49 protein-coding genes (2 of these 49 only partly in view) are annotated in these 56,586 nt (G+C 67.3%); 31 read left to right on the plus strand and 18 right to left on the minus strand.

The features are described 5' to 3' along the window. Positions 1-1,043, minus strand: partial view of an aconitate hydratase AcnA gene (acnA, locus tag LWW89_RS05440; RefSeq protein WP_293262349.1) — the start only. Its footprint begins 1,660 nt before the window's first position; the window shows 1,043 of its 2,703 coding nt (coding positions 1-1,043); it begins with the start codon at positions 1,041-1,043; the stop codon falls past the left edge of the window. A 264-nt stretch (positions 1,044-1,307) separates the two neighbouring features. Here acnA and LWW89_RS05445 point away from each other — a divergent pair, with 264 nt between their 5' ends. After that, positions 1,308-3,905 carry a bifunctional aconitate hydratase 2/2-methylisocitrate dehydratase gene (locus LWW89_RS05445; RefSeq protein WP_293262352.1) on the plus strand — a complete coding sequence of 866 codons (2,598 nt, stop codon included), beginning with the start codon at positions 1,308-1,310 and terminating at the stop codon, positions 3,903-3,905. A 123-nt stretch (positions 3,906-4,028) separates the two neighbouring features. Here LWW89_RS05445 and LWW89_RS05450 read toward each other — a convergent pair whose 3' ends face one another. The 4 genes from LWW89_RS05450 to LWW89_RS05465 form a co-directional block, all read right to left on the minus strand. Beyond that, positions 4,029-4,553 carry a DUF2867 domain-containing protein gene (locus tag LWW89_RS05450; protein ID WP_293262355.1) on the minus strand — a complete coding sequence of 175 codons (525 nt, stop codon included), beginning with the start codon at positions 4,551-4,553 and terminating at the stop codon, positions 4,029-4,031. 138 nt (positions 4,554-4,691) lie between these two features. After that, entirely contained in the window at positions 4,692-5,546 is an 855-nt protein-coding gene (locus tag LWW89_RS05455; RefSeq protein ID WP_293262358.1) for a helix-turn-helix domain-containing protein, read from the minus strand. A 36-nt stretch (positions 5,547-5,582) separates the two neighbouring features. After that, complete coding sequence (locus tag LWW89_RS05460; RefSeq protein WP_293262361.1) at positions 5,583-8,201, minus strand: PEP/pyruvate-binding domain-containing protein; 2,619 nt, start codon at positions 8,199-8,201, stop codon at positions 5,583-5,585. Then, entirely contained in the window at positions 8,198-8,848 is a 651-nt protein-coding gene (locus LWW89_RS05465) for a TetR/AcrR family transcriptional regulator (protein WP_293262364.1), read from the minus strand. The genes LWW89_RS05460 and LWW89_RS05465 overlap by 4 nt, the downstream gene beginning before the upstream one ends. Before the next feature lie 197 nt (positions 8,849-9,045). Here LWW89_RS05465 and LWW89_RS05470 point away from each other — a divergent pair, with 197 nt between their 5' ends. Then, entirely contained in the window at positions 9,046-9,732 is a 687-nt protein-coding gene (locus LWW89_RS05470) for a DUF5610 domain-containing protein (protein WP_293262367.1), read from the plus strand. 79 nt (positions 9,733-9,811) lie between these two features. Here the strand turns inward: LWW89_RS05470 and LWW89_RS05475 are convergent, their stop codons facing one another. The 4 genes from LWW89_RS05475 to LWW89_RS05490 all read right to left on the minus strand — a co-directional run bounded on the left by LWW89_RS05475 (position 9,812) and on the right by LWW89_RS05490 (position 13,492). After that, entirely contained in the window at positions 9,812-11,008 is a 1,197-nt protein-coding gene (locus tag LWW89_RS05475) for a cyclopropane-fatty-acyl-phospholipid synthase family protein (RefSeq protein WP_293262370.1), read from the minus strand. Between the two features lie 100 nt (positions 11,009-11,108). Next, positions 11,109-11,891 (minus strand): pseudouridine synthase, encoded by a 783-nt coding sequence (locus LWW89_RS05480; protein ID WP_293262373.1) that lies wholly within the window; start codon positions 11,889-11,891, stop codon positions 11,109-11,111. Between the two features lie 16 nt (positions 11,892-11,907). Continuing rightward, on the minus strand, positions 11,908-12,354 hold the full coding sequence (locus LWW89_RS05485; protein ID WP_293262376.1) for a DUF3617 family protein: 447 nt from the start codon (positions 12,352-12,354) through the stop codon (positions 11,908-11,910). Positions 12,355-12,496: 142 nt separating this feature from the next. Further along, positions 12,497-13,492, minus strand: coding sequence for a malate dehydrogenase (locus LWW89_RS05490; RefSeq protein WP_293262379.1), 996 nt, complete (start codon positions 13,490-13,492; stop codon positions 12,497-12,499). Positions 13,493-13,775: 283 nt separating this feature from the next. Here LWW89_RS05490 and LWW89_RS05495 point away from each other — a divergent pair, with 283 nt between their 5' ends. From LWW89_RS05495 to lpdA, 10 genes are all read left to right on the plus strand, one after another. Continuing rightward, entirely contained in the window at positions 13,776-14,513 is a 738-nt protein-coding gene (locus LWW89_RS05495; protein WP_293262382.1) for a GntR family transcriptional regulator, read from the plus strand. Positions 14,514-14,735: 222 nt separating this feature from the next. Beyond that, positions 14,736-15,128, plus strand: coding sequence for a succinate dehydrogenase, cytochrome b556 subunit (sdhC, locus tag LWW89_RS05500; protein WP_293262385.1), 393 nt, complete (start codon positions 14,736-14,738; stop codon positions 15,126-15,128). Continuing rightward, complete coding sequence (gene sdhD, locus LWW89_RS05505) at positions 15,122-15,469, plus strand: succinate dehydrogenase, hydrophobic membrane anchor protein (protein ID WP_293262388.1); 348 nt, start codon at positions 15,122-15,124, stop codon at positions 15,467-15,469. Before sdhC ends, sdhD begins: the two co-directional genes overlap by 7 nt. Continuing rightward, positions 15,470-17,257, plus strand: coding sequence for a succinate dehydrogenase flavoprotein subunit (gene sdhA, locus LWW89_RS05510; protein ID WP_293262391.1), 1,788 nt, complete (start codon positions 15,470-15,472; stop codon positions 17,255-17,257). It abuts the gene before it with no gap. Positions 17,258-17,271: 14 nt separating this feature from the next. Beyond that, the gene (locus LWW89_RS05515; protein WP_293262394.1) at positions 17,272-17,976 is read left to right on the plus strand and encodes a succinate dehydrogenase iron-sulfur subunit; all 705 of its coding nucleotides are present in this window, start codon (positions 17,272-17,274) and stop codon (positions 17,974-17,976) included. A gap of 13 nt (positions 17,977-17,989) precedes the next feature. Further along, a complete protein-coding gene (locus tag LWW89_RS05520) occupies positions 17,990-18,235 on the plus strand; it encodes a succinate dehydrogenase assembly factor 2 (protein ID WP_293262397.1) in 246 nt (81 codons plus the stop codon). Positions 18,236-18,325: 90 nt separating this feature from the next. Continuing rightward, positions 18,326-19,621 (plus strand): citrate synthase, encoded by a 1,296-nt coding sequence (gene gltA / locus LWW89_RS05525; protein ID WP_293262400.1) that lies wholly within the window; start codon positions 18,326-18,328, stop codon positions 19,619-19,621. A gap of 139 nt (positions 19,622-19,760) precedes the next feature. Then, positions 19,761-22,580: a 2-oxoglutarate dehydrogenase E1 component gene (locus LWW89_RS05530; RefSeq protein WP_293262403.1), complete on the plus strand. Its 2,820-nt coding sequence runs from the start codon at positions 19,761-19,763 to the stop codon at positions 22,578-22,580. A 39-nt stretch (positions 22,581-22,619) separates the two neighbouring features. Next, entirely contained in the window at positions 22,620-23,855 is a 1,236-nt protein-coding gene (gene odhB / locus LWW89_RS05535) for a 2-oxoglutarate dehydrogenase complex dihydrolipoyllysine-residue succinyltransferase (RefSeq protein WP_293262406.1), read from the plus strand. A 108-nt stretch (positions 23,856-23,963) separates the two neighbouring features. Next, positions 23,964-25,388, plus strand: coding sequence for a dihydrolipoyl dehydrogenase (gene lpdA, locus LWW89_RS05540; protein WP_293262409.1), 1,425 nt, complete (start codon positions 23,964-23,966; stop codon positions 25,386-25,388). Positions 25,389-25,520: 132 nt separating this feature from the next. Here the strand turns inward: lpdA and LWW89_RS05545 are convergent, their stop codons facing one another. Further along, entirely contained in the window at positions 25,521-27,968 is a 2,448-nt protein-coding gene (locus tag LWW89_RS05545; protein ID WP_293262412.1) for a DUF3141 domain-containing protein, read from the minus strand. A 221-nt stretch (positions 27,969-28,189) separates the two neighbouring features. Here LWW89_RS05545 and zapE point away from each other — a divergent pair, with 221 nt between their 5' ends. The 5 genes from zapE to LWW89_RS05570 all read left to right on the plus strand — a co-directional run bounded on the left by zapE (position 28,190) and on the right by LWW89_RS05570 (position 32,931). After that, positions 28,190-29,311: a cell division protein ZapE gene (zapE, locus tag LWW89_RS05550; protein WP_293262415.1), complete on the plus strand. Its 1,122-nt coding sequence runs from the start codon at positions 28,190-28,192 to the stop codon at positions 29,309-29,311. Positions 29,312-29,413: 102 nt separating this feature from the next. After that, positions 29,414-29,953, plus strand: coding sequence for a Spy/CpxP family protein refolding chaperone (locus LWW89_RS05555; protein WP_293262418.1), 540 nt, complete (start codon positions 29,414-29,416; stop codon positions 29,951-29,953). Positions 29,954-29,961: 8 nt separating this feature from the next. Beyond that, complete coding sequence (locus LWW89_RS05560) at positions 29,962-30,714, plus strand: response regulator (protein ID WP_293262421.1); 753 nt, start codon at positions 29,962-29,964, stop codon at positions 30,712-30,714. Next, a complete protein-coding gene (locus tag LWW89_RS05565) occupies positions 30,711-31,910 on the plus strand; it encodes an ATP-binding protein (RefSeq protein WP_293262424.1) in 1,200 nt (399 codons plus the stop codon). The genes LWW89_RS05560 and LWW89_RS05565 overlap by 4 nt, the downstream gene beginning before the upstream one ends. Before the next feature lie 148 nt (positions 31,911-32,058). Then, a complete protein-coding gene (locus LWW89_RS05570; protein ID WP_293262427.1) occupies positions 32,059-32,931 on the plus strand; it encodes a secretin N-terminal domain-containing protein in 873 nt (290 codons plus the stop codon). Between the two features lie 40 nt (positions 32,932-32,971). Here LWW89_RS05570 and LWW89_RS05575 read toward each other — a convergent pair whose 3' ends face one another. After that, on the minus strand, positions 32,972-33,823 hold the full coding sequence (locus LWW89_RS05575; RefSeq protein ID WP_293262430.1) for a diguanylate cyclase: 852 nt from the start codon (positions 33,821-33,823) through the stop codon (positions 32,972-32,974). A gap of 131 nt (positions 33,824-33,954) precedes the next feature. Here LWW89_RS05575 and thrC point away from each other — a divergent pair, with 131 nt between their 5' ends. The 6 genes from thrC to dnaB all read left to right on the plus strand — a co-directional run bounded on the left by thrC (position 33,955) and on the right by dnaB (position 38,632). Further along, a complete protein-coding gene (gene thrC, locus LWW89_RS05580; protein WP_293262433.1) occupies positions 33,955-35,385 on the plus strand; it encodes a threonine synthase in 1,431 nt (476 codons plus the stop codon). Between the two features lie 155 nt (positions 35,386-35,540). Then, positions 35,541-35,933, plus strand: coding sequence for a 30S ribosomal protein S6 (gene rpsF / locus LWW89_RS05585; protein WP_293262436.1), 393 nt, complete (start codon positions 35,541-35,543; stop codon positions 35,931-35,933). A 66-nt stretch (positions 35,934-35,999) separates the two neighbouring features. Beyond that, the gene (priB, locus tag LWW89_RS05590; RefSeq protein ID WP_293262439.1) at positions 36,000-36,314 is read left to right on the plus strand and encodes a primosomal replication protein N; all 315 of its coding nucleotides are present in this window, start codon (positions 36,000-36,002) and stop codon (positions 36,312-36,314) included. Continuing rightward, on the plus strand, positions 36,289-36,570 hold the full coding sequence (gene rpsR / locus LWW89_RS05595; protein ID WP_293262441.1) for a 30S ribosomal protein S18: 282 nt from the start codon (positions 36,289-36,291) through the stop codon (positions 36,568-36,570). The genes priB and rpsR overlap by 26 nt, the downstream gene beginning before the upstream one ends. 15 nt (positions 36,571-36,585) lie before the next feature. Then, positions 36,586-37,035 (plus strand): 50S ribosomal protein L9, encoded by a 450-nt coding sequence (gene rplI / locus LWW89_RS05600; protein WP_293262444.1) that lies wholly within the window; start codon positions 36,586-36,588, stop codon positions 37,033-37,035. 172 nt (positions 37,036-37,207) lie between these two features. Then, on the plus strand, positions 37,208-38,632 hold the full coding sequence (gene dnaB / locus LWW89_RS05605; protein ID WP_293262447.1) for a replicative DNA helicase: 1,425 nt from the start codon (positions 37,208-37,210) through the stop codon (positions 38,630-38,632). A gap of 198 nt (positions 38,633-38,830) precedes the next feature. Here the strand turns inward: dnaB and egtD are convergent, their stop codons facing one another. Both egtD and egtB read right to left on the minus strand, forming a co-directional pair. Next, the gene (gene egtD / locus LWW89_RS05610; protein ID WP_293262450.1) at positions 38,831-39,829 is read right to left on the minus strand and encodes an L-histidine N(alpha)-methyltransferase; all 999 of its coding nucleotides are present in this window, start codon (positions 39,827-39,829) and stop codon (positions 38,831-38,833) included. Beyond that, positions 39,829-41,121: an ergothioneine biosynthesis protein EgtB gene (gene egtB, locus LWW89_RS05615; protein ID WP_293262453.1), complete on the minus strand. Its 1,293-nt coding sequence runs from the start codon at positions 41,119-41,121 to the stop codon at positions 39,829-39,831. Before egtB ends, egtD begins: the two co-directional genes overlap by 1 nt. Before the next feature lie 166 nt (positions 41,122-41,287). On the opposite strand from egtB, the gene LWW89_RS05620 reads away from it, so the two are divergent. After that, complete coding sequence (locus LWW89_RS05620) at positions 41,288-41,524, plus strand: hypothetical protein (RefSeq protein WP_293262456.1); 237 nt, start codon at positions 41,288-41,290, stop codon at positions 41,522-41,524. A gap of 288 nt (positions 41,525-41,812) precedes the next feature. Here LWW89_RS05620 and LWW89_RS05625 read toward each other — a convergent pair whose 3' ends face one another. Beyond that, entirely contained in the window at positions 41,813-42,295 is a 483-nt protein-coding gene (locus LWW89_RS05625; protein ID WP_293262459.1) for a hypothetical protein, read from the minus strand. Between the two features lie 325 nt (positions 42,296-42,620). On the opposite strand from LWW89_RS05625, the gene LWW89_RS05630 reads away from it, so the two are divergent. The 3 genes from LWW89_RS05630 to LWW89_RS05640 all read left to right on the plus strand — a co-directional run bounded on the left by LWW89_RS05630 (position 42,621) and on the right by LWW89_RS05640 (position 45,411). Continuing rightward, entirely contained in the window at positions 42,621-43,382 is a 762-nt protein-coding gene (locus LWW89_RS05630) for an SDR family oxidoreductase (protein WP_293262462.1), read from the plus strand. Between the two features lie 27 nt (positions 43,383-43,409). After that, entirely contained in the window at positions 43,410-44,708 is a 1,299-nt protein-coding gene (locus tag LWW89_RS05635; RefSeq protein WP_293262465.1) for a M20 family metallopeptidase, read from the plus strand. 64 nt (positions 44,709-44,772) lie between these two features. Further along, positions 44,773-45,411 carry a trimeric intracellular cation channel family protein gene (locus LWW89_RS05640; protein ID WP_293262468.1) on the plus strand — a complete coding sequence of 213 codons (639 nt, stop codon included), beginning with the start codon at positions 44,773-44,775 and terminating at the stop codon, positions 45,409-45,411. 169 nt (positions 45,412-45,580) lie between these two features. On the opposite strand, the gene recJ is transcribed toward LWW89_RS05640, so the two are convergent. Both recJ and LWW89_RS05650 read right to left on the minus strand, forming a co-directional pair. After that, positions 45,581-47,296, minus strand: a complete 1,716-nt coding sequence (gene recJ / locus LWW89_RS05645; RefSeq protein ID WP_293262471.1) for a single-stranded-DNA-specific exonuclease RecJ — start codon at positions 47,294-47,296, stop codon at positions 45,581-45,583. Positions 47,297-47,370: 74 nt separating this feature from the next. Next, the gene (locus tag LWW89_RS05650; protein ID WP_293262474.1) at positions 47,371-48,537 is read right to left on the minus strand and encodes a hypothetical protein; all 1,167 of its coding nucleotides are present in this window, start codon (positions 48,535-48,537) and stop codon (positions 47,371-47,373) included. A 319-nt stretch (positions 48,538-48,856) separates the two neighbouring features. Between LWW89_RS05650 and LWW89_RS05655 the strand changes: the two genes are divergently transcribed. The 4 genes from LWW89_RS05655 to LWW89_RS05670 all read left to right on the plus strand — a co-directional run bounded on the left by LWW89_RS05655 (position 48,857) and on the right by LWW89_RS05670 (position 55,604). Next, positions 48,857-50,119: a lipoprotein-releasing ABC transporter permease subunit gene (locus LWW89_RS05655; RefSeq protein WP_334158820.1), complete on the plus strand. Its 1,263-nt coding sequence runs from the start codon at positions 48,857-48,859 to the stop codon at positions 50,117-50,119. Then, entirely contained in the window at positions 50,112-50,831 is a 720-nt protein-coding gene (gene lolD / locus LWW89_RS05660) for a lipoprotein-releasing ABC transporter ATP-binding protein LolD (RefSeq protein ID WP_293262477.1), read from the plus strand. Before LWW89_RS05655 ends, lolD begins: the two co-directional genes overlap by 8 nt. 387 nt (positions 50,832-51,218) lie before the next feature. Beyond that, positions 51,219-53,234, plus strand: coding sequence for a methyl-accepting chemotaxis protein (locus LWW89_RS05665; protein ID WP_293262480.1), 2,016 nt, complete (start codon positions 51,219-51,221; stop codon positions 53,232-53,234). 354 nt (positions 53,235-53,588) lie between these two features. Then, the gene (locus tag LWW89_RS05670) at positions 53,589-55,604 is read left to right on the plus strand and encodes a methyl-accepting chemotaxis protein (RefSeq protein WP_293262483.1); all 2,016 of its coding nucleotides are present in this window, start codon (positions 53,589-53,591) and stop codon (positions 55,602-55,604) included. 65 nt (positions 55,605-55,669) lie between these two features. Here the strand turns inward: LWW89_RS05670 and LWW89_RS05675 are convergent, their stop codons facing one another. Beyond that, positions 55,670-56,011, minus strand: a complete 342-nt coding sequence (locus LWW89_RS05675; protein ID WP_293262486.1) for a GlpM family protein — start codon at positions 56,009-56,011, stop codon at positions 55,670-55,672. A gap of 25 nt (positions 56,012-56,036) precedes the next feature. Next, positions 56,037-56,586 carry the 3' portion of a potassium channel protein gene (locus LWW89_RS05680; protein WP_293262489.1) on the minus strand. It continues 482 nt past the right edge of the window, so only the last 550 of its 1,032 coding nucleotides appear in the window; the start codon falls outside the window, past its right edge — the gene reads right to left on this strand; its stop codon occupies positions 56,037-56,039.

The following is a 56,586-nucleotide window of genomic DNA, read 5'->3' on the forward strand; positions in this document are numbered from 1 at the left end:
AATTCCTGGGCGCGGAAGTAGCCCTCGAACAGGTCGGCTTCCTCGTCGCTGCGGCCGGTGTTGCGCAGGAAGGCCACGGTCTTCTCGTCCGGGGGGAAGAAACCCATGGTGGCGCCGTATTCCGGGGCCATGTTGGCGATGGTGGCCCGGTCGGTGACCGACAGGCTGGCGGTGCCCTCGCCGAAGAATTCGACGAACTTGCCCACCACCTTGGCCCGGCGCAGCAGCTCGGTAAGGGTCAGCACCAGGTCGGTGGCGGTGACGCCCTCGTTGAGCTTGCCTTGCAGTTCCACGCCGACCACGTCCGGGGTGAGGAAATACACCGGCTGGCCGAGCATGGCGGCCTCGGCCTCGATGCCGCCGACGCCCCAGCCGACCACGCCGACGCCGTTGATCATGGTGGTGTGGGAGTCGGTGCCCACCAGGGTGTCGGGGAAATAAACGCCGTCCTTGCCGCGCACGCCGCGGAACAGGTATTCCAGGTTCACCTGGTGCACGATGCCGATGCCCGGGGGCACCACCTTGAAGGTGTCGAAGGCCTGCATGCCCCACTTCATGAACTGATAGCGCTCGCCGTTGCGCTGGAATTCGTACTGCATGTTGCGCACCAGGGCGTCCGGGGTGCCGTACACATCCACCTGCACCGAGTGGTCCACCACCAGGTCCACCGGCACCAGGGGCTCGATGCGCTTGGGATCGCGGCCCAGGTCGGCGGCCACGTTGCGCATGGCGGCCAGGTCGCAGAGCAGGGGCACGCCGGTGAAGTCCTGCAGCACCACCCGGGCGACGACGAAGGGAATCTCGTCGCTGCGGGGTGCGTTGGCGCCCCAGTTGGCCAGTTGGTCCACGTGCTCCTTGGTCACCTTGTCGCCGTCGCAGTGACGCAGCACCGATTCCAGGACGATGCGGATCGACACCGGCAGCCGCGCGATTGCGGCAAATCCGGAGGCGGCGAGGGCGGGGAGGGAGTAAAATTGCCCGCTTCGGCCCGCCGGGGTCGAAAAGCGTTGCCGGGTGGCGGCGTAGGGGTTCGGCTGGGTCATGGCGTCTCCTTGTGGGATGTCGCGGAAAGGTTCCCGATCGGGAATCTTCGATCATAGTCCGACCCGGCGCGGTCTGCCGGGTTCCTCCGGACACGGCCTTCGGTCCTGCGGCCGGTGTCTAATCCCGAACATGCCAGTGTTTTTTTGCGCTTTTTTGGCGCCCGACGTTCACACCCCAACGCTAAAAAGCTATCATATATAAGACTTGGGTCCGCCACTCGCGGATGCCAGGGAGTTTGGACCTTCTCGTGTGAGGATTGAGCCGTGCTGGAAACCTATCGTGCCCACGTGGCCGAGCGCGCTGCGCTTGGCATTCCGCCCCTGCCGCTGACGGCGAAGCAGACCGAAGAGCTGATCGCGCTGCTGAAGAATCCGCCCAAGGGCGAAGAGCAGGCGCTGGTCGATCTGATCACCCACCGCGTGCCGGCCGGCGTGGACGACGCCGCCAAGGTCAAGGCCGCCTTCCTCTCCAAGGTCGCCAAAGGTGAAGAGTCCTGTGGCCTGATCCCCCGCGCCAAAGCTACCGAACTGCTGGGCACCATGCTCGGCGGCTTCAACATCAAGCCCCTGATCGACCTGCTCGGCGATGCCGAAGTGGGCGGCGTGGCGGCCGAGGGCCTGAAGAAGACCCTGCTGGTGTTCGACTACTTCCACGATGTGGCCGAGCTGGCCAAGGGCGGCAACGCCAACGCCAAGGCCGTGCTGCAATCCTGGGCCGACGGCGAATGGTTCACCTCCCGTCCCGAAGTCCCCGCTTCCCAGAAGCTCACCGTTTTCAAGGTCACCGGCGAAACCAACACCGACGACCTGTCCCCGGCACCTGACGCCTGGTCCCGTCCCGACATCCCGCTGCACGCCCTGGCCATGCTGAAGAACCCGCGCCCGGGCATCACCCCGGAAGAAGCCGGCGTGCGCGGCCCGGTCAAGTTCCTCGAAGAACTGCGCGCCAAGGGCAATCTGGTCGCCTACGTGGGCGACGTGGTCGGTACCGGCTCCTCCCGCAAGTCCGCCACCAACTCGGTGCTGTGGTTCACCGGCGAAGACATCCCCTTCGTGCCGAACAAGCGCTTCGGCGGCGTGTGCCTGGGTTCCAAGATCGCCCCGATCTTCTTCAACACCATGGAAGACGCCGGCGCCCTGCCGATCGAAATCGACGCCGGCCAGATGGACATGGGCGACGAGATCGAACTGAAGGTCGACCACGCCAACGGCAAGGTCACCGCCCTCAAGAACGGTGCCGTGATCGCCGAATCCCAGCTCAAGACTCTGGTGATTCTGGACGAAGTGCGCGCCGGCGGCCGCATCCCCCTGATCATCGGTCGCGGCCTCACCGCCAAGGCCCGTGAGGCCCTGGGCCTGGCCCCCTCCACCCTGTTCCGCCTGCCTCAGAACCCGGCCGATTCCGGCAAGGGCTTCTCCCTGGCGCAGAAAATGGTCGGCCGTGCCTGCGGCCTGCCGGAAGGCCAGGGCATCCGCCCGGGCACCTACTGCGAACCGAAGATGACCACCGTCGGTTCCCAGGACACCACCGGCCCCATGACCCGCGACGAGCTGAAGGACCTGGCTTGCCTGGGCTTCTCCGCCGACATGGTGATGCAGTCCTTCTGCCACACCGCCGCCTACCCCAAGCTGGTGGACGTGCGCATGCACCGTGAGCTGCCGTCCTTCATCAGCACCCGCGGCGGCGTCGCCCTGCGTCCCGGCGACGGCGTGATCCACTCCTGGCTGAACCGCCTGCTGCTGCCCGACACCGTCGGCACCGGCGGCGACTCCCACACCCGCTTCCCGATCGGCATCTCCTTCCCGGCCGGCTCCGGTCTGGTGGCCTTCGCCGCCGCCACCGGCGTGATGCCCCTGGACATGCCCGAATCCGTGCTGGTGCGCTTCAAGGGCAAGATGCAGCCCGGCGTCACCCTGCGCGACCTGGTCAACGCCATCCCCCTGTACGCCATCCGCCAGGGCCTGCTGACCGTCGAGAAGAAAGGCAAGAAGAACATCTTCTCCGGTCGCATCCTGGAAATCGAAGGTCTGCCCGACCTGAAGGTGGAACAGGCTTTCGAACTGACCGACGCCTCCGCCGAGCGCTCCGCTGCCGGCTGCACGGTGCACCTCAACAAGGAACCGATCGTCGAGTACATGAACTCGAACATCACCTTGATGAAGTGGATGATCGCCAACGGCTACCAGGATGCCCGCACCCTGAAGCGCCGCATCAAGGCCATGGAAGAGTGGATCGCCAAGGGCGAACTGCTCAAGGGCGATGCCGACGCCGAATACGCTGCCGTGATCGAGATCGACCTGGCCGACATCAACGAGCCCATCGTTGCCTGCCCGAACGACCCGGACGACGTGAAGCTGCTGTCCGAAGTCGCCGGCGACAAGATCGACGAAGTGTTCATCGGCTCCTGCATGACCAACATCGGCCACTTCCGCGCCGCGGGCAAGGTGCTGGACGGCAAGTCCGACATCCCGACCCGCCTGTGGATCGCCCCGCCGACCAAGATGGACGCCATGATCCTCAACGAGGAAGGCTACTACTCGGTCCTCGGCAAGTCCGGCGCCCGCATGGAAATGCCCGGCTGCTCCCTGTGCATGGGCAACCAGGCGCAGATCCGCAAGGGTTCCACCGCCATGTCCACCTCCACCCGGAACTTCCCGAACCGGCTGGGCATCGACACCCGGGTCTACCTGGGTTCCGCCGAACTGGCGGCCGTCTGCGCCCTGCTTGGCAAGATCCCGAGCGTGGCCGAGTACATGGAGCAGGTGAACGTGGTCAACCAGAAGGCCGCCGACATCTACCGGTACATGAATTTCGACCAGATCGCCGAATTCCGCGACGTGGCCGACACCGTTACCCTCTGATCCACGGGTAACGATGCAGAAATAAAACCAAAGGAAGTAGCGAGGAGGGAACGGCTCCGCCCACAAGGCGGGGCCGTTTTTTTTCTGGAGACTGGCCGGGCAAGAGTCGCAGCCGGCCGTGATTCAAGGCGCCCGGTCGATCAGCGCCGCCATGCGCCGGGCCACGGCGGGTACCGCCAGGCGGTGGATGGGAAGCACCAGGGCCAGGTAGATCCGGCCCAGCCGGTTGTGGGGACGCACCAGGGTCGAGGCGCTCAGGGCCGGCGTGCCGCCATCGCCGCCGTTGTCGTCGAGCAGCAGGGAGATGCGGAAATTCAGGTGCCGGTCGTCGTCGCCGAGCACCGCTTCCCGGCCGTCCAGGGCCAGCAGGCGGAACAGGCCGATCCGCTGCCCCACCGTGAAGGGAGGCGCGATGGGCAGCATCGGCCCGGTGCCGGTCTTCAGGCCGAAAGGGCGCACCAGAACGTTGCGCAGTGCCGTCAGGCGCGACAGCCAGGGCGGCACCGCGGCGAAGAACAGGGCCACCAGGCCCTCGGCATCCAGATCGCACCGGCGCACCGGCAGGGTGAAGGAATCCCGGTAAGAGTAGGCGGCCTGTTCGCCGTGGAGGCGGGAGGCGAGGGGAATGCGGTCGGTGAGTTCGGGCATGGCGGCCTCTGGCGGTTTGAAGGATGCGCCGGACTCTAGCGCCGGCCTCGCCTGGGCGTCTTGTAGCGAAACGACATGGGGATGCTGGGCCTGGCTACGCCCCGGCTTTCTGCTCGGCGCGGTGGGCCGGAGCGCAGCCTAGAAGCCGGTGCCGCCGAAAAAATCCACGATCTGCCGGCGTGAGAACAGGTAGGGCCATAGGGCCGGATCGCGCTCGGCGCAGCGGCGCTGCCATTCCCCCGGGGAGTAGCCGGTGAAGTGGCGCATGTCCCGGCTCAAATGGGCCTGGTCGGCATAGCCCGCCTCGGCGGCCAGGCCAGCCCAGTCCAGGGAATGGCGCGCCCCGGCCAGGGCGGGGGTATCGAGCAGGCGGGCGATCAGGGAACTGCAACGCAGTTGCTGCCGCACCTTGCGCCAGGGTTGGCCGAAGCTGGCGAGAAAACGCCGCTCGAACTGGCGCACCCCGATGCCGTGCTGCTCCGCCAGCGCCGCCATGGGGCGGGCGTGCCAATCGGCCGGCAGCGCCAAGTCCGGGCCAGGAGCTGCAATGCTGCGGCTGCGGCGCACGAGAAAATTCTCGAACTGGGCCAACTGGGCATCCTCATCCGGCGCCGCCGCCAGGGATTCGGCCAGGGTCGCCACCTCGGCCCGGGGCACCAGTTCTTCCAGGGCGAACAAGCCCTCGCAGACCGTATCGTTGGGCATGCCCAGCAGGCAGCGGAGCCCGCCCGGGCGCACTGCCGCCATCAGCACCCGGGTGCCGGGAGCGGCTGCGGCGAAGCGGGGTGTGCCGGTCCCGCCGCACAGGCATAGGGTCGGCATGGGTACGGGGCCGTCCGGCAGGTCGAGGCGGATGCTGCCGCGCAGCACTAGCAGGAAGATGGCGTGGATGCTGGCCGGCTTGGCATAGGGGCCGGCGGGCAGGGTGGTGACCAGCAGGCTCTGGATGAGGCCGGCCAGGGCGGGGGCCGGGGGGCGCAGGCGGGTATCCATGGCGTCATGATACCGGTGCCCCCCGGGGTGTTTCGCTCAAGGTGCGGATTCCGTTGGCGCCGGCGCGCTGCGGCGCACGGTGCCGCGGCTGCCGTCCACCTCCACCGTTTCACCCGAAGCGAGGGCGGCCAGGATGCCGGGCAGGTTGACCACCGCCGGGATGCCGAACTCCCGGGCGACGATGGCGCCGTGGGAAAGGTAGCCGCCGGTTTCCATCACCAGGCCGCCGGCCTTGAGAAAGAGCGGGGTCCAGGCCGGGTCGGTGGAGGGGGCGACGAGGATTTCGCCCGGGGCGAGGTGGATGCCGTCTTCCGGGCGGTGAATCAGGCGGGCCGCCCCCGTGGCGGTACCGCAGCCCACCGCGACGCCGGTCCAGCAATCCGCCCCGGCATTGCCCACGGCGGGTTCGGCGGGAGGTTGGGGGCGGGCTTCGGCGGCGCTGCCGAGGATCACTTCCGGTGGCGTCTGCGCTTCCCACTCGGCCAGGCGCCGCCGCCGGGCCGCCACCCGGGGGGCCAGGGCCTGGGCGCCGATGCGGCCCTTCAGGGCGTCGTCCAGCTCGTGATGGGTGAGGTCGAAGACTTCCTCCCGGGAATGCAGCGTGCCCCGCTGCGCCAGTCGCCGGCCGGCTTCGAGCAGCAGGCGGCGACTGACTTCGGCGCAGGCGATGAAGGCGCTGCGGGCCAGTTCCCGGTCGCCGATTTCGTTGCGGGCGATGCCCACCAGTACTCGGGCCGCGAGCCGTTTTGCCCAGGGAAGCCCCCGCTGGAGCCGGGACCAGGCCGTCCGGGCCGCTTCATCGCGCCGGCGCGCGATGGCGCCCAAGTCCGCATCCACCAGGCCGGCCACCGTATCGAGCAGGTAGTCCGGGTTTTCGCGGAAACGGGGGTTGCGCAGATAACTTTCGTAAATGCCCCGGTGGCCGTAGCGGTCGAGGAAGTCGGCAAAGCCCCGGCGGAAGGGGCTGTCGGCGGGCAGCCGGGCCAGGTCCCAGGGGGCGCCCTGGCGGAGCCAGTCCCGGGCGGCGGGCTCGGCCCGGGCCGCACTGGCGAGGGCGGCGAGGTCGTAGCCCTGCTGGGCGCTGACGCTGGGCGGCCCGCCGGCCATTACCGCCGCCACGAGGGCGTGGCCTTCGCCGGGCAATTGCGTTTCCACCAGATTCACCAACTGGTACAGGTTGGCGCCGCCGGACCCTTGCAGGAAGGCCATGCCGATGCGGTTGCGGAAATAGGCGCGGTTGGCCGCGAGCCGTCCGGCCAGGGTGGCATCGGCCAGACCGGTCAGATCGTCCTGGCGCCAGCGGCGGGCCTCGGCGAAGGCCTGGGCGGCCTCGGCCTTGCCCTGCCGGCGCAGCGCCCGGGCGCCCACCAGGTAGCGCAAGGTGTGGCGGACCCAGGCCAGCCGAAGCCTCCAGGTGGCGGGCGGCACCGTGATTTCGGGCTGGTGGCCGCCCATCAAGCCGTTCATCTGTTTGGGCGTGATGCCGAAGCCGGAATAGCCTTCCCACTGCACCAGGGCGGCATTGATATAGAGCCGGCCGCCGAGGAGGGCGAAGCGCCGCGCGCCCGCCAGCAGGGGAAAGCCGGCGAGGCGGTGGCCTTGTTCGAGCATGGTGTCCACCATGCCGCGCCAGTGGAACCAGTCCATGGCGTTCATGGGCAGGGGCGCCACGTCGCGGCTGTTGCCGTTGGTCCAGATGGCCGCCTGCCCGGCCAGCTCCGGGTAGCAGTGCCAGGGCCGGGCGGTGACCGGGCGGGCCTGGACGAGGTGGAAGCGCTCGCCGTCCCACACCCATTCGATGTCGAAACAGGGATCGGCGTAATCCAGGGCCTGAGCAGCATCGCGCAGCAAGCGGGCCAGTTCGACGGCGTGGGTATCGTCCAGCAGGGGGGCGGCATCGCTGCTCTCCGGCGGCAGCGTCTCGTGCCGGGTGCCGCCTCCGGGGGCCGGGACGACGCGGACGTTCTGCCGGGCGGGCTGGCGTTCGACGAGGATGAAGGCATCGTCGTCGCGCCGCTCTTCGAGGACGATCGTCTCGCCGTTCTCGCTACCGCCCACCAGGGCCTCGCCGAGGCCGCTCACCGCGTTGATCACGTAGCGGTCGTCCCGGCCGCTTCGCGGGTCGCAGGTGAAGGCGACGCCAGAAAGCCGGGCCGGGACGAGGGGCATCACCACGACCGCCATGGCGGCATCCGCATCGGCGATGCCCAGCCGTTGCCGGTAGGCGGCGGCATGGGCGGTCCACAGGGACGACCAGACGGCGGCGACGGCCCGGGCCAGGGCCGGGGCGCCGATCACGTTCAGCTCGCTGCGGTGGATGCCGGCGAAGGACGCCTTTTGCGAATCTTCCTGGGGGGCCGAGGAGCGCACCGCCAGGGGCGTCCCTTCCCAGCACCGCTTGCGCAGTTCGGCATCCAGGACGGTCAGCAGGGCGTCGGGGAGCGGCGGCGGGCGGGTGGCGTCGCGGGGCGCGCCGGTGAAGGCGTCAGCGAGAGCTGGGGCCGTGATGACAAAGCCGCCGGGCACCGGCAGGCCCAGTTGCAGGAGCTGGCCGAGTTGCCGTCCCTTGCCGCCGACCTGGGCGACCGGGGCCTCCGCGGCGGCGGCAAGATCCATCAGCGCGGCGATGGGGGATAGGGCTGGCGTGGCGTTCATGAGCGGACGTCCCCGGCGCAGCCGTCGAAAATCAAATCCACCATGGCATCCAGGGAGGCCTTGAGGTCGATTCCGGGAATCTGTAGCCAGCGCAGCAGGGCGCAGAGGTACATGAACTGGAGGGTATGGCCCAACTGCTCAGGCGATACGTCGCTGCGAATTTCGCCCCGGGCCTGACCGTCGGCGATGAAGCGGGCAAAGATCTGGTTCATGCCGCTGCGATCCTCCGGGCGGATCTCGGCGATGGGCTGGCTGAGGCGGTAGTGGATGTAGTGGGGCAGGTAGTCGCGCCCCCGCTCCGAGTAATCGGCGGAAAGGTGCAGGAACCGGCGCAACCGGGTGCGGGCTCCCAGGTCCGCGGGCAGGGCGGCGAGCAGCGTCGGAAGCTCCCGGGCCAGGTCCGCGTGCATGCGGGCCTTGACCAGGGCCTCCTTGACCGGGAAATGGTTGTACAGGGTGCCCTTGGCCACGTCGGCGGCGGCGGCGATCTGTTCCATGGTCACCTGGTCGTAGCCGTGGCTAGCGAACAGTTCGAAGGCCACCCGGACCAGGTGTTCGGCGGTCTGTTGGCGCTTGCGGGAACGGCGGCCGTCGGCCGAGGGCGTGTCGACGGGGGAGGGGGCTTGGGGTGAAGGTTCGGGGCGCATGGCGGCTGAAAATTTTGAACGACGTAAAAAATTGTACGACGTTCACTAATTTTTGCGCAACCACTGCTTAGGCGAGTCTGGGCGTGGCGTCGGTGTGGCGGCTGGAAAGGCCAAGAAGGATTTGGCTCAAGTTTTTTCAATAAATATCGATATATAGGAAACGGCCCGCGTTGGGTCTCATGACAAAGGAGAATGCCATGACGATTTCCTCCCTCGCCGGCAATGGTGCTGCTGCGATTCCTCAGGCTTCCCAGACGGGTAACGGCAATACCAGTGCAGCATCGGGCGCATCCACTACGCCGGCCCAATCCCTGGGCGCCGGCGCGCGCAGTCAGTTGAACGTGCAGATCCTGAAAGCCTCCCTGGAAGTATCGATCCAGGCCGGCGACAACTCCCAGGCCGCCCTGTTCAGCGCCGCCATCGACAAGATCAACAGCGTTCTGGCGCCGGACCTGGGGCCCGATGCGGTGCAGGCAGCCATGAGCCAGGACAACTCGCCGGCGGCCACGGCGGGGCGCATCGTCAGCCTGTCCACTGCCTTTTTCGACGCCTACGCCGCCAAGCATCCCAACCAGGACCCGGAAACCCTGGCACGCGATTTCGTAGACCTGATCCGGGGCGGCTTCGAGAAGGGCTTCGGCGAAGCCCGGGATCTGCTCAAGGGGCTGGGGGTGTTTAACGGCGATGTCGAGAGCGGCATCATGAAAACCTACGATCTGGTACACAAGGGGCTGGACGATTTCCTCACCGCCAAACTGGCCCTGCTGTCGGGCAATGGCAGTGGGTCGGGTAGCAGTGGGTCGGGTAGCGGCGGCGATGCCTCGGGGGCAACGGGCGGCGCCGCAAGCGGCGGCAGCGATAAGCCGGCGCCGGCAGCGTCCTAACCGCCAGGCGGCACGTCCGACGTTGTGGTAAAACAAAACGGAGCATCGTGTATCGATGCTCCGTTTGTTTTGGGGCGCCTCAGCCTTCGTACATCCAGCGGCGGGTCAGGGGCAGGGGGCTGGGGTGGCCGTAGGGGGTGGCCAGGATCTGGTGGATGGCCATCCAGCCGTGGCGGAAGCCGTGGGCGCAGCCGGCCAGGTAGACGCGCCAGATGCGGTAGCGCTTTTCCCCGGCGAGGCGGCGGATTTCCTCGCCGTTGGCCTCGAAGCGCCGGGTCCAGTGATCCAGGGTGAGGGCATAGTGACGGCGCAGGTTTTCCACGTCGGCCGCTTCCAGTCCCGCCGCCTCCAGCTCGCGCAGGGCCAGGGAAATGTGGGGCAGCTCGCCATTGGGAAAAACGTAGCGGTCGATGAAGCGGCCGCCGCCCCAGGGGGTTTCACCGGAGCCCGGGTCGGTGGAGGTGATGCCGTGGTTGAGCACCACGCCGTCGTCGTTGAGCAGCTTGCGCAGGGTGCCGAAGTAGCCGCGCAGGTTTTTCAGCCCTACGTGCTCGAACATGCCGACGCTGGTGATGCGGTCGAACTTGCCCGCCACGTCCCGGTAGTCGGTGAGAATCACTTCGCAGCGGTCGGCCACGCCGGCCTGGGCGATGCGCTCCCGGGCCAGTTCGTACTGGTGCTGGGACAGGGTGATGCCCACCGCCTTGGCGCCATACTTCTGCACCGCCCGCAGCACCAGGGCACCCCAGCCGCAGCCCACGTCCAGCAGGCGGTCGCCGGGGCGCAGGCGGATCTTGGTCAGGATGTGGTCGAGCTTGGCGATCTGGGCCGCTTCCAGGGTGTCGTCGGGGGCGGTGAAATACCCGCAGGAATAGACCATTTCCCGGTCCAGCCAGAGCCGATAGAAATCGTTGGAGACATCGTAGTGGTAGGCGATGGAGTCCGCGTCCACCTTGCGCGAGTGGCGCACCGCATGGTGGATGCGGCCGTAGCGGCCGCGGGGGGCGAGGGCGTGGCTGGCGAGCCGGGTGGCGCCGTCGATCAGGGCGTGCAGCGGGCCTTCCACGTCGATGTGGCCTTCCACGTAGGCTTCCCCCAGCCGGTCCAGGCTGGGGCGCAGCAGGCGGGTCAGGCCGGTGCTGTCGCGGATGTGTAGGGTGACGGCCGGATTGCTGCCCAGGGCGAAGCGGGTGCCGTCCCAGAGCGCGATGGCCAGCGGCAGGTCATGGCGGGCCAGGCGTTGGACGAAGTCGGGTAGTCGGTTGCGCCAGAACATGCTCTTCCTCCCAGGGCTGCGGAAGCGCATCGGCCCAGGGCGCCGAGTGCCTTCCCAAAAACCCTAAGACGTCGCCGGCGGTGGGGAAGTTGCAGCGGCGTCAGCCCTCGGTGCGGGGAGGGTGCCAGGCTTCGGGCAGGGCGTCGTTCCAGCCCCAGCGTGCCACCAGGGCGGCAAAATCGCCGGAAAGGGGGGCGCGCAGGACCAGGGGATGGCCGCTGAATGGGTGGATGAAGCGGGTTTCGACGCAGTGCAGGAGCAGGCGGTGGGCGCCGAAGTGTTCCTGGATCATGCGGTTGTGTCGGCCTTTGCCGTAGCGGGAATCGCCGATGATCGGGTGGGCGATGTGCTTCATGTGCCGGCGCAGCTGGTGCCGCCGACCGGTGAGAGGGGCGAGGGCCACCAGGGCGTAACGGCTGGTGGGGTAGCGGTCCACCGCGATGGGCAGCTCGATGGCTGCCAGCCGCCGATAGCGGGTGACGGCGTCCTGGCTGGCGCTGGCGGCCTGGCCGTGCTCGGCGTTGCGCCCCAGTTCGGGCGGGCCGTCGTCGCCGTCGTCCTGGCGACTGAGGGGATGGTCGATTTCGCCGGATTCCTCCGGATGGCCGCGCACCACCGCCAAGTAGGTCTTTTCCACGTCCTGGCGGGCGAAGGCCTCGCCCAGGGCGCGGCAGTCCTCGGGGGAGAAAGCGAACAGCAGGATCCCCGAGGTGCCTTTGTCCAGGCGGTGCACCGGCCAGACCTTGCGGCCGAGTTGGTCGCGCAGCAATTGGACGGCGAAGCGGGTCTCGTGGAAATCGAGGAAGCTGCGGTGGGTGAGCAGGCCGGGGGGTTTGTCGATGGCGACCAGGTGCTCGTCCTGGTGGAGGATGGTCAGGCGCATCGGTCTGCGGCTATGTTCAGCAACCGCCCAGGCGGCGGCCGCTCAGGTGCTGCTGGATCTCGCCCATGCCCTGGATGGCCGGAGTGAAGCGCATGCGGCTTTCCAGCTCGAACCGGTCGGCGCTGAACGTGCCAGAGGCTGAGCCGGCCATGGCCTGGCCGCCGCTGGTGCACGCCATGTCGTAAGAAAAAGTGCCGGCGCCGTTGCGGGCGTTGCTCACTTTGCAGGGATTCTTGGCGTCGCCAGGTGCGAGGTGCCGATGCTCGGCGATGTCCTTGGCGCTCAGGCAGCGCTGAAAGGTCTGGGCCGGCAGGTGGCCTGGAGCGCCGGGCATGGTCATCTCGACGTTGAATTCCCATAACCCAGGCTGCACATTCGGCTCGGCCGTCCCGGCGATGGCGGGCGGCGCCAGCAGGAGCATGGTGAGGCAGGCAAGGGAAACGATGCGGCGGGCGAGGGGCATGGCGGTCTCCGCTGGTGGGAGGTCGGATCGGTGGGGCCGGGGTGAGGCGGCATTGTACGCTCGGCGTGGCTGCTGCCTGGTGCGGCCGACAACAAAAAAGCCGCCGGAAAACCGGCGGCTTTTCATGCGGCGACAGGCAGTCTTACTTGAGCATGTCGGCCACGGCGGCGCGCTCGCCTTCGAGCTCGTCGAGGGTCTTCTGGATCTTTTCCTTGGAGTAGGCGTCGATTTCCAGGCCGTCGATGACCTTGAAGGAACCGCCCTTGCACTCGCAGGGGAAGCCGAACACCACGCCTTCGGGGATACCGTAGCTGTTGCCGGCGGGAGCGGGTACGCCCATGGTGACCCAGTCTTCGGAGCCGAGGGCCCAGTCGTGCATGTGGTCGATGGCGGCGTTGGCGGCGGAGGCGGCGGAGGACAGGCCGCGGGCGTCGATGATGGCGGCGCCGCGCTTGCCGACGGTGGGCAGGAACACGTCGTTGTTCCAGACAGCGTCGTTCACCAGGGCCTTGACGTTATCGCCGTTGGAGGTGGCGAAACGGTAGTCGGCGTACATGGTGGGGGAGTGGTTGCCCCAGACCACCATCTGCTTGAAGGAGGACACCGGGCGGCCGGTCTTGGCGGACAGCTGGGACAGGGCGCGGTTGTGGTCCAGGCGCAGCATGCCGTGGTAGTTGTTCGGGTTGGTGCGGCCGACCTTGATGGCGGCGGCGCGGGCGATGTAGGCGTTGGTGTTGCAGGGGTTGCCCACCACCAGGACCTTCACGTTCTCGTTGGCGTTCTCGGCGATGGCCTTGCCCTGGACGGTGAAGATGGCACCGTTGGCGGTCAGCAGATCGGCGCGCTCCATGCCGGGGCCGCGGGGGCGAGCGCCCACCAGCAGGCAGTAGTCGGCGTCCTTGAAGGCCACGTTCGGATCGTCGGTGGCGACCACACCGGCGAGCAGCGGGAAGGCACAGTCTTCCAATTCCATGATCACGCCCTGGACGGCCTTCTGGGCCTGGGGCAGGTCGAGGAGTTGAAGAATGACGGGTTGGTCCTTACCGAGCATTTCGCCGCTGGCGATGCGGAACAGCAGGCTGTAGCCGATCTGGCCGGCGGCGCCAGTGACGGCGACGCGAACGGGGGCTTTGGACATGGTGCGACTCCTGTTAAGGCTGTCTATAAAAAAGTGCTGCGTGGCGATTGCTGCATCCCTGGCCGGCAGGCGTGTTGCTGAGGGCGCGGGCGGGGCATGGGGGAGGGCAATTGTGCCCTTCCTGGCGTCGCCCGTCGACCCATGGGCGGTCGGGGTTTGTGAGCAGGGGGATATTAGGAATTAAGTGCTGATAAGTCAATGACCTATCATATGTCTTATATAAGATGTAAGAATAAAGTTTTAGAATAGACGTTCCCGACAATTTATGTTCAAATACCCGCCCATGAATCGTACGCCCACCGCGTCTCCGACCTTCTCGCCGCTCTACCGGCAGATCAAGGAGCTGATGATGAAGAGCCTGGAGGCCGGAGAATGGCAGCCGGGCGATGCCATCCCCAGTGAAACCGAACTGGCGGCCCGCTTCAATGTCAGCCAGGGGACCGTGCGCAAGGCCATCGACGAGATGGCCGCCGAAAACCTCCTGATCCGGCGCCAGGGCAAGGGCACTTTCGTTGCCACCCACGCCGATCCTCGCGCTTTCTTCCGTTTCCTTCGCCTGGTGCCCATCGACGGTGGCTTGCAGCCTCACGACAGCGAGCCTCTCGACTGCATCCGCGTCAAGGCCGGCGTCGACGCCGCCCGGGTGCTCGACCTGGAGCATGGCGCGCCGGTCACCATCGTGCACCGCCTGCTGCGCTTCGAGGGCGAGCCGGTGGTGGTGGATGAAATTTATCTGCCGGGCGAACTGTTCCCCGATCTTACCCTGGACGTACTCAAGTCCAGCGACAAATCCCTCTACAGCCTGTTCGAGTCCCGCTACGGCGTGCGCATGCTGCGCGCCGAGGAGCGCATTCGCGCCGTCGCCGCCGAGCGCGGCGTGGCGGAGCGGCTCCAGGTGCCGGAGGGCAGCCCCTTGCTGCTGGTCGAGCGCGTTACCTATACCTATGGCAACAAGCCGGTGGAATGGCGGCGCGGTTTCTACTCGACCCAGAAGCACGTCTATCTCAATGAACTGAGCTGAGCGGGTGTGATGGCTAGCCGTCAGGACAGAGGTTTTCGGGGAAGGATATAATTTTCAGCTTGCCCGGCCCGGAAGGGGCGGGCGGGGTCCGCTGTTTCAGCGGGGAGTCTGCAACAAGAAGTAGCAGTAGCGCAGTAAGCGGGTCGGGCGGTCTGACCCGGAAGTGCCGGATGTTCCGGGGCTTCAAGATTCGGCCGCACTTAGTTTGAGGGATGAAGATACATGGCTGAGCTCACCATGAAGAAGAAACGTCCAAAGAACTTGGACCTCCTGACGATCAAGCAGCCTTTGCCGGCTGTCCTGTCGATTCTCCACCGCGTCAGCGGCGCAGGCCTGTTCCTGTTCCTGCCGGTGCTGCTGTGGCTGCTCCAGAGCAGCCTGGCTTCGCCCGAGTCCTTCGCCATGGTGAAGGGGCTGGCCGGCAACATCGTTGTCAAGGTCATCCTGCTCGGCCTGCTGTGGGCCTACTGCCATCACTTCTGCGCCGGTATCCGTTACCTGCTGCTCGACGGTCATATCGGCATCGAAAAAGAAGCCGCCCGCATGACCGCCAAGATTTCCTTTGCCGTCAGCCTGCTGGCGACGGTCATCCTGGGGGGGCTGCTGCTGTGGTAAATCGTATTGTTGTCGGGGCCGGCTACGGCCTGCGTGACTGGATCGCCCAGCGCGCCACCGCGGTCATCATGGCCGTCTACACCGTCATCCTGCTGGCGGCGGTCGTCGCCAACGGCGGCAGCACCTATGAAGCCTGGCACGGCCTGTTCGCCTCCGGCTTCATGAAATTCGCCACCTTCCTGGCGCTGCTTTCCCTCTTCTACCACGCCTGGATCGGCGTGCGCGACATCTTCATGGACTACATCAAGCCCACCGGCCTGCGCCTCGGCCTGATGGTTGTCGTGATCGCCGCCCTGGTTGGCTATGCCGGCTGGGCCGCCCAGATTCTGTGGAGACTGTAAGTGAATATTCCCGTTCATAAGTACGATGCGGTGATCGTCGGCGCCGGCGGCGCCGGTCTGCGCGCCGCCATCCAGCTGTCCGAAGCCGGTCTCAAGACCGCTGTGCTGTCCAAGGTCTTCCCGACCCGTTCCCACACCGTGGCCGCCCAGGGCGGCGTGGCAGCCTCCCTCGGCAACTCCGAGGAAGATCACTGGCACTGGCACATGTACGACACCGTCAAGGGGTCGGACTGGCTGGGCGACCAGGACGCCATCGAATTCATGTGCCGCAAGGCCAATGAAGTGGTGGTCGAGCTCGAACACTACGGCATGCCCTTCGACCGTCTGGACAACGGTAAGATCTACCAGCGCCCCTTCGGCGGCCACATGTCCAACTTCGGCGAGCGCCCCGTGCGCCGTTCCTGCGCCGCGGCCGACCGTACCGGTCACGCCATGCTGCACGCCATGTACCAGCGCAACGTCAAGGCCAATACCCAGTTCTTCGTGGAATGGATGGCCCTGGACCTGATCCGCGACGTGGACGGCACCGTGCTGGGTGTGACCGCCATGGAGATGGAAACCGGCGAGATCCACATCTTCCACGCCAAGGCCACCCTGTTCGCCACCGGCGGCGCCGGCCGCATCTTCCACAGCTCCACCAACGCCTTCATCAACACCGGTGACGGCCTCGGCATGGCGGCCCGCGCCGGCATCCCGCTCGAGGACATGGAGTTCTGGCAGTTCCACCCGACCGGCGTGGCCGGTGCCGGCGTGCTGATCACCGAAGGGGTGCGCGGCGAAGGCGGCATCCTGCGCAACTCCTCCGGCGAGCGCTTCATGGAGCGCTACGCCCCGAACGCCAAGGACCTGGCGTCCCGCGACGTGGTGTCCCGCGCCATGGCCACCGAGATCAAGGAAGGCCGCGGCTGTGGTCCCAACAAGGACTACGTGCTGCTCGACATCACCCACCTGGAACCGGCCACCATCATGAAGCGCCTGCCTGGCATTCGTGAAATCGCCATCCAGTTCGCCGGCGTGGATCCGATCAAGACCCCGATCCCGGTGGTGCCGACCTGTCACTACCAGATGGGCGGTATCCCCACCAACTACTCGGGTCGCGTCGTGATCCCCCAGGGCGGCGACTACAACGTCCCCGTGATGGGCTTCTACGCCGCCGGCGAATGCGCCTGCGCCTCGGTGCACGGCGCCAACCGCCTCGGCACCAACTCCCTGCTCGACCTGCTGGTGTTCGGCAAGTCCTCCGGCGAGACCATGGTCGACGACATCAAGGCCATGCCCGCCTCGCACCGCGAGCTGCCCAAGGACGCCGCCGACCTGTCCCTGGCCCGTATCGCCCGCCTCGACGGCCAGAAGTCCGGCGAGAACGTGCATGAAGTTCGTCTGGCCATGCAGCGCACCATGCAGGGCCACGCCGGCGTGTTCCGCTTCAAGAACCTGCTGGCCGAGGGCGTGGAGATGATTTCCCAGGTCGAAGAGCGCGTGAAGCGCACCGAGATCAAGGACAAGTCCCAGGTCTGGAACACCGCCCGCACCGAAGCGCTGGAGCTGGAGAACCTCATCGAAGTGGCCAAGGCCACCATGGTGTCCGCCAACGGCCGTACCGAATCCCGTGGCGCCCACGTGCGCGACGATGCGGTGGATACTCCCGAGCATCCCGATGGCCGCAACGACCAGGAATGGCTCAAGCACACCCTGTGGTTCCGCGACGGCAACCGTCTCGACTACAAGCCGGTGAACATGAAGCCCCTGACGGTCGAGACGATCGCCCTGAAGAAGCGCGCCTACTAAGGAGTTCCAGATAAATGGCTACCGTGAAGTTTTCTATCTACCGCTACGATCCGGACAAGGACGACAAGCCGTACATGCAGGATATTTCGGTCGAGCTGGAGCCCATCGACCGCAAGCTGCTGGACGCCATGGTCAAGCTGAAGGCCAAGGATGATTCCCTGGCATTCCGCCGCTCCTGCCGCGAAGGCGTGTGTGGGTCCGACGCCATGAACATCAACGGCAAGAACGGCCTGGCCTGCCTGACCGACATGGACAGCCTGGCCCAGCCGATCGTGCTGCGTCCGCTGCCGGGCCTGCCGGTGGTGCGCGACCTGATCGTGGACATGACCCAGTTCTTCAAGCAGTACCACTCGATCAAGCCGTACCTGATCAACAACGATCCGGCACCGGAACGCGAGCGGCTGCAATCCCCCGAAGATCGGGAAGAGCTCAACGGGCTGTACGAGTGCATCCTATGCGCCTGCTGCTCGACCTCCTGCCCGTCCTTCTGGTGGAACCCGGACAAGTTCGTCGGCCCCGCCGGCCTGCTGGCAGCCTACCGCTTCCTGGCCGATACCCGCGACCAGGCGACCAACGAGCGTCTCGACAACCTCGAAGACCCGTACCGCCTGTTCCGTTGCCACTCCATCATGAACTGCGTCGATGTCTGCCCGAAGGGTCTCAACCCGACCAAGGCCATCGGCAAGATCAAGGACATGATGGTTCGCCGCGCGGTCTGATCGGACAAATTCCGTGAGTCTTACGCAAGAGGAACTGAATCGCCTGCGCTGGCGTTGCGTGCGCCGGGGCCTGCTCGAAGTGGACATCACGCTGGAAAAATTTCTCGACGAGAAGTTCTCCAGCCTGAACGACGAGCAGGTCCAGGTGTTCGTGGAGCTGGCAGACATGGACGATCACGAGCTCTGGGGGCTGATCAACGGCACCCTGGAGCCGGCAACACCGCAAGAGGCCGAAGTACTGGCCATGTTGCGCAAGTAGGGATCAGGCGGAAGAGGCCGGCGCCGCGCCTAGGCAAGGCGCTGGCTCCTTCGCAGGGTGCAGTGCAGACTTCCTAACAGGGACAGAAACATGAGCGAACGCAAGGCTATTCTCACGATCGAAGGCAAGGACCCGGTCGAATTCCCCATCATGTCGCCGACCCACGGCAACGACACGATCGACATTCGCACCCTCGGTGGCAAAACCGGGCTGTTCACCTACGACTCCGGTTTCCTTTCCACCGCCAGCTGCAAGTCCACGATCACCTACATCGACGGTGACAAGGGCGAACTGCTGTACCGTGGCTTTCCCATCGAGCAACTGGCCGAGCAGTGCAACTTCCTGGAAGTCGCCTACCTGCTGAAGAACGGCGAACTGCCCAACAAGAAGCAAAAAGAATCCTTCGAAGAGACCATCAAGCAGCACACGATGGTGCACGAGCAACTGGCCAAGTTCTACAGCGGCTTCCGCCGCGACGCCCACCCGATGGCCGTGATGGTCGGCGTGGTCGGTGCCCTGTCCGCCTTCTACCACGACGCTGCGGACTTCTCCGACGCCGAGCACCGCAACATCAGCTTCAACCGCCTGATCGCCAAGCTGCCCACCATCGTGGCCATGGCGTACAAGTACAACACCGGGCAGCCTTTCATGTACCCGCGCAACGACCTGGGGTACACCGCCAACTTCATGCACATGATGTTCGGCACCCCCTGCGAAGAGTACAAGCCGAACCCCGTGCTGGTCCGCGCCCTGGACATCATCTTCACCCTGCACGCCGACCACGAGCAGAACGCCTCCACCTCCACGGTGCGTCTGGCCGGCTCCTCCGGCGCCAACCCCTTCGCCTGTATCGCCGCCGGCATCGCCTGCCTGTGGGGCCCGGCCCACGGTGGCGCCAACGAGGCCTGCCTGAACATGCTGGAAGAGATCGGTGACGTGTCCCGCGTGCCCGAGTTCATCGCCCGCGCCAAGGACAAGAACGATTCCTTCAAGCTGATGGGCTTCGGCCACCGCGTGTACAAGAACTTCGACCCGCGCGCGAAGCTGATGCGCAAGGTGTGCAACGATGTTCTGAAGGAACTCGGCCTGGAGAACGACCGCCTGTTCAAGCTGGCTATGGAGCTGGAAAAGATCGCCCTGGAAGATCCGTACTTCGTCGAGAAGAAGCTCTACCCGAACGTGGACTTCTACTCCGGCATCGTGCAGAAGGCCCTCGGCATCCCGACCTCCATGTTCACCTGCATCTTCGCCCTGGCCCGCACCGTGGGCTGGATGACCCAGTGGGAAGAGATGATCACGGACCCCGAGTACAAGATCGGCCGGCCGCGCCAACTGTACGTCGGCGCCGCCAAGCGCGACGTCGTGCCGCTGGATAAGCGTGCATAAGTAAAGGGAAAGGGGCGCCCGTCGCCCCTTTTTCACAACATACTGCCCAGTATCCCCCGTGGCGTGTCGCCGCGAGGATGGATGTCCGGGACAGGCAAGCAACACTCAAGCAAGACAGACGCACACCAAGGTGATCGCCATGATGATGGAGATGTTTGGCAATTCCTACCTCTTCGGCGGCAACGCGCCGTTCGTTGAGGAACTCTACGAAAACTACCTGGAGAATCCGGGTTCCGTGCCCGACGAGTGGCGCGACTACTTCGACAAGCTGGTGCAGATGCCCGGGTTCGCCACCCGCGACGTGCCCCACGCGCCGGTGGTGGCCGCCTTCGCCGAACTGGCCAAGCAGAGCTACCAGCGCCCTGCGACCGCCCAGGCGGACGACAAGAAGCAGGTTGCCGCGCTGCAACTGATCAACGCCTACCGCTTCCTCGGCAACCGCTGGGCCCAGCTCGATCCGCTCAAGCGCCACGACCGTCCCGAAACCCCGGAATTGGAGCCGGCCTACCACGGCTTCACCGAGGGCGACCTGAACCAGACCTTCAACAGCGGCTCCTTCGCCGCCGTGGGTGACCAGGCCACCCTGAAGGACATTCTCGATGCGGCCAAGGAGACCTACTGCTCCTCCGTCGGCGTCGAGTACATGCACCTCACCGCCACCCAGGAAAAGCGCTGGATTCAGGCGCGTCTGGAGCCGATCCGCGGCAAGGGCAAGTATTCCGCCGAGGACAAGAAGCGCTTTCTGGAGCGCCTGACCGCGGCCGAGACCCTGGAACGCTATCTGCACACCCGCTACGTCGGCCAGAAGCGCTTCTCCCTGGAAGGCGGCGACAGCCTGATCGTGGCTATGGACGAGCTGCTCAACGTGGGCGGTTCCAAGGGTGTCGAGGAAATCGTCATCGGCATGGCCCACCGCGGCCGCCTCAACGTGCTGGTGAACACCCTGGGCAAGGCTCCTTCCATGCTCTTCGCCGAGTTCGAAGGCAAGAAGGCCTCCGATCTCTCTTCCGGCGACGTGAAGTACCACAACGGCTTCTCGTCCGACGTGGGCACCCCGGGCGGCCCGGTCCACCTGACCCTGGCCTTCAACCCGTCCCACCTGGAAATCGTGAACCCGGTGGTCGAGGGCTCCGTCTATGCCCGCCAGCGCCGCCGCGGCGCCGAAGGCAAGGCCAAGGTCGTGCCGGTGCTGATTCACGGCGATGCCGCCGTGGCCGGCCAGGGCGTGAACCAGGAGATGCTCAACTTCTCCCAGACCCGCGGTTACGGCACGGGCGGCACGGTGCACATCATCGTGAACAACCAGATCGGCTTTACCACCTCCGATCCCCGCGACCTGCGCTCCTCCCTGTACTGCACCGACGTGTTCAAGATGGTCGAATCCCCCATCTTCCACGTCAATGGCGACGACCCCGAAGCCGTGGCCCTGGTGACCCAGCTGGCCCTGGAATTCCGTCAGGAATTCAAGAAGGACGTGGTCATCGACATCATCTGCTTCCGCAAGCTCGGCCACAACGAGCAGGACGAGCCGATGGTGACCCAGCCCCTGATGTACAAGAAGGTTCAGGCGCACCCCGGCACCCGCAAGCTGTACGCCGAGAAGCTGCAGACCCAGGGCGTCATCGCCGAGGGTCAGGCCGACCAGATGATCAAGGACTACCGCGCCGCCCTGGACGACGGCCGCCTGGTGCACAACCCGGTGCTGGCCAACTTCAAGCGTGAGTTCGCCAACGACTGGACCCCGTACCAGACCAAGAAGTACCTGGAAAACGCCGACACCTCGGTGCCCCAGACCGAACTCAAGCGTCTGGCCAAGGCCCTCACCACCATCCCGGCCAACTTCACCCTGCACTCCCGCGTGCAGAAGATCGTCGAAGACCGCCGCTCCATGGGCGAAGGCAAGCTGCCGGTGGACTGGGGCATGGGCGAGAACCTGGCCTACGCCACCCTGCTGGCCCAGGGCTTCGGCGTGCGTCTGTCCGGCGAGGACGTCGGCCGCGGCACCTTCTTCCACCGCCATGCCGTGTTCCACGACCAGAACCGGGAGCGCTGGGACGCCGGCATCTACCTGCCCCTGGCTCACCTGCAAGAGAAGCAGGGCTACTTCCAGTGCTTCGACTCGGTGCTGTCCGAAGAGGCCGTGCTGGCCTTCGAATACGGCTACGCTACCGCCGAGCCCAACGAACTGGTGGTCTGGGAAGGCCAGTTCGGCGACTTCGCCAACGGCGCCCAGGTGGTGATCGACCAGTTCCTGTGCTCCGGCGAAGCCAAGTGGGGCCGCCTGTGCGGCTTGGTGATGCTCCTGCCTCACGGCTACGAAGGTCAGGGCCCCGAGCACTCCTCCGCCCGTCTGGAACGCTACCTGCAGCTCTCCGCCGAGCAGAACTGGGAAGTCTGCGTGCCCTCCAACCCGGCCCAGATCTTCCACCTGCTGCGTCGGCAGATGGTGCGCAAGCAGCGCAAGCCGCTGGTGGTGATGTCGCCCAAGTCCCTGCTGCGCCACAAGGAAGCCGTTTCCACCCTGGCCGAGCTGTCCAAGGGCAAGTTCCAGCCGCTGATCGGCGAAACCGATGCCAGCATCGACCCGAAGAAGGTGACCCGCGTGGTGGCCTGCTCCGGCAAGATCTACTACGAGCTGCTGGCCGCCCGCCGCGAGCGCAAGCTGAACAACATCGCCCTGATCCGCGTGGAACAGCTCTACCCGTTCCCCGACGCCCAGTACGCGGCCGAGCTGAAGAAGTACCCGAAGGCCAAGGAAGTGGTGTGGTGCCAGGAAGAGCCGACCAACCAGGGGGCCTGGTACGCCACCCTGCATCACTTCGAGCGCGGCCTGCAGACCGGCCAATCGCTGTACCTGGCTGCCCGCCCGGCTGCCGCGGCCCCCGCCGTCGGCTACCTGGCCAAGCACAACGAGCAGCAGAAGGCCGTGATCGACGCCGCTCTCGGCAAACTCAAGTAAGAAGCGACAGCACCCATACGGGATGACACGGAGAATAAAATGATCATTGACGTCAAAGTTCCGCAACTCTCGGAATCCGTTTCCGAAGCGACCCTGGTTTCCTGGCACAAGAAGGAAGGCGAAGCGGTCTCCCGCGACGAGAACCTGATCGACATCGAAACCGACAAGGTCGTGCTCGAGCTGCCCGCTCCCGACTCCGGCGTGATCGTGAAGCTGATCAAGGGCAACGGCGACACCGTCGTTTCCGGTGAAGTGATCGCCCAGATCGACACCGAAGCCAAGGCCGGTGCTGCTGCGCCCGCCGCCAAGGCCGAGGCCCCTGCCGCCAAGGCCGCTCCGGCGGTGGCCGCCCCCGCTGCAGCGCCTGCCGCTGCTGGCGTGGCCATGCCCGCCGCGCGCAAGATTCTGGACGAAAAGGGCATCGCCGCCGGCGACGTGGCCGGCAGCGGCCGCGGTGGTCGCGTCACCAAGGAAGATGCCCTGGCCGCCCAGGCCAAGCCTGCCGCCGGCCCGGTGGTCAATGCCGCCGTCAAGCCGGTGCTGCCGACCCCGCCGGTGGCCGTGAATCTGGGCGACCGCCCGGAACAGCGCGTGCCGATGACCCGCCTGCGCGCCCGCATCGCCGAGCGCCTGCTGCAGTCCAAGAACGAGAACGCCATCCTGACCACCTTCAACGAGGTGAACATGGCGCCCGTGATGGCCCTGCGCAAGCAGTACGGCGAGAAGTTCGAGAAGGCGCACGGCGTGCGTCTGGGCTTTATGGGCTTCTTCGTCAAGGCGGCCGTGGCCGCCCTGCAGAAGTACCCGATCCTGAACGCCTCGGTGGACGGCAACGACATCGTCTATCACGGCTACATCGACATCGGTATCGCCGTGGGCTCCCCCCGCGGTCTGGTGGTGCCCATCCTGCGTGATGCGGACCAGATGTCCATCGCCGACATCGAGAAGAAGATCGCCGAGTTCGGCGCTAAGGCCAAGGACGGCAAGCTCACCATCGAAGAGCTGTCCGGCGGCACCTTCTCCATCTCCAACGGCGGCGTGTTCGGTTCCATGCTGTCCACCCCGATCATCAACCCGCCCCAGTCCGCGATCCTCGGCATTCACGCCACCAAGGACCGCGCCGTGGTCGAGAACGGTCAAGTGGTGGTCCGCCCGATCAACTACCTGGCCATGTCCTACGACCACCGCATCATCGACGGCCGTGAAGCCGTGCTGGGCCTGGTGGCCATGAAGGAAGCCCTGGAAGATCCGGCTCGCCTGCTGCTCGGCGTCTAAGCCCCGGCCTTCAACCGCATCAACGCAGAGACCGCAGGGGCCCGGGCCAGAGAAACCAAGCTCTGACTCCGGGCGCCGGCGGTCTCGGCGCATCACGAGGTACCTCACATGTCCAAACAATTCGACGTTCTCGTCATCGGCGGCGGCCCCGGCGGCTACGTGGCTGCCATCCGCGCCGCCCAGCTGGGCTTTTCCGTGGCCTGCTGCGAATCCAATCCCTACGCCGATCCCAAGGGCGAGCCCCGCCTCGGCGGCACCTGCCTGAACGTGGGCTGCATCCCCTCCAAGGCCCTGCTGCACACCTCCCACCTGTTCGAGGAAGCCGGTCATTCCTTCGCCGACCAGGGCATCTCCGTCGGCACGCCGAAGATCGACGTGGCCAAGATGATGGGCCGCAAGTCCCAGGTGGTGACCCAACTCACCTCCGGCATCAAGGGCCTGTTCAAGAAGAACAAGGTCACCCAGCTCAACGGCCACGGCAGCTTCGTCGGCCAGGGCGCAGCCGGTTGGCAGGTCAAGGTGGGCGACGAAGTGGTCGAGGCCAAGCAGGTCATCATCGCTACCGGCTCCAAGGCCCGCCACCTGCCCACCATCCCGGTGGACAACAAGATCGTCTGCGACAACATCGGCGCCCTGGAAATCGACGGCGTGCCGAAGAAGCTGGCCATCATCGGCGCCGGCGTGATCGGCCTGGAAATGGGCTCCGTGTGGCGCCGCCTGGGTTCCGAGGTGACCGTCCTCGAAGCCATGCCCGACTTCCTCGCCGCCGCCGACCAGGACGTGGCCAAGGAAGCCCTCAAGGTGTTCACCAAGCAGGGCCTGAACATCAACCTGGGCGTCAAGATCGGTGATGTCAAAGTCACCAAGAAGGGCGTGTCCATCGCCTACACCGACAAGGACGGTAAGGCCCAGAAGCTCGATGCCGACCGCCTGATCGTCTCCGTCGGCCGCGTTCCCAACACCGACGGCCTGAACGCCGACAAGGTGGGCGTTAAGCTCGACGAGCGCGGCTTCGTCCAGGTGGACGGCCACTGCCAGACCGGCGTTGCCGGCATCTGGGCCGTGGGCGACGTGGTGCGCGGCCCGATGCTGGCCCACAAGGCCATGGAAGAGGGTGTGATGGTCGCCGAGCTGATGGCGGGCCAGGCCGGCCACTGCAACTTCGACACCGTGCCCTGGGTCATCTACACCAGCCCGGAAATCGCCTGGGTCGGCAAGACCGAGCAGCAGCTCAAGGCCGAAGGCGTGGCCTACAAGGTCGGCAAGATCCCGTTCCTGGCCAACGGCCGGGCCCTGGGCATGGGCGACCCCACCGGCTTCGTCAAGATGCTGGCCTGCGCCCAGACCGATCGCATCCTGGGGGTGCACATCATCGGTGCCAACGCCTCCGAGCTGATCTCGGAAGGCGTGGTGGCCATGGAGTTCGGCGCCGCCTCCGAAGACCTGGCCCGCATCTGCCACGCCCACCCGACCCTGTCGGAAGCGGTGCACGAAGCGGCCCTGGCCTGCGACAAGCGTCCGCTGCACTTCTAAGTACGGCCGGCTCCCGGCCCAGGCCGGGGGCTGTCTTGCGCCTCAAGGCACAACGGGCGGGTTCCTTAGGGAACCCGCCCGTTGTCCGTTTGGGAGGGGGGCTTGCGCCTCCTGTCCGTAGCCCCGGCCGGATCAGCCTTCCGCGGTTTTACGCCGGTTGGCCGGGCGGGGGACAGCCTTTTTACCGGCCGAAGCGGCCTGGCCGTTGCCGCTGGTTTTGGGTTTTGTCTGAGGTTTTGCCGCCGCGGGGACGGTACCGCCATCGCCGGCCACGGTGCTCACCGTGCGCCGGGCGGCCGGGCGCTGCCGGGCAGACGGGGCATCGGCGGCGGCAATGGCTGGCTGGGGCTTGGCTGATTTGGCCGGGGGGAGGGGAACGGGCTCGTTCAGCACCTCCGCCAGGCGGGCCAGGCGGCGCAGGAAGGTGTTGCCCTGGTCGCTGCCCAGGTCGCCCCGGGCCTCGGCCAGAGTGTAGGCGGTGGACAGGGCGCGCTGGCGGTCCGCCCGGGTCGGCAGCAGGCCGGGCAGGGCGGCCAGGGCCCGTTCCTCGTCGAGCAGGACCAGGAAGGCCTGGCGCTTCACCGCCGCCTTGAGATTGGCGAGGGTGGGGAGCTCGGGCAGGCCGGCTTCGTGGATGCGTTCGCGCAGCAGGTTGAAGGGCCGCTCGTCGAAGCCGCCCAGGTCGGGCTTGGTGAACAGGATGGCCCGCACCAGCCCTTCCAGGGGCGTGCCGTGCTCGAAGGAGCCCTCCAGGGCGTGGCGCTTGAGGCGGCGGAATTCCTCTTCCATCCAGCTGTGGGCCTGCTCCGGGCGGCGGCTGGCGTAGGAGCCCATGCCCACCAGGGCCTTCAGCATCGGCGATTCGTAGATCAACTGGAAGAGTTTTTCCTGGAGCGAATCCCGGCTGTCCCGGTAAGCGTCCCAGGCGGCCTCGATCTGGGCCGACACCTGCTTTTCCAGGCCGACGAAGGGGTTGTCCTCCGCTGCCGGGCGGCGCTGGTGATGCACCAGGCCGGCCAGGGGGCGCAGGGGCCAGAGCAGCGGGTTGGCGTCGGAGAACCACCAGCGCTCGGCCCGGGCCGGGTTGAAATTGCGGCTGGCCTCGGCGGTGATCTCGTTGCTCAGGCTCTTCACCACCGGGGAGACGAAGGTGTCGTAGAGGCCCTGGTTGGCCACGGCGACCCGCTTGACCACCTCGAAGGCTTCCTCGTCGTCCCGGCCGTCGTCCAGGGCCAGGATGTCGTCCAGGGTGCGCGGGGCGAAGCGCACCAGGTAGCGGCCCTGGACGTATTCGCGGCCCGGCATTTCCGGATGGGTGTCCTCGATGATCGCCTCGTACAGCCCCGGGGGCAGGGTGTCGATTAGTTCCAGGGTGCCCACCAGCTTGTCGGTCTGCTTGCGCGCCACGGTGGCGGACACGAAGATGCCCAGGTGGCCGATCTGCTCGTGCAGGCAATAGACGATGGTCTGCTCGTTGAGGCGGATGTCGTCCACGCTCTCGTAGAGGTCGGGAATCCAATTGAGCGCCTGCTGGGGCGGGGTGATGTTGTCGCCCCAGGAGGCGAAGACGATGATCGGCGAGCGGATGTTGCGCAGATCGATACGGGTGCCGCCATCGCTGGTGACCACCTGGCCGGTGCTCAGCCGGTTGCCGACGAACAGGTTCTGGGTGATCCACTCCATCTCCTGCTTGTTGAGCAGGTAGTGGCCGCCCCACCAGCGTTCGAATTCGAGGAAGCGCTCCCGCTCCGAATCCACCTTGGCGAACAGGTTGTAGAGCTTGCTCCAGTAGGTGTTGGCCGGGTTGAGCTGCTCGAAGTTGTTCACCAGGTAGGCGCCGTCGAAGCGGCCGTTGCCCAGGTCGCCGGCCAGGGAGGCCAGCCAGGTGCCGCCGAGCAGGCCACCGGAATAGCGCATCGGGTTCTTGCCGCGCACCCCGGCCCAATACGAGACGGGGGAGCCGGCTAGTAGGATCGGCCCCACCAGGTTGGGCGCCGCCGCCGCCAGCATCATCAGGGCCCAGCCGCCCTGGCAGTTGCCGATGACGAAGGGCTTGCCTTCGGCGTCCGGGTGCAGGGCGTTAACTTTTTGCAGGAAGGCGATCTCGGCCCGGGCCACGCATTCGATGGTCTGCCCCGGTTCCGGCGTGGGGAAGAACATCACGAAGTAGCAGGGGTGCCCCTGGCGCAGGGCGATGCCGATCTCGCTGTCGATCTTGAAGCCGCCGATCCCCGGCCCGTGGCCGGCCCGGGGGTCGATGACGACGAAGGGGCGCTTGGCCGGGTCGGTGGCCGGGCAGTCGGCGGGGGGATGGATGCGTGCCAGGGCGTAGTTGGCCGGCTGGGGCAGGGTGCGCCCGTCCATCACGATGTCGTAGTCGAATACCAGCACCGGCGGCTTGCCCGAACGGGCGTGGGCCAGGTACTGGTTGCCCCGTTCGCGCAGCGCGTCGAGGGTGAGGATGTGGCGCTGCCAGCGGTCGTGGCTGTATTCCAGGGCGGCGGCCAGGGTGCGGGTGCCCGTGGCGGCAAGCTGTTGCAGGCTGGTGACGGTGGCGGCGAAAGGGACGGTGGGGGACATGCTGGGGCCTCCGCGACAGAAGTTGATCGGTCGGGTGTAGTTGTTGTGTTGCAGTGCAGCATAGAACCCCGGGCGGGGAGTTGGCAAGTCGCAGAACGTTCAGAACGTGACGGCAGGTTGGGCCTGACGGGGAGCTTCGACTAAAATCGACCCTTTCGCCTGCCGCCGCAGAAGCGAGGCGCCGCCCGCCCGCCGCAGGCCGTTACCGCCTAATGCACGCCATGCCGCATCGAATTCTTCAGGTTTCCGAACGGGGCATGCTCGACCGTTACGAGCAGCTCCTCGCCACCAAGGGCTACAGCGCCGATCCGGCCCAGCGGGCCGCCGCCGAGCGCCTGCAACAGCTTTATAGCGAACTGCTCACCTTCAAGGCCAAGCGCCGCTCGGCGGTGCGCAAGGTGATCCATTCCCGTCTGGCGGCGCCCCGGGGCGTGTATTTCTGGGGGGGGGTGGGTCGGGGCAAAAGCTTCCTGATGGACTGCTTCTTCGAGTCCGTGCCTTACCAGCGCAAGCGCCGTATCCACTTCCACGCCTTCATGCAGAAGGTGCACCGGGAGCTGGAGACCCTCAAGGGCGAGGCCGACCCGCTGGAAAAGGTGGCGGCCCGCATCGCCGCCGCCACCCGGCTGTTGTGCTTCGACGAATTCCACGTATCCGACATCGCCGACGCCATGATCCTGGGGCGCCTGCTCACCGGGCTCTTCTCCCGGGGCGTGGTGCTGGTGATGACCTCCAACTACCCGCCGGACAACCTCTATCCCAACGGCCTACAGCGCGCCAACTTCCTGCCCACCATCGACCTGCTCAAGGACAGGCTCGACGTGCTGGAAGTCGAGGCCGGCATCGACTACCGGCTGCGCGCCCTGACCCAGGTGGACATTTTCCACGTGCCCGCCGATGCCGACGCCGAGGAGCGGCTGGCCGATGCCTTCAAGTCCCTGGCCGGCGAGCCGGGCAAGAAGGGCGGGGCGATCGAGGTGCTGGGCCGGGAGATTCCCACCCGGCGTCGCGCCAATGGCGTCATCTGGTTCGACTTCGAGGTCCTGTGCGGCGGCCCCCGTTCCCAGAACGATTATCTGGAACTGGCCCGGGCCTACCACACCGTGCTGCTCTCCGGCATTCCCCGCCTGACCCCGGCCCAGGCCAACGAGGCGCGGCGTTTCACCTGGCTGGTGGACGTGCTCTACGACCACCGGGTCAAGCTGGTGGCCACCGCCGCGTGTGAGCCGGAGCAGGTCTACACCGCCGGCACCCATTCCGGCGAATTCTTCCGCACCGTCAGCCGCCTTACCGAAATGCGCTCCCAGGAATACCTGGCCCTGCCGCATCTGCTCGATGGCTGAGTGGCTAAGGACAGGTAACAAACCGATACAACTCGGATATGGGCGGGATACGTCTCGCCCTTAACCTGCAGGCTCCTGACCCGTTTCCGCAAGGAGCCGCCCATGAAAACCTCACTCCGTCCCCTCATCCTGGCCATTTCCATCGGCGCCCTGGCCCTCAGTGCTGCCGCCGGTGCCATGCCCCACGACGGCGATCACGGCATGCCGCCTTTTGCGGCGCCGTTCGCCAAGCTGCACGATCAGCTCAAGCTGACGCCCCAGCAGGAAGCCCTCTGGGCCAAGGCCGATGCCGCCGCCAAGACGGCCCGGGAAGAAGGCCGCAAGCGGCACGAGGAAATGCACGCGCGCCGTGCCGAACTGAAGAAATCCCTGGCGGCGGGCGATGCCGACCTGCACGCCCTGGCCAAGCGCCACGACGACGAGATGGCCGCAGCCCAGCAGCGCATGCGCGACCTGCGCGACCAGTGGCTGGCGGTCTATGACAGCCTGGACGCGGGCCAGAAGCGCCAGGTCCAGACCTTCATGGCCGAGCGGCTCGACCGCAAGGGCGGCCCCGAGCGTGGCCATGGACAGCGCAGTTCCCGCTGTCCCGGCGACGGCGCCCCGGCTGCACCTGCCGCTCCGGCTCCCGCTGCTCGTTGAGGACGCCCATGTCCAGCCCCGCCCGTATCCTGATCGTGGACGACGACGAGCAGATTCGTGAACTGCTCTGTGCCTACCTGGCCCAGTTCAACCTGGACCCCCTCGGGGTGGGCGATGGCCCGGCGATGCGGGCGGCCCTGGCGGAGCACGACTTCGATCTGGTGGTGCTCGACGTCATGCTGCCCGGGGAGGACGGCCTCAGCCTGTGCCGCCAGTTGCGCGACACCTTGCGCCTGCCGGTGGTGATGCTCACCGCCCGGGGCGAGGCCAGCGACCGCATCGTCGGCCTTGAACTGGGGGCCGACGACTACGTGGTGAAGCCCTTCGAGCCCCGGGAACTGGTGGCCCGCATCCGCACCGTGCTGCGCCGGGTTGCGCCCGAAGGCGCCGCCGCCAAGGGGCTGGCCGAAGCGGTCGGGGAGGGCGGCGGTGAGGAAATCGGCTTTTCCGGCTGGCGGCTGCACCGGGTGCTGCGCCAGCTGGTGTCCCCCGGCGGCGAGGTGGTGCCGCTGTCCAATGCCGAATTCCGCCTGCTCTGGGTCTTTCTCGAACGGCCGAAGCGGGTCCTGTCCCGGGACCAGCTGCTCGACGCCGCTCGGGGACGGACCATGGAAGCCTTCGACCGCAGCATCGACCTGCTCGTCTCCCGGCTGCGCCAGAAGCTCGGCGAGGACCCCCGGGACCCGCGCCTGATCATGACCGTGCGTGGCGAAGGCTACCTGTTCGCCAGCGCCGTCAGCGGTGTCGGGGAAACCCGGTGATCCGCCGGGTCTGGGCCCGCCTGGCCGCCCGCCGCTGGCTGCCCCAGACCCTGTTCGGCCAGCTGTTCGCCGTTCTTCTGGCGGGCATCCTGATCAGCCACATCCTGCTCTCGCTGCTGGTCTTCTCCGTGTTCGACCAGTTCCGGCCGGCGCCTGTAGGTCCGCCGGAGCCGCCGCCCCTGGCCGGCGTTCCCGGGCCGCCCCCGGTGATGCCGGGCCGCCCGGACGCTCCACCGCCGGATACGCTCCAGCCCCATGAGCGACGCGAGCCTCCGGCCCGCCATCCGCCCCGGCCGGGCTTTCCGCCGATTCACCACCTGGGGTACTGGCTGGGGGTGCTGGCCCAGATCGGCGCCCTGGCCCTGGGGGCCTGGTTCGGCGCCCGCACCCTGGCCCGGCCGATCCAGCGCCTGGGCGAGGCGGCCACGCGCCTGGCGGAAAACCTGGAAAGCCCACCCCTGCCGCTGGAAGGCACCCTGGAGGCGCGCCAGTCGGCGGACGCCTTCAACCGCATGCAGCAGCGCATCCGCCGCCAGGTGGCGGAGCGCAACCGTTTCCTGGCGGCGGTCTCCCACGACCTGCGCACCCCCCTGACCCGCATGCAGCTGCGCGCCGAGCGCATCGCCGACGCGGACCTGCGAATCCAGCTGCGCCACGACATGACGGAAATGGCCGCCATGCTCGACGCCACCCTGCAAACCCTGCGCGACGACGCCCGGCGCGAGCCGCCGGTACGCCTCAACGTCACAGCCCTGGTCCATTCCCTGGTGGACGACCTGCAGGAGCAGGGTAAACCGGCCAGCGTCAGCGGCGAGGCCGGTCCGGTGCAGGCCCAGCCGGTGGCCCTGCGCCGCTGCCTGGCCAACCTGCTGGAGAACGCCATCCGCTACGGCGGCCAGGCCCGGGTGCTGCTCGGCGAAGCCGGCGACAAGGTGCGCATCGAAATCCAGGATGACGGCCCGGGCATTCCCGAGGCGTTGCTGGAGCAGGTGTTCGAGCCGTTCTTCCGCGTCGAATCGTCCCGCAGCCGGGTCACCGGCGGCGTCGGGCTGGGCCTTTCCATCGCCCGGGAAACGGCTCGCCAGCAAGGCGGCGACCTGGTCCTGCGCAACCGCCCCGAAGGCGGCTTGTCGGCCTGCCTGGAGCTGCCCCGGGCCGGAGCGGCAGACACGACGGAGAGTTCTCAGCTGGCTTGAGCGGCACGGCGGCGGGTGTGGGGCAGGGCAGGGATGGCTGGTGCTTCCCGCGCCGTCGGCACTTGTCCCGGCCGGTCCGGCGGGCCAAGATAGGCTGGATGCCGGCCAGGGGGCCGGCACTTTCATCTGCCCGCCTGCCGGAGTTCCCATGGGTCGCCTGACCGTTTTCCTGCTTGCCCTGGCCGTTGCCTGGTCGCTCGCCCTGCCGGCGTCGGCCCAGGAGGTGGAGATCATTCCCCTCCGCCACCGTCTGCCCGAAGAGGTGGTGCCCCAGCTGCGCCCCTTCGTCGAGCCCGGCGGCGTACTCCAGGGGGCCAACAACCAGCTCATCCTGCGGGCCTCCCGGGCCAACCGGGAGGAGATCAAGCGCCTCCTGGCCAGCCTGGACCGGCCCCTGCGCCGTCTGGTGATCCAGGTCAGCCGCGACCGTCAGGACAGCGAGGCGCGTCAGGAGGCCGGTGTGTCGGGTACGGTGGTGCTCGGCGACGGCACCGTGAAGATCCGCGAGCCCCGTCGCTTGGCTGAGGGGGCCAGCGTCAGCCTGGGTGCCGCCAGTAGCGCGTCCCGCGTCACCGCCGGGGTGGTGGCTGGGGAAGGGCGGCGCAGCGAGCGCAGTTTGCAAACGGTGCAGGTGGTGGAAGGCGGGCAGGCCTTCATCCAGGCGGGCCAGTCCGTGCCCCTGCCGCTCACTCAGGTGGTGGCCGGCCCGGGCGGCGCGGTGGTGTCCCAGAGCGTGGTCTGGCAGGACCTGGGTCAGGGCTTTTACGCCGTGCCGCGCCTGGCGGGGGACCGGGTGACCCTGGACATCAGCCCCCAGGCCAGTCGGCCCGGCAGTTACGGGCCGGGCAGCGTCCAGGCCGAGCGTCTGAGCACCACCGTATCCGGCCGGCTCGGGGAATGGATCGCCCTGGGCGGCAGTGTTCAGGAAAGCAACGCCCAGGGGCGGATCAATGGGACGGTGAGCAGCCGCGCGGCCAGCAGCGGCGGCACCCTGTGGCTGAAGGTGGAGGAACTGCCCTGACCCCGTGCTGCCGACCGGCAGCGCTGCGCCGTTTTCCGGATCAGCAGGCGCAAATTCTGTTGCCGCCGGCCTGGCGGGCCTGTTCCAGGGCGTCGCCGGCCCGGGCCAGAACCGTTTCGCGGGTATCGGCAGGCCAGAACGCAGTGATGCCACCGGTGAGAACCATCGCCCCGTTCTCGGCCGGCAGGGCCGCCGCGCTGCGGCGCAGCCGTTCCAGGCTGCCGCTGCCGGCCTGGAGAGCCTGTTCTGGCATCAGGACCAGAAAAGTATTGTCGCCCCAGGAGGCCATCGTGTCCGCGCCGCGTAGCTCCGCACGCAAACGCCGCGCCACGTCATCCGGGGCCGTGCCCGGGTCGTTGGCGGCGAGGGGCGAATCCGACGTCTCCAGCCGCAGCAATCCCAGGCAAAATTCGCCGCCGTAGCGCCGCGCCCGGGCAATCTCGCCATTGAGGATGCGTTCGGCCAGAAGGGCCGAAACGTCGGCCACCGACATGTCCACCAGTCCCACCAGGATGCCGCCCAGCCCTCCGGCATGGCTTTGCACCGGCAGGGCGCGGATGCGGACCCAGCGGCCCATTTCCCCGGGGCCCAGGCGAGCGAACTCTTCGTCCGTGGCCTGGCCCGTGGTGCGCACGATTTCCAGCGGATTGCGTTCGGCGGGCAGGGGATTCCCTTGGGCGTCGAACAGGGCCCATTCCGGCGCCGGCAGGGGCCACATCAATTCGGCTGCCGACCGGCCCAGGATGGCCAGGCCGGTGCCGTTGGCGTGGAGGAGGCGGCCATCCGCCGGATCGACCAGCAGGGCGCCCACGCCAAGCATGTCGAGGAGGGCGCAGTAATCGCCGACCCGGTGGATGTGCAGCAACGAGGCTTGATTGTAGGGGGCGCTCATGGCGAAGGAGGAAAAAAACCATGACCCATTCACTGTAGAAGCGGCCTCGGCGGGGGGCAAGCGAGGGCCGGGCGGCATGGCGGCGCCATGCTAAAATCACCGGTTTCATCTTTCACGCCCGCACTTTCCCGATGCGTTACCTTTCCACCCGCGGCCAGGCCGCCGAGCCTTCCTTCTGCGACATCCTCCTGGGCGGCCTGGCGCCGGACGGCGGCCTGTACCTGCCGGAAGAGACGCCCCGAGTCACCCGGGCCGAGCTGGATGCCTGGCGCCAGCTGTCCTACGCCGACCTGGCCTTCGCCATCCTCTCCAAGTTCGTCACCGACATTCCGGCGGACGACCTCAAGGCCATCTGCCGCAAGACCTACACCGCCGACGTCTATCGCTACACCCGCAACGGCGGCGCGGCGGCCGAGATCACCCCGCTGACGAAGCTGGAAGAGGGCTTCTACCTGCAGGAACTGTCCAACGGCCCGACCCTGGCCTTCAAGGACATGGCCATGCAGTTGCTCGGCAACCTGTTCGAGTACGTGCTGGACAAGCGCGGCGAGGCGATCAACATCCTCGGCGCCACCTCCGGCGACACCGGTTCCGCCGCCGAATACGCCATGCGCGGCAAGCACGGCGTCAAGGTGTTCATGCTCTCGCCCCACGGCAAGATGAGTGCCTTCCAGCGCGCCCAGATGTACTCGCTCCAGGACGCCAACATCTTCAACATCGCCGTGCGCGGCATGTTCGACGACGCCCAGGACATCGTGAAGGCCGTCTCCAACGACGCCGCCTTCAAGGCCCAGTACAAGATCGGCGCGGTCAACTCGATCAACTGGGCCCGGGTCGCCGCTCAGATCGTCTATTACTTCAAGGGCTACTTCGCCGCCACCGCCAACAATGATGAGCAGGTGGCGTTCTGCGTGCCCTCGGGCAACTTCGGCAACATCTGCGCCGGCCACATCGCCCGCCAGATGGGCCTGCCCATCGCCAAGCTGGTGCTGGCCACCAACGAGAACAACGTGCTCGACGAGTTCTTCCGCACCGGCGTCTACCGGCCGCGCAAGACCGCCGAAACCTTCGTCACTTCCAGCCCGTCCATGGACATTTCCAAGGCTTCCAACTTCGAGCGCTTCGTCTTCGATCTGGTGGGCCGTGACCCGGCCGTGGTGCGCGACCTGTGGGCCAAGGTGGATGCGGGCGGCGCCTTCGACCTGAACGGCACCCCGCACATGGGCAAGCTGGCCGGCTTTGCCTTCGCCTCCGGCGCCAGCAGCCACGCCGACCGCCTGGCCACCATCCGCGACGTGTGGGAAAAGCATGGCGTGATGATCGACACCCACACCGCCGACGGCGTCAAGGTGGCCCGGCAACACCGCCAGGCCGGCATCCCCATGGTGGTGCTGGAAACCGCCCAGCCGGCCAAGTTCGCCGAGACCATCGAGGAGGCCCTGGGCCGCGCCCCGGTGGTGCCCGAGGGCCTGCAAGGGCTGGAGAACCTGCCCCAGCGCGTCGAGGTGATGGACGCCGATACCGACGCGATCAAGCGCTACATCGTCGCCAACCTGGGCTGACGGGGCAGGGTGCCGCACCTCGCGGCCGGTACCGAAACACCCGGTCAGCCTTGATCTTCAAAGGGAAAGCCCGCTATAATCGCGGGCTTTCCTGCTTTCTCACCTTGCCCGACCGTACACGCATGGCGGCGGGCTTCGATCCACAAGGAGAATTCATGCGCCATTACGAAATCGTTTTCATCGTCCATCCGGACCAGTCCGAACAGGTCCCGGCGATGATCGAGCGCTACAAGTCGCTCGTGACCTCCCAGAACGGCACGCTGCACCGCCTGGAAGACTGGGGCCGCCGCCAGATGGCCTACCCGATCCAGAAGGTCCACAAAGCCCACTACGTGCTCATGAACATCGAGTGCAATGGCGAGACCCTGGCCGAACTCGAACACGCCTTCAAGTTCAACGACGCCGTGCTGCGCCACCTCGTTGTGAAGATGAAGCACGCGATCATCGCTCCTTCGCCCATGATGAAGGAAGAGAAGTCCAAGAACCTGCTGAACGGCGAAAAGGCCGAGGGCGCTGCCCCCGCCGAAGCCGCCCAGCCGGCTGCCTAACGCATTCAAGCAGGATCATTGTCGGACACGGCTTCCCCGCCTGACACCGCTGCGGCCAACCGAATAGTGTTCGCCGGCAGCCTTTCCGAAAAGAAAGCGCTGCGTTACACCCCGGCCGGGGTGCCAGTGGTCGAAGGACGCGTCACCCACGCCTCGGAACAGATCGAGGCCGGGCTGAAACGCAAGGTGGAATGCGAACTCGGCGTGGTGGCCCTGGGCGAGACGGCGAAACTACTGAACGCCGCCCAGCCCGGGCAAAACCTCCGGATTACCGGATTTCTCGCCGCCCGCAGCCGCAACAGCCGACAACCCGTCCTGCATGTGATCACGATCGAATTTTTGGAAGGAAACGAAAATGCCCAGACCCTTTGGCAAGCGTAACGACGACAAGAACAAGAAGCGCCCCCAGCGCGGCGGCCTGTTCAAGCGTCGCAAGTTCTGCCGCTTCACCGCCGAGAAAGTCGAACAGATCGACTACAAGGACGTTGAAGTGCTGAAGGACTTCATCGCCGAAAACGCCAAGATCATGCCCGCCCGCCTGACCGGCACCAAGGCCGGCTACCAGCGCCAGCTGTCGCTCGCCATCAAGCGCGCCCGCTTCCTGGCCCTGATGCCCTACACCGATAACCACGCCTGATCGGGAGAACGAAACATGCAAATCATTCTGCTCGAAAAGGTCGTGAACCTCGGCAACCTGGGCGACGTGGTCAAGGTCAAGGACGGCTACGCCCGTAACTACCTGATCCCCAACGGCGTTGCCCGCCGCGCCACCCCGGACGCCCTGGCTCAGTTCGAAGCCAAGCGCGCCGAGCTGGAAAAGGCCGCCGCCGAGAAGCTGGCTGCCGCTCAAGCCGTGGGCGAAAAGCTCGCCGGCCTGATGGTCCAGATCTCCCGCAAGGCCGGCGTCGACGGCCGCCTGTTCGGTTCCGTCACCAACCACGACGTGGCCGAAGGCCTGCAAGCCCAGGGCTTCGCCGTGGAAAAGCTGATGGTGCGGATGCCGGAAGGCGCCCTCAAGACCATCGGCGACTTCCCGGTGGACGTCGCCCTGCACACCGACGTGGTGGTGCAGGTCACCGTCTCCGTGCTCGGCGAGCACTAAGCCGGTTCGGGTGCCGCGGCACCCGGCAAACTGCTTCGGCACGAATGCCGTCCAGCGCAAGCTGGGCGGCATTTTGCTTTGTGGCCGCCTGAGCAAAATGCCGCCGGCCCCGCCGACCGGCAGGGTAAAATCGCCCCCTCGTTACTCTTTCCACCGAATTCTGGCCGCCGCTGTGAACAGCCCCACCCGCACCTTCAAACGCAAGTCCGACGTCTCTCAGTCAATCGATCCGGCCCTCGCCCAACTGCGCGTGCCGCCCCACTCCATGGAGGCGGAACAGTCGCTGCTGGGCGGCCTGCTGCTCGACAACCAGGCCTGGGACAAGATCGCGGACAAGGTGAACGAGAGCGACTTCTACCGGGACGAGCACCGCCGCATCTTCCGCCACATCGCCGGCCTGATGGAAAAGGCAAAGCCGGCCGACGTGGTGACGGTGTTCGAATTGATCGAAGCGGCGGGCGAGTCCGAGCAGACCGGCGGCCTGGCCTACCTGGGGGAGCTGGCGGCCAACACCCCGTCCGCCGCCAACATCGGCCGCTATGCCGAAATCGTCCGGGAGCGGGCGGTGCTGCGCAAGCTGGTGAGCGTGGGCGATGAAATCTCCACCTCGGCCCTCAACACCATGGGCAAGGACGCCAAGACCCTGCTCGACGAGGCCGAGGCCAAGGTGTTCGCCATCGCCGAGGCCGGCAACCGCCACCAGCAGGGCTTCGTGCACATCAACCCCCTGCTCAACCAGGTGGTGACCCGCATCGAGGAACTGCACGACCGGGAGAACCCTTCCGAGATCACCGGGGTGCCCTCCGGCTTCCTCGACCTGGACAACAAGACCTCGGGCCTCCAGCCCGGCGACCTGATCATCGTCGCCGGCCGTCCCTCCATGGGCAAGACTGCCTTCGCCCTGAACATCGCCGAGCACGTGGCCGTGGAAGAGCGTCTGCCGGTGGGGGTGTTCTCCATGGAAATGGGTGGCGCCCAACTGGCCCAGCGTATGCTGGCCTCGGTGGGCCGCCTCGATTCGCACCGGCTGCGCACCGGCCGCATCACCGACGACGAGTGGGGCAAGTTCACCTTCGCCCTGGGCAAGATGCACGAGGCGCCGCTGTACATCGACGAGACCGGCGGCCTCAACCCCATCGACCTGCGCGCCCGGGCGCGCCGCCTGCACCGCCAGTACGGCAAGCTCGGCCTGATCGTGATCGACTACATCCAGCTCATGTCCTCGGCCCGGCCGGCCGACAACCGGGCCAACGAAGTGTCGGAAATCTCCCGCTCGATCAAGTCCCTGGCCAAGGAGCTGGAAGTGCCGATCATCGCGCTCTCCCAGCTCTCTCGTAAGGTGGAAGAGCGCACCGACAAACGCCCGATGATGTCCGACTTGCGCGAATCCGGCGCCATCGAACAGGATGCCGACGTGATCCTGATGATGTACCGCGAGGAATATTACAAGCAAGACACCCCGGACAAGGGCATCGCCGAGGTGATCATCGGCAAGCAGCGTAACGGTCCTACCGGCACCGTGCGCCTGGCCTGGCAGGGCGAATACACCCGCTTCGGCAACCTGGCCCAGGGCGGCTTCCGCGATTCGGAGAACTGATCCCGGGTTGCCCGGCGGTATACGTTCCCATTCCACGACGGCCCGGCCTTGCCCGGGCCGTTGCCGTTTGGGGTAGCCCGGAAACCCGCGCCAGTGCTTGCGCTACGCAAAGCCTGCCTGGAGAGGGGCGCCAATGCTGGCGCTGCGGGCATGCTGCCAGGAAACCCTTATGGGGCGCGGCTCTTCAGAGCCACTCCGTCAGTGCGTTGTTCCCCGGCGCGCTCCCGGCGCCAGGCGCAGACGATGCACGCAGAAGCGCTCCTGCCCGTCGCTCCAGCAGTCCTCGGCCAGCCAGCCGGCGGCGTGGGCCAGGGCCTGGAAATCGCCGCGGCAATACTTGTGGGAATTCTCGGTGTGGATCGTCTCGCCCGGCGTGAAGTCGAAGCGCCGTCCGCACAGCTGCACCCGCTGGGTCCGGCGGCTGACCAGGTGCATCTCGATGCGGCCCAGGTCGGCCCGGTAGCGCGCCTGGTGGGCAAAGCCGTCTACGTCGAAGTCGGCCCCCAGTTCCCGGTTGATGCGCACCAGAAGGTTGAGGTTGAAGGCGGCGGTGACGCCCTGGGCGTCGTCGTAGGCGGGCAGCAGCACCGCCGGGTCCCGGGTGCAGTCGGTGCCGATCAGCATGCGGGCACCGTCCCCCAGGGCCGCCGCCATCAGGCGCAGGAAGGCGACCACGCCGAAGGGCGACAGGTTGCCGATGGTGGAGCCGGGGAAGAAGCCCAGGCGGGGCCGTTCCGGCGCTTGCAGGTCGTCAGGCAGGTCGAAGGGCAGGGTGAAGTCGGCCACCAGGGGCACGATGTGCAGGCCGGAAAATTCCAGGGCCAGGGCTCGGGCCGAGTCCAGCAGGAACTCCTCGGCCAGGTCGAGAGGCACGTAGGCATGGGGTTCGGCCAGGGCGCGCAGCAGCAACGGCGTCTTGCGGCTGGAACCGCTGCCGATCTCCACCACCACGGCGGCCGCCCCCACCGGGCGGGCCATGTCTCGGGCGTGGGCTTCGAGAATGCCGATCTCGGTGCGGGTCGGGTAGTACTCGGGCAGCCGGGTGATCTCCTCGAACAGCTCGGAGCCGCGCTGGTCGTACAACCAGGCGCTGGAGATGCGCTTTTGGGGCAGGGCCAGCCCGGCGAGCACGTCGGCGGCAAAGGCGCCGGCAGCGGGGCCCCGGGAGGCGGTGGCGTTCAAATCGGTGGTATTCATCAAGCGTCCTCGGCCAGGCGCAGGCCGGCAAACTGCCAGCGCTGGTGGGGGTAGAAGAAGTTGCGATAGGTGGCGCGCAGATGGCCTGCCGGGGTGGCGCAGGAGCCGCCGCGCAGCACGAACTGGTTGCACATGAACTTGCCGTTGTATTCGCCGATGGCCCCCGCCGCAGGGCGGAAGCCCGGGTAGGCGACGAAGGGGCTGGCAGTCCATTCCCACACGTCGCCGTACATCTGGACCAACCCCGGTCCGGCAGCGGCGGGGGCCGCCAAGGGGCGCAGGGTGCCCCGGTCGGCCAGGTTGGCCCCCTCCAGCGCGGCCTCAGGCAGGCCCTGGGCGGCCACTTCCCACTCGAACTCGCTGGGCAGCCGCTTGCCTGCCCAACGGGCGTAGGCATCGGCCTCGTAGAAGCTGACGTGGGCCACCGGAGCGGCCGGGTCCAAGGATTGCAGCCCGGCCAGGGTCATGGCCCGGGGCGCCTCGCCGGGGGCGGGCTCGCCGTTCCAGTGGAGCGGGGTGGTCCAGCCCTCGGTCTGGACCGTCTTCCAGCCGTCGGAAAGCCACAGGGTGGGAGTGCGGTAGCCACCGTCGGCGATGAAGTCGCACCACTCGGCGTTGCACACCGGGCGCGAAGCGAGGCGGAAGGGGCGCAGCAGCACCTCGTGGCGCGGCCCCTCGCAGTCGTAGGCAAAGCCCTCACCATCGTGGCCGACCCAGTGCCGGCCGCCGTCGAAGGGAATCCAGGCAGGCGAGCCGGGCGCCGTGGCGGGGGCGGACGGTGGCGCGGCGTCCCGGTAGGCCGGATGCAGGGGGTTCTGGGCGAACAGGTGCAGCAGGTCGGTGAGCAGCAATTCCTGGTGCTGCTGTTCGTGGTGCAGACCGAGGACGACGCGCCGGGCGAGGGCATCCGGCACTGGATCGGCCAGCAGGCGGGCCATGGCGTTGTCCACATGGGCGCGGTAGCCCTGCACCTCGTCCAGGGATGGCCGGGTCAGCAGTCCCCGCCGGGGGCGCGGATGGCGGGCGCCGACGCTGTCGTAGTAGGAGTTGAACAGGTAGCGGTAGCGGGCGTCGTAGCCGCGGTAGGCAGGGGCCGCGCCGGCCAGGATGAATTCCTCGAAGAACCAGGTGGTGTGAGCCAGGTGCCACTTGGCCGGACTGGCATCGTCCATGGATTGGACCGTGGCATCCGCATCGGACAGCCCCTCGGCCAGGGCGAGGCTGCGGGCGCGCACCGCGGCGTAGCGGCCTGCCAGGTCACAGCCGGAAGCATCGGCGGGCGCGGGCATCATCGACATCCTTCCTGCGGCGGCGGAACGGCTTTTCACCTTAGGCGAGCCAAAGGGCTTTTGCCAGGCGCTCGTTGCAAGCGGGCAGCGTCATATCTCGGTAACAACGGCAGGCCACTCTCGGTGCGTTGCAGGTCGACGGTGTGAATCGTTTGAATCCGAGGTCGCGATGGCTGAGACGATATTCTGCTACTGCTGCAGGTTGAAGCATCCCAAGGACCAGATGCGTCTGTACCCGACCAAGCGCGGGCCGCGTTGGCGCTGCCTGCGCAGCATCGAGGGAGCGAGCCGGAGCATCGCCGAGCGCGATGCGTTCGGCCACCAGCAGACGGTGATCAACAGCGAACAGGCGCGCCTCCACGCTCAGTACTCGCTGCGCCTGCGCCACGGCGACGCCGCCCGTTAGCCCCGGCACCCGCCGCAGCCGGGAGTCCGGTTTGCCTGGATGGGGAGTCAGGTGGCCGGGCCTTGTTCTAAGGGTCGGTGGCCGCTGCGGGCATCGTCCTTTGCCGCCCGGAAATCTCGGCTCACCGGACTGTTTTTCTTCAGAGGCTGGGCGAAGGTCCGCGCCAATAAAGGCGTTTCGAGGTGGCTGCCTGGAGAGCCTCGCCAATACTCGATCTTCAGAGGGCATGCCTCAAACCCCGCGACTGGCGCGGGGTTCGGCCATATCGAAAGCTATGGCTGGGAAAAATCAGTCTCGGGCGGGCTTCCAGCCCGGGTGGGCGAAGTAGCGGCCATAGGCCTGCAAGGCCTTCGCCACCTTGACGGCGCCGTCGTGGCGGGACGTGCCTTCCTGGTCTTGCATGACCTCGGCGCCGGCCAGCAGATCGGCGATCACCAGGTGGAGCATGGCATCGGCCTCGGCGCCGAGCTTGCAATGTTCCACGGCGTAGGCCACTTCCTTGTTCACCGTGGCGGCAAGGGCGGCGTAGTCGGCGTCGCTGAAGCGCTCCTGGTGGATCCGGGGCAGGGCGTGGGCCATGGCGCCGTTGATGCGCCCCATGGCGCCGCGCAAGGGGGCATCGGTCTGCCATTTCTTGCCGGCGTTGAGGTGCAGCAAGGCAGGGGCTTCGGCACTGCCGTGGTCGTGGGAATGGCCATGGGCCTGAGCCTGGACGGAAGAGGAGAGGGTGAGCAGGGCGGCCAGGAACAGGGGCGTGGCGGGTAGTTTCATCGTGAAGTCTCTCGGAGATGTGGAGGGCCGAGACCTGGATCGGGGCCGCGGACGAAATATCCGAGCATTTTTGTCGGCTACTGCTTAAACCAACCTTAAGCCAAAGGGCTGGATTTGATGCCGCTCATAAAAGCCCACAAGTGCGGATTCCCCACCTGCCTGGCGGGCGGTCCAGGGGGAAGGCGATGCCTCCTGAAGAGGGTGTTTCCGGATGAACCTAAATCTCAGGACCTGGCCTAACACCCGGCACAAAATCTGTCTTCACGGGATCGCTGGCACCGAATCGCGGTACGGTGCGGTAACGGTCCCTGACCTGGAGCAAGCCATGGCGCAACGCGTGCTGGTGACCGCCGGAGCCTCCGGAATTGGGCGCGAGATTGTCCGGGCGTTTGCCGCGGGCGGCGCCGGGGTCTTCGTGTGCGACATCGACGCCCAGGCGCTCACGGTGCTGGCCGGTGAAATCCCCGGTGTGACGGTCGGCATCTGCGATGTGTCGAAGCGGGCCGAGGTCGAGCGCATGGTGGCGGACTGCGCACAGGCCCTGGGCGGCCTCGACGTGCTGGTCAACAACGCAGGCATCGCCGGCCCGACCGCATCGGTCGAGACGATGGACCCCGATGCGTGGGAAAAGGTCATGCAGGTGGACCTGACCGGAACCTTCAACGTCACCCGCTGCGCCATTCCCCACCTGAAACAGTCCGGCGCCGGTGCCATCATCACCATGTCATCCGTGGCCGGGCGTTTCGGCTACGCCAACCGCAGCCCGTATTGCACGGCCAAATGGGGACTGATCGGATTCACCAAGACGCTGGCCATCGAGCTGGGCGAATACGGGATTCGCGCCAATGCCATCCTGCCGGGCGCGGTGGACGGACCCCGCATCCAGCGGGTGTTCGAAGGTCGTGCCCAGGTGAGCGGCCGGCCCCTGGAGCAGATCAAGCAAGAGGCGATGGCCGTCCAGTCGCTCAAACGATTGGTCGATCCGAAGGACATTGCCGCATTGGCGGTATTCCTGGCCTCGGATGCCGCAAAGTCGATCTCCGGCCAGATGCTGCCGATCGACAACGACATGCAGCAGGCCAGTTGACCCTGCCACGATTCAAGGACACCAGCGATGAACACGACGACCGCAACGACCGCAACGGCTGCGGAGCCTGTCCTGCAGCATCTCGACCGGCTGCTTCCCGACCTTGAGGCCTTCTATAAGGACGTGCACGCGCACCCCGAGTTGTCGATGCAGGAGACGCGCACGGCCGAACGGGTGGCGGAGCGGCTGCGCGCCGCCGGGTATGAGGTGACGACGGGGATCGGGAAGACCGGTGTGGTGGGCCTGCTGCGCAACGGCGACGGGCCCACCGTGATGTTGCGCGCCGACATGGACGCCCTGCCGGTCGAGGAGGCGACCGGCCTCGACTACGCCAGCAAGGAAACGGCCAAGGACCGGGAAGGCAACACGGTGCCGGTGGGGCACATGTGCGGGCACGACATGCACGTCGCCTGGCTCGTGGGGGCGACAGCCCTGTTCGCCCAGGCCAAGCCGGCCTGGCGGGGAACGCTGATGGCGGTCTTCCAGCCCGGGGAAGAGACCGCGGAGGGGGCGCAGGCCATGATCGACGACGGCCTCTTCACACGCTTTCCCAAACCGGCGGTCGTCCTCGGGCAGCACGTCATGGTGGGGCCGGCCGGTGCCGTGGCCGGGCGCACCGGCGCCATCACTTCGGCGGCGGACAGCCTGCAAATCCGCCTGTTCGGTCGGGGCGCCCACGGATCGATGCCCCAGGCCAGCATCGATCCGGTGGTGATGGCGGCCGCGACGGTGATGCGCCTGCAAACCGTGGTGTCCCGCGAAGTCGCCGCGGCGGAGGCCGCCGTGGTTACCGTGGGGGCATTGCAGGCGGGCACCAAGGAGAACGTCATCCCCGACGAAGCGATCATCAAACTGAACGTCCGGACATTCGACGAGGGGGTGCGCAAGCGGGTGCTGGCGGCGATCGAGCGGATCGTCAATGCCGAGGCTGCCGCATCGGGCGCCCCGCGGCCGCCGGAGATCACCACGCTCGATCACTACCCGCTCAACGTCAACGACGTGGAGGCGAGCAAGCGGGTGGTCGAGGCGTTTCGCCGGCACTTTCCCGCCGAGCGGGTCCGGCAAACCGGGCCGGCCCCGGCCAGCGAGGATTTCGGATCGTTCGGCACCGAGTGGCACGTTCCGTCCGTCTTCTGGTTCGTCGGCGGCACCGATCCCGAGGTCTATGCCGCAGCCATGAAAGCGGGGCGGCTCAACGAGCTGCCGGTCAACCACAGCCCACTCTTCGCGCCGGTCATCCACCCGACGCTGCGGACGGGGGTCGAAAGCCTGGTCGTCGCCGCCCAGGCGTGGTTTTCGGAGCAACAGCAACAGGCGCCCGCCTAAGCCCGCGTGATCGCCGGGTCGTCCCGGCCAGCGGCTTCATCGGGCGCCGTGGGGAGAACCTGCGATGTCGCTTCTGCTCGTCCTCGATCTTGCCGGCACCTTCGTTTTCGCCCTCAGCGGCGCCACTGCCGGCGTGGAGCGGCGGCTCGACTTGTTCGGCATCCTGGTGCTCTCCTTCGTCGCCGGAAATTTCGGCGGCATCACCCGCGACCTCCTGATCGGCGCGGTGCCCCCGGCCGGCATCGGCGATTGGCGTTATCTGGCGGTGTCGCTGCTGGCGGGGGGGATCACCTTCTACCGCTATGCGGCGGTGGATCGGCTGCGCTCCCCCGTCCTCATGTTCGATGCGGCGGGGCTCGCGCTCTTCGCTGTCTCGGGGGCGCACAAGGCGCTCATGTTCGGGCTCAATCCCTTCATGGCGGCATTGCTCGGCATGCTCACGGGCATTGGCGGTGGCATGGTGCGCGACGTCCTGCTGGCCAATGTCCCCACCGTCCTGCGCGCCGACATTTACGCCACGGCTGCGTTGGCCGGCGCGGCCGTGGTGGTGGTGGGCGAACTGCTGAAGCTTCCCCCCACCGTCACGACCATCGTCGGCGCATTGCTGTGCTTCGGCCTGCGCCTCATGGCCCTGCGCCGCGGCTGGCACCTTCCGGTTGCCCGGCCTGAACGATCGTCCGACCAACAACAGTCCCAGGACTAGGCATGCCCCAGTCTTCCCCGTTTCCCGGGGAGCCCCACATACCATCAGGTCGTCCTGATACGGTGCTTGTACGGGGGGCGATTGACGGAAGAGGTTGGCATCCGCTACGCCGACGAAGGTGTTCAGGACCCGGGGCAGGAGCCGTGCTTAAGAGATTGAGGGAGCGCCCTCAGGCCCCTTCGGCGTACTCGATCACCAGCTGGGGGCTGGAGATGCCGTTGTACTCGTTGACGGTGAGGCGGTAGGCGGCGCGGATATGGTCGCCGGCGTCGTCGGTGGAGTTGAAGCGGATCGCTTCCAGCCGGGTGTTGCCCTTGCGCAGGGTCAGCTTGAGGTGCTTTTCCTTGAGCACGCGGCGCTGTTCCACCACGAATTCGTCCTGGAACAGGGGCGGGGGGAAGCCCTGGCCCCACACCTCGCCTTCGAGCAGGCGGGCCACGTCCAGGTTGAAGAAGCCGGAATCCAGGCCGCCGTCGGTTTCCAGGGTGCGGGTCAGTTCGGCCTCGGTCAGCCATTCATCGGCGACCCGGGCGAACTGGTCGCGGAATTCGTCGAAGCGTTCCTCAGGGATGGTGGCGCCGGCGGCCATGGCGTGGCCGCCGAATTTGACCAGCAGGCTCGGGGCGCGTTTGGACACCAGGTCCAGGGCGTCGCGCAGGTGGAAGCCGGGGATGGAGCGCCCCGACCCCTTGATCTCGCCGTTCTCGCCCCGGGCGAAGGCGAACACCGGGCGGTGGATGCGGTCCTTGATACGCGAGGCGAGGATGCCCACCACGCCCTGGTGCCAGTCCGCATCGAACAGGGCCAGGGCGGCGGGAATGGCGTTGCCTTCGCCTTCCAGGCCGCCGGCCTCCAGTTCGGCCAGCCGCTCCAGGGCCTGTTCCTGCATGCCGGCCTCGATCTCGCGCCGTTCCCGGTTGAGCTTGTCCAGTTCCTGGGCGATGTTGAGCGCCCGGCCCGGGTCGTCGGTGATCAGGCATTCGATGCCCAGGCTCATGTCGGAGAGACGCCCGGCGGCATTCAGCCGGGGGCCGACGACGAAGCCCAGGTCGAAGGCGGACAGGCGGTTGAGCTCCCGGCCGGCGGCCGAGAACAGGGCGCGGATGCCGGCGCACAGCTTGCCCTGGCGCATGCGGGCCAGGCCCTGGGCCACCAGGATGCGGTTGTTGCGGTCGAGCTTGACCACGTCGGCCACGGTGCCCAGGGCCACCAGGTCGAGCAGGTTGCCGAAATTGGGTTCGGGGCGGTCGGTGAAGAAGCCCCGGTTGCGCAGCTCGGCGCGCAGGGCCAGCAGCACGTAGAACATCACCCCGACCCCGGCCAGGTTCTTGGAGGGGAAGGCGCAGTCCGGCTGGTTGGGGTTCACGATCACCTCGGCCTCGGGCAGGGTCTCCCCCGGCAGGTGGTGGTCGGTGATCAGGGTGGCGATGCCCAGCTCCCGGGCCCGCTCCACCCCGGCGATGCTGGCGATGCCGTTGTCCACGGTGACCAGCAGGTCCGGGTTGCGCTCGGCGGCCAGATCCACGATCTCCGGCGACAGGCCGTAGCCCAGGGTGAAGCGGTTGGGCACCAGGTAATCCACCGTACCGCCCAGGCTGCGCAGGCCACGCACCGCCACGGCGCAGGCGGTGGCGCCGTCGCAGTCGTAGTCGGCCACGATCAGGATGCGGGCTTCTGCCTCCAGGGCATCGGCCAGCAGCGCGGCGGCGTCTTCGGCGCCCTTCAGGGCCTTGGGCGGCAACAGGCCGGCCAGGCCGTAGTCCAGGTCGCCCTTGGCGGCCACCCCCCGGGCGGCGTAGATGCGCGCCAGCAGCGGGTGCAGGCCCGATTGTTCGAGGCTCCAGACGAGTTTTTCGGAAACGGGGCGGGTGACGATGCGGGTCATGGCGTGGGGTGTCGGGTCGGTGTCTGGGGCAGGATGCGTGGGAGCGGCTGGGGGCTTGGCGTGGGTGGATGAGATCAGGCGCCCGGCCCTTCCGGATTGAGTTCCACCCCTTTGGCCTGCCAGGGGGCGGCGTAGGTGGCCAGGGCGGCGGCGGGCAGGGGGCGGCGCCAGAACTTCCAGCGGTCGCCGGGAACCAGGGTCCAGCTCACCGTGGCCCGGGTGGCGGGTACGGTCAGGGTCAGGCCGGTGAGCCGGCCAGCCCACAGGGCGGCCAGGGCCGGGGCCAGCCAGGCGGCCTCCACGGCGGGCAGGGCGCGGCGCCAGGCATCCCGGTCCTGGTACAGGGCGGCGTCGAACAGGCTGTCCAGCACCACCAGCCCCCGGCCGGCGGTGGACGCGGCCTCGGTGGTGGGCAGGGCGGTGAAATCGTCGGGCAGGGCGGCAGCCCGGGCCGGGCCGGCCAGGCCCCTGGCCAGGGGGGAATCGGCCCAGAGGTGGGTGAGGGTGGCCAGGGGGGCGGAAGTATTGGCGGCGGCGGAAAAGTCCGGTGCCGCCGGCAGGCCGTAGCCCCACAGCCACAGGCTGTTGACCGGCAGGTGGCCGGCGTCTTCGCGGCGGGCGTTGGCCGGGTGGGTGTGCAGGGCCATCTGGGCGTCGCTCACCACTCGGGTCAGGGCCGGCGGCAGGTCGGCGGCGGGCTGGCGGCCGTCGAGGCGGCGGCCGGCCACCGCCGACAGGGGCAGCACCGGCGGCAGACCGAGGGTGGTATCGAGCAGGGCTTGGGGCAGCCAGGCGTACCAGCGGTCGGGGGCCGGGGCGGCGATGCGGATGCCGTCCGGGGCGAAGTAGTCGTTGAGCCCGGCCACCAGGGCCTGGGCGTCGGCGTCGTCCAGGGCGAACTGGCGGGCATCGGCCACCACCACCTGCTGCTGGATGAAGCGCAGGTGCACCGGGTCGGCGCAGACCCAGGCGCCGGGGGGCTGGCCCGCCGGCAGGGGAGCGGCTTCGCCGGCCAGCCGGGCGGCGGCGGGGGAACGTTCCGCCTCGGCGCCATGGCCGGCCTGGAGGCGCTTGGCCAGCACTTCTTCCCAGGCCGGCGGCCGTTGCCGGGGATGGTCCACGGCGCTGCGCCGTCCCCGGGCCAGCACCGTGCCCAGGGCGGGCAGGGCCAGGTCGGCGTAGATGGCGGTGTCGCGGCGGTCGGGCCAGAACAGGTCGGGGACGAGGATTTCCAGGTGCATGGCGGTGCTGCGTGGGGCCGCGGCAGGGCGGGAGGGGATATCGGGATGCGGGGGGTGCCGGCGATGCCGAATACCGGCTGATATCGGCGGGGATGTGTCCGCAGAGTCCATGGAGCCTGCGAATTGGCCGGGTCCCGCAGTGGGTCCGGGTGGCCCGGGGGGAGGGCGGAGTGTAGCATAGCGCCTTTTCCGGGCGCCCCTGCCGGCGTGGCGCCGGACGCCGTAACGCCAGGGCATCTCACCTGGCGCCACGGCTCGCGATTTCCTGTTGTACAGCCCGTTCCCGCTCACTGCATCCACTACCTTTCCGCCAATTTCCGTGTCCTCCCTTCCCTACGAGTTGCTCATCGGCCTGCGCTACACCCGGGCCAAGAAGCGGGGCGCCCGGCGCAACCGCTTCGTCTCGTTCATCTCCGCCATTTCCATGGCCGGCATCGCCCTCGGCGTGGCCGCCTTGATCGTGGTGCTGTCGGTGATGAACGGCTTCCAGACGGAACTGCGCGAACGTATCCTCGGCGTGGCCTCCCACATTCAGATCGAAGGCATGGACGGCCAGCTGCCGGACTGGCCCCGGGTGCTGGAAGAGGCCCGCCGCCATCCGGATGTGAAGGGGGCGGCCCCCTTCGTCCAGGCCCAGTCGATGCTGACCTTCGGCGAGGAGGTGCGCGGAGTGGTAATCCGCGGCGTGCTGCCCGACATGGAGGGCCAGGTGGCGGACTTTGCCAATCACTTGAAGAGCGGCGCCCTGTCCGATCTGCGGCCCGGCGAGTTCGGCATCGTCCTTGGCAGCGAGGTGGCCCGGGCCCTGCACGTCTTCGTCGGCGACAAGGTGACGGTGATCGCGCCGCAAGGCTCGGTGACCCCGGCCGGGGTGGTGCCCCGGCTGAAGACCTTCCGCGTGGTGGGCATCTTCGAGGTAGGCATGTTCGAGTACGACTCGGGCCTGGCCCTGATCAACTTGCAGGACGCCCAGACCCTGTACCGGATGGGCGACAACGTCTCGGGTATCCGCCTCAAGCTCGACGACCTGTTCCAGGCGCCCCGGGTGGCCCGGGAGGTGGCCCGGATGATCCGCACCGACGCTTACCTGACCGACTGGACCCGCAGCCACGCCAACTTCTTTCGCGCCGTGCAGATCGAGAAGAACATGATGTTCATCATCCTGTCCCTGATTGTCGCCGTGGCCGCCTTCAACATCGTCTCGACCCTGGTCATGGCGGTCACCGACAAGCAGGCGGATATTGCCATCCTGCGCACTCTGGGGGCCTCGCCACGCAGCATCATGGCCATCTTCATGGTCCAGGGCGTGCTGATCGGGCTCGTCGGACTGGCCATCGGCGTTGCCGGCGGCGTGGCCCTGGCGCTCAACATCGACGTGGTGGTGCCCTTCATCGAGCGGATCACCGGCATCCAGTTCCTCTCCAAGGAGGTGTATTACATCTCCCAGCTGCCCTCGGAGCTGCAATGGCGCGACGTGACCACCGTTACCATCGTGGCCTTCGTCCTGGGCATCGTCGCCACCCTTTACCCCAGCTACCGGGCCTCCCGGGTCAATCCTGCCGAGGCGCTGCGCTATGAGTGATGCCGTTCTGACTTCCGCCCCCCAAGCCCCCCATGCCGCCGCCGAGGCGGTGATCGAGGCCCGGGGGCTGTCCAAGATCTTCAACGAGGGCAAGCTGTCGGTGCCGGTGCTGAGCGGCATCGACCTGACCGTTGCCGCCGGCGAGACCCTGGCCATCGTCGGTGCCTCGGGTTCGGGCAAGAGCACCCTGCTGCACCTGCTCGGCGGCCTGGATACGGCCAGTGCCGGCGAGGCGCGCTTGAAGGGCCGGCTGTGGGCCGGTATGGGCGAGGCGGAACGGGGCGACTGGCGCAACGCCCACCTGGGCTTCGTTTACCAGTTCCACCACCTGCTGCCCGAGTTCTCCGCCCTGGAGAACGTGGCCATGCCCCTGCTCATCCGCCGCACCGAGCGGGCCGTGGCCGAAGCCCAGGCCAGATCGGTGCTGGAGGCCGTGGGCCTGGGCCACCGCCTCACCCATACCCCGGGCGAGCTGTCCGGCGGCGAGCGCCAGCGCGCCGCCCTGGCCCGGGCCCTGGTGACCAAGCCGGCCTGCGTGCTGGCCGACGAGCCCACCGGCAACCTGGACCGGAGCACCGCCGACCAGGTGTTCAACCTGATGCTCGACCTGGCCCGGGACCAGGGCACCGCCTTCGTGGTGGTGACCCACGATCTGGAGCTGGCCGGGCGCTGCCACCGCCACCTGCGCATCAGCGACGGCCGCCTCGCCTGAGTCGGGCTTTTCCCGTTCCGCTGCTTCCTTGCCGCCCCGGCTCCTCCTTTAAGGTGCCGGGGCGTTTTCGTTGGGGTTTCCACAGGGCTGCAGGCGTTTTTCGTCGTGTCATGCGTAAGGGCCGGCAATCCTTGTTCAGCGGCGGTCCTGCGTTATTAATACATTGGCGGCAATCTTTATATGACCTTCGTAATGCCGTTCGTCGGATTTGACCCTATTTACGACATGGATTTTGCCGTGCCGACGCTAGAATGCTGCCGCTTCCATGGGGGAGAAGCGCTGTAGGGCCTGTACGGTCGTATTGCGTATGGAATTTTCGGTGCCATCCCCTGGTCATATCCGCGGGATCGTTCCGCAATCCGACGCACACGCTTCGACAGGATTCCCATGAAGACTCTCTTTGGCCCGGCCGTCTGGCTGATGAACCGTTTGCCCTATCCGCGCAAGTTCCTGCTGCTCGGCGGGGTCGTCTCGGTGGCGGTGCTGCTGCTCCTGGCCAACCTGTACACCACCCTCAACGGGGTGATCGACCTGTCGCGCAATGAGCTGGGCGCCCTGGATACCCTACGCACCAGCCAGACCCTGGTGCAGAAGCTGCAGCAGCACCGGGGCATGTCCTCGGCGGTGCTCAACGGCAATGAGGCCATGAAGGCCGATCGGGCGGCTAAGGAAGGGGAGGTGAGCGCGGCCTTCGAACGCACCGGGCAGGCCCTGGGTGAGCGCCTGGCCGGCGATCCGGACTGGCAGAAACTCAAGGACGACTGGGCCAGGCTGCGCAGCGAAGGACTCACCCTGCCGGCGCCGGAAAACCTGGCACGCCACACCCGGTTGATCGACGATCTGCTGATTTTCCAGGTGACCGTTTCTGACGCGCTGGGCCTGACCATCGACCCGGACATCGATTCGTTCTATCTGATCGACACCATCGTGCACAAGCTGCCCTCGGCCCTGGAACGCCTCGGCCAACTTCGAGCCCGGGGCGCCGGCCTCCTCAGCCGCAAGGAGATGAGCGACAGCCAGAAGGTGGACCTGGTGGCCCTGCTCGCCGACCTGGACGCCCAGACCAAGTACTACCGCATCCAGATCGCCAAGGCCCAGAAGGCCAACGGGGCGGTCAAGGGGCTGATCGGCGATAGCGGCCAGACCTTTCTCGCCGCCGTGGACGGCACTGCCAAGCTGGTGCGCGAGGACATCCTGGGGGGCCACTTCGCCACCCCGCCCAAGGCCTACTTCGATCAGGTGACGAACGTGATCGACCAGGGCTACAAGCAGATGTTCGATACCCTGATCCCGGCCACCGCCACCTTGATCCAGACCCGCATCGACCACGCCCAGCGCAGCCTCTACGTCGCCCTCGGCACCCTGGTGCTGGTGGCCCTTTTGGCCGCCTGGTTGGCCGCCGGCATGTACCTGTCGGTGATGAAGGGCCTGACCGACTTCGCCCGGGGGGCCTACGTCATGTCCAAGGGCGACCTGACGGTGCGCGTCAGCGTCGACACCAAGGACGAACTGCAATGTCTGGCCGAAGGCTTCAACGCCCTGGGCGAGGGTTTTTCCAAGCTGATCCGCAAGGTCCAGGAAACCTCGGGAAAGCTCACCGAATCGTCCCGCCAGGTGGCCGAATCCTCGTCCCAGATCACCGAGGCCACCCAGCAGCAGAGCGACGCTGCCTCCAACATGGCGGCGGCCGTCGAGGAAATGACCGTGGGCATCGACCACATCAGCCACAGCGCCACCGAGGCCCACGCGCTGTCGGCCCAGGCCGGCGACCTGTCCGAATCCGGCGCCGGTCGGGTTCAGGCGGTGGTGGCCGAGATCCAGCGGGTGGCCGAATCGGTGGCCGGCTCGGCGACGGTGATCGAAGACCTGGGGCGCCACTCCGAAGGTATCTCGGCCATCGTCAACACCATCAAGGAAATCGCCGACCAGACCAACCTGCTGGCCCTCAACGCCGCCATCGAGGCGGCCCGGGCGGGGGAAGCGGGCCGGGGCTTCGCCGTGGTGGCCGACGAAGTGCGCAAGCTGGCCGAGCGCACCGGCCATTCGACCCAGGAAATCTCCGCCATGATTGCGGCCATCCAGGGCGGCACCCGGGAGGCGGTAGACAGCATGCAGGGCGGCGTGGAGCGGGTGGACCAGGGCGTGCGCCTGACCGGCGAGGCAGGGGGGGCCATGGGCGAGATCCGCGCCAGCTCCCAACAGGTGGTGACCATGACCAACGACATCGCCACCTCGCTCAAGGAGCAGAGTGCTGCCGCCACCGAGATCGCCCGCAACGTGGAGCGCATCGCCCAGATGGCCGAAGAGACCAGCGCCGCCGCCGCCGGCAATGCCGACACCTCGGCCCACCTGCAAGCCCTGGCCCTGGAGATGCAGGACGAGGTGCGCCACTTCAAGCTGTGATCCCGTTGGTGGCGTTTGCCGAACGCAACGCCTGGCGCGGATTTTAGAGATACCACCGCCAAGATCCGCGCTGGATGCGGCGTTCCGCGATGCCGGTCTGAAACCCCGCGTCCCTTCTTGAGTTTTGGGCAGTGCCCAAAAAGACCGCTTGGCAACAAGCGGTCTTTTTGCATTTGGGAGTCGGTACGATAGCGATTTCCGCCAGGCAAATCTGATCTGGATGAAAGACGCTGGTGGGGAGCGTTCTTAAAATCAACAATAACGTCGTCCGTTTGCCGTAGCGCCATCGGAAGCGATGGACGAGTGACGGGGAAAACGAATCAAAGCAAACAGAAAATCTTGGGGGATCGTTTCATGTCGCTATTTCTCGCGCCTGCCGTGGCGCTCATGAACCGCCTACGCTATGGGCGCAAATTCGCCGTGATCGGCGTCGTGGCCCTGGCCGCCATCGCCATCGTCTTTGCCGGCCTCTTCATCCAGTTGCGCCAGGTCATTACCCAGTCCCAACTCGAACTGGAGGGCATCGAGCTGCTCCAGCCCTTTGGCTCGGTGATCCAGGCCAGCCAGCAGCACCGGGGCCTGTCCGGCGGGGTGCTGGGGGGCAACGGGGCCCTCAAGGCCAAGCTCGACCAGCGCACCGCCGACATCGCCCGCATCCTGGGGCAACTGGACGGGCGCCTGCCGCCGGAACTGCGCGGCAGCCAGCGCTGGGCCTCGATCCAGGAGCAATGGCAAGCGATCCAGGGCGACGGCCTGTCCTGGGTGGCGAGCGAGAACATCGCCGCCCACACCCGGCTGATCGACAGCCTGCTGCTGATGCAGACGGATGCGGCCGATCATTTCCGCATCACCGTGGACCCGGACATGGGTAGCTACTACCTGCTGGAGACGGCGGTGGTGAAGCTGCCCTCCATGCTCGAACGGTTGGGCCAGACCCGGGCCCAGGGCACCGCCATCCTGGCCAAGAAGCAGATCGTCGACGCCCAGAAGGTGAGCCTGGGGGTCCTGGCCGCCCAGGTGCGGGAGACCTTGCGCTTCCTCAATTTCAACCTGGACAAGGCGGCGGCCCTCAACCCCCGGGTGCGGGACACCCTGCTCGCCAGCGCCAAGGACATTTCCGCCGGGGCCGAGGAAGTGGTGGGCCTGGTGAGCCAGGACCTGCTGACCGGCGCCCTGAACAACGATTCCACCGCCTTCTACGAAATGGTCACCAAGGCCATCGACAAGGGCTACACCCAGTATTTCGACACCCTGCTGCCTACCGCCCAGCAACTGATCCGAGTCCGCATCCGGCACGCCGAGGAAACCCTGGCGATCGCCGTGGCGGCTACGGTCCTGCTCGCCTTGCTGTTCTCGTACCTGGCCGCCGGGGTGGCCCGGGCGGTGGGCGAGAGCATCGGCACGGTGGCCGACGGGGCGCGGCGCATCGCCGCCGGCGATCTGGGCGCCCGGGTCGAGGTGAAGAGCCGGGACGAGATGCACGCCGTGGGCGAGAGCTTCAATCAGGTGGCCGATTCCTTCGCCACCCTGGTGCGCAACGTGCAAAGCAGCGCCGGCCGCCTGGCCGAGGCGTCGGAAGGACTGGCCCGCTCCAGCCGGGAGATTTCCCTGTCCACCCAGAGCCAGAGCGAAGCGGCGTCGTCCATGGCCGCCTCGGTGCAGCAGATGAGCGTCGGGGTGGATCACATTAGCCATAACGCCGACGCCACCCGGGCCCTGTCCGCCGAGGCCGAGACCATGTCCGGCCAGGGGACGGAGGTGGTGGGCGGCGTGGTGCGGGGCATCGAGGCCATCGCCGAGGTGGTGCACCGCTCGTCCTCCGCCATGGCGGACCTGGGGCGCCACTCCGAGGGCATCACCGCCATCGTCAATACCATCAAGGAAATCGCCGACCAGACCAACCTGCTGGCCCTCAATGCCGCCATCGAGGCCGCCCGGGCCGGTGAGGCCGGGCGCGGCTTCGCCGTGGTGGCCGACGAGGTGCGCAAGCTGGCCGAGCGCACCGGCCACTCGACCCAGGAAATCGCCGCCATGGTGGACGCTATCCAGAACGGCGTGCGGGAGGCGGTGATCGGCATGGACGAGGGGGTGGCCCGGGTCGGCGACGGGGTGCGCCTCACCGGCGAGGCCGGCGACACCATGGTGCGGCTCCAGGGGGGCGCCCGGGAAGTGGCGGGGAAGGTGGAGGAAATCACCGACGCCCTGCGCGAACAGAGCGCCGCCGCCCAGGAAATCGCCCGTAACGTGGAGCGCATCGCCCAGATGGCCGAGGAAAACAGCGCGGCGGTGGCTGAGAACGCCGGCACCGCCGGGGAGCTGGAATCCCTGGCCGAGTACTTGCAGGGCGAGGTGGGGCGTTTCCGCTTCTGAGGCGCCCCCGCGGCGCAGGCGGGGCCGCTGTCCGGTTGAAGCGGGTCCGCGCGGGTGGGCGCGCTTCAGGCGCCGTGCCAGCGCCCCCAGCCCAGCACCAGCAGCACCGCCAGCGCCAGCCACACGGCGGTGGCGGCTCCCAGGGCGGGGATCAGGGGCAAGCGGTCCAGCAGTACATACAGGGACCCCAGGTAGCCCAGGTAGGGCAGCACCGCCCACAGGCCGAACAGCACCGTGGCCTTCAAGTCGGCGGTGCCGCGTTCGCTGCCGACGATGTAGTGGGCGATCAGGGCAAAGGTGGGGAAGAGGGGGACCAGGCCGGCGATGTAGTAGTTGCGGGTCTTGGCCAGCAGGGCGATCAGCAGCACCACCACGGCGCCGAGCAGGGCTTTGAGGGCGAGGGCCATGCGGATTGTCGGAGGCTTTCCGGGGTCAGGCGATCATGGCGATCAAGGCTTCTTCCAGCTCGATGCGCCCCACCGGGCTGGCCATGGCGATCAGCACGTGGCCGGGCTGCAATTCGAAATCCTTGGCCGGGTTGAACATCCACTCGCTGCCTATGCGCACCGCCAGCAGCACGTACTCGGAGCTGCGCAGGGCCAGCTTGCCCAGGGGGGTGGAGGTGAAGCTGAGGGGCACCGGCACTTCCTCGACCCGCAGGCGCTTTTCCGACTTGAGCATTTCGTCGAGAAAGGACACCACATTGGGCCGCACCATCAGCGAGGCCAGGCGCATCCCGCCGGTGGTGTCGGGGGCGAAGATGGCGTCGGCGCCGGCCTTCTTCATCTTCTCGACGTTGCGTGCCTCCTGGCAGCGGGCCACCACCCGCAGCCGCGGGTTGAGCTGCTTGGCGGTGATGATGATCATCAGGTTGCGCGAATCGTCGCCGGTGACGGCGAACACCCCAGCGGCGGCGCCGATGCCGGCCTTCTCCAGCACGTCGTCGTCGGAGGCGTCGCCGTGCAGGGCGAGCAGTCCGGGG

Origin of the sequence: Oryzomicrobium sp. (genome assembly GCF_021287045.1) — a bacterium.
Classification (GTDB): domain Bacteria; phylum Pseudomonadota; class Gammaproteobacteria; order Burkholderiales; family Rhodocyclaceae; genus Oryzomicrobium.

What these genes read in the sequence shown, in the direction of transcription:
- LWW89_RS05450 (WP_293262355.1), bottom strand. Translation starts at nt 4,553, where the DNA reads ATGCCCGAACTCACCGACCGCATTCCCCTCGCCTCCCGCCTCCACGGC.
- LWW89_RS05455 (WP_293262358.1), bottom strand. Translation starts at nt 5,546, where the DNA reads ATGGATACCCGCCTGCGCCCCCCGGCCCCCGCCCTGGCCGGCCTCATC.
- LWW89_RS05460 (WP_293262361.1), bottom strand. Translation starts at nt 8,201, where the DNA reads ATGAACGCCACGCCAGCCCTATCCCCCATCGCCGCGCTGATGGATCTT.
- LWW89_RS05465 (WP_293262364.1), bottom strand. Translation starts at nt 8,848, where the DNA reads ATGCGCCCCGAACCTTCACCCCAAGCCCCCTCCCCCGTCGACACGCCC.
- LWW89_RS05470 (WP_293262367.1), top strand. Translation starts at nt 9,046, where the DNA reads ATGACGATTTCCTCCCTCGCCGGCAATGGTGCTGCTGCGATTCCTCAG.
- LWW89_RS05475 (WP_293262370.1), bottom strand. Translation starts at nt 11,008, where the DNA reads ATGTTCTGGCGCAACCGACTACCCGACTTCGTCCAACGCCTGGCCCGC.
- LWW89_RS05480 (WP_293262373.1), bottom strand. Translation starts at nt 11,891, where the DNA reads ATGCGCCTGACCATCCTCCACCAGGACGAGCACCTGGTCGCCATCGAC.
- LWW89_RS05485 (WP_293262376.1), bottom strand. Translation starts at nt 12,354, where the DNA reads ATGCCCCTCGCCCGCCGCATCGTTTCCCTTGCCTGCCTCACCATGCTC.
- LWW89_RS05490 (WP_293262379.1), bottom strand. Translation starts at nt 13,492, where the DNA reads ATGTCCAAAGCCCCCGTTCGCGTCGCCGTCACTGGCGCCGCCGGCCAG.
- LWW89_RS05495 (WP_293262382.1), top strand. Translation starts at nt 13,776, where the DNA reads ATGAATCGTACGCCCACCGCGTCTCCGACCTTCTCGCCGCTCTACCGG.
- sdhC (WP_293262385.1), top strand. Translation starts at nt 14,736, where the DNA reads ATGGCTGAGCTCACCATGAAGAAGAAACGTCCAAAGAACTTGGACCTC.
- LWW89_RS05515 (WP_293262394.1), top strand. Translation starts at nt 17,272, where the DNA reads ATGGCTACCGTGAAGTTTTCTATCTACCGCTACGATCCGGACAAGGAC.
- gltA (WP_293262400.1), top strand. Translation starts at nt 18,326, where the DNA reads ATGAGCGAACGCAAGGCTATTCTCACGATCGAAGGCAAGGACCCGGTC.
- LWW89_RS05530 (WP_293262403.1), top strand. Translation starts at nt 19,761, where the DNA reads ATGATGATGGAGATGTTTGGCAATTCCTACCTCTTCGGCGGCAACGCG.
- odhB (WP_293262406.1), top strand. Translation starts at nt 22,620, where the DNA reads ATGATCATTGACGTCAAAGTTCCGCAACTCTCGGAATCCGTTTCCGAA.
- lpdA (WP_293262409.1), top strand. Translation starts at nt 23,964, where the DNA reads ATGTCCAAACAATTCGACGTTCTCGTCATCGGCGGCGGCCCCGGCGGC.
- LWW89_RS05545 (WP_293262412.1), bottom strand. Translation starts at nt 27,968, where the DNA reads ATGTCCCCCACCGTCCCTTTCGCCGCCACCGTCACCAGCCTGCAACAG.
- zapE (WP_293262415.1), top strand. Translation starts at nt 28,190, where the DNA reads ATGCCGCATCGAATTCTTCAGGTTTCCGAACGGGGCATGCTCGACCGT.
- LWW89_RS05555 (WP_293262418.1), top strand. Translation starts at nt 29,414, where the DNA reads ATGAAAACCTCACTCCGTCCCCTCATCCTGGCCATTTCCATCGGCGCC.
- LWW89_RS05560 (WP_293262421.1), top strand. Translation starts at nt 29,962, where the DNA reads ATGTCCAGCCCCGCCCGTATCCTGATCGTGGACGACGACGAGCAGATT.
- LWW89_RS05570 (WP_293262427.1), top strand. Translation starts at nt 32,059, where the DNA reads ATGGGTCGCCTGACCGTTTTCCTGCTTGCCCTGGCCGTTGCCTGGTCG.
- LWW89_RS05575 (WP_293262430.1), bottom strand. Translation starts at nt 33,823, where the DNA reads ATGAGCGCCCCCTACAATCAAGCCTCGTTGCTGCACATCCACCGGGTC.
- thrC (WP_293262433.1), top strand. Translation starts at nt 33,955, where the DNA reads ATGCGTTACCTTTCCACCCGCGGCCAGGCCGCCGAGCCTTCCTTCTGC.
- rpsF (WP_293262436.1), top strand. Translation starts at nt 35,541, where the DNA reads ATGCGCCATTACGAAATCGTTTTCATCGTCCATCCGGACCAGTCCGAA.
- rpsR (WP_293262441.1), top strand. Translation starts at nt 36,289, where the DNA reads ATGCCCAGACCCTTTGGCAAGCGTAACGACGACAAGAACAAGAAGCGC.
- rplI (WP_293262444.1), top strand. Translation starts at nt 36,586, where the DNA reads ATGCAAATCATTCTGCTCGAAAAGGTCGTGAACCTCGGCAACCTGGGC.
- egtD (WP_293262450.1), bottom strand. Translation starts at nt 39,829, where the DNA reads ATGAATACCACCGATTTGAACGCCACCGCCTCCCGGGGCCCCGCTGCC.
- egtB (WP_293262453.1), bottom strand. Translation starts at nt 41,121, where the DNA reads ATGATGCCCGCGCCCGCCGATGCTTCCGGCTGTGACCTGGCAGGCCGC.
- LWW89_RS05620 (WP_293262456.1), top strand. Translation starts at nt 41,288, where the DNA reads ATGGCTGAGACGATATTCTGCTACTGCTGCAGGTTGAAGCATCCCAAG.
- LWW89_RS05625 (WP_293262459.1), bottom strand. Translation starts at nt 42,295, where the DNA reads ATGAAACTACCCGCCACGCCCCTGTTCCTGGCCGCCCTGCTCACCCTC.
- LWW89_RS05630 (WP_293262462.1), top strand. Translation starts at nt 42,621, where the DNA reads ATGGCGCAACGCGTGCTGGTGACCGCCGGAGCCTCCGGAATTGGGCGC.
- LWW89_RS05635 (WP_293262465.1), top strand. Translation starts at nt 43,410, where the DNA reads ATGAACACGACGACCGCAACGACCGCAACGGCTGCGGAGCCTGTCCTG.
- LWW89_RS05640 (WP_293262468.1), top strand. Translation starts at nt 44,773, where the DNA reads ATGTCGCTTCTGCTCGTCCTCGATCTTGCCGGCACCTTCGTTTTCGCC.
- recJ (WP_293262471.1), bottom strand. Translation starts at nt 47,296, where the DNA reads ATGACCCGCATCGTCACCCGCCCCGTTTCCGAAAAACTCGTCTGGAGC.
- LWW89_RS05650 (WP_293262474.1), bottom strand. Translation starts at nt 48,537, where the DNA reads ATGCACCTGGAAATCCTCGTCCCCGACCTGTTCTGGCCCGACCGCCGC.
- lolD (WP_293262477.1), top strand. Translation starts at nt 50,112, where the DNA reads ATGAGTGATGCCGTTCTGACTTCCGCCCCCCAAGCCCCCCATGCCGCC.
- LWW89_RS05665 (WP_293262480.1), top strand. Translation starts at nt 51,219, where the DNA reads ATGAAGACTCTCTTTGGCCCGGCCGTCTGGCTGATGAACCGTTTGCCC.
- LWW89_RS05670 (WP_293262483.1), top strand. Translation starts at nt 53,589, where the DNA reads ATGTCGCTATTTCTCGCGCCTGCCGTGGCGCTCATGAACCGCCTACGC.
- LWW89_RS05675 (WP_293262486.1), bottom strand. Translation starts at nt 56,011, where the DNA reads ATGGCCCTCGCCCTCAAAGCCCTGCTCGGCGCCGTGGTGGTGCTGCTG.